Here is a 45,406-nt window from a genome sequence, read left to right on the forward strand (position 1 = left end):
GGCGGGCGTGGGAATGTTCATCGGCCTGCTCATCTTTTTAAGCGGTCATCGCCACTTTCAGCAGACGCGTGGTGTTAATCGCCCCGCGCTGCGGGCGGTTAAATTCGCCCTTCCAACCTGGGGTTGGCTGGTATTAATGCTGTGTATCGCGCCGGTATTCTTCACCCTCCTGCTGGAAAATAACTGGTCTGGCTATGTGCTGGCCATTGTCTGCGTCTTCGCGGCGCAACTTATCGCCCGTATTATGGTTAAATTTCCCGAACACCGTCGCGCCTTGTGGCAAATCGTTCTGTTAATGATCACCGGCACTCTCTTTTGGGTTCTGGCGCAGCAGGGCGGAAGTTCGATCAGCTTATTCATCGACCGTTTTGTCAACCGCCACTGGCTGCACATGACCGTCCCCACCGCATTGTTCCAGTCGGTCAATGCGATTGCGGTGATGGCGGCGGGCGTGGTGCTGGCGTGGCTGAGCAGCCCGAAAGAGAGCGCCCGCTCGGTGCTGCGCGTCTGGCTTAAATTTGCCGTGGGGCTGGTATTGATGGGCGGCGGTTTTATGCTGCTGGCGCTAAACGCGCATCAGGCCCGGTTAGACGGGCAGGCATCAATGGGAATGATGATCGCAGGGCTGGCGCTGATGGGCTTTGCGGAGCTGTTTATTGATCCGGTCGCGATGGCGCAAATTACCCGCCTCAACCTGCCTGGCGTCACGGGCGTACTAACCGGTATTTATATGCTGGCGACCGGCGCGGTCGCTAACTGGCTGGCTGGCGTCGTCGCGCAACAAACCACGGAATCGCAAATTAGTGATACGGCGGTAGCCGCCTACGGACACTTTTTCTCGCAAATGGGCGAGTGGACGCTAAGTTGCGTGGCGCTGATCGTCGCCATTGTCGGCCTGAGATGGGTTTGTACCCGGACTACATCGGCGCTACCGCAGGGCGATTAAACGGTGGTTCGCTGCCCACAAGGAGGAGACGGGCAGCGAATCGGCACATCAGATAGCCGCGTCGTCTTCTTCGCCAGTACGGATACGAATAACGCGGGCGACATCAAAGACAAAGATCTTACCGTCGCCGATTTTCCCCGTCTGCGCGGTACGAATGATGGTATCAACACAGGTATCCACGATGTCGTCAGGCACAACGATTTCAATTTTTACCTTCGGCAGAAAATCCACCATATATTCCGCGCCGCGATACAGCTCGGTGTGGCCTTTTTGACGGCCAAAGCCTTTGACTTCAGTGACCGTCATGCCGGTAATACCTACCTCGGCCAGCGCTTCACGGACATCGTCCAGCTTGAAGGGTTTAATAATCGCATCAATCTTTTTCATGCTATTCCTTGAAAAGGTCGCCTGTGTTTTGATCGGTTAAACGTAACATATTTCGCGCTACTTTACGGCATGAAAACTACTCTTTGAAATCATTCGCATCCAGTTCGTGACGGGAGAGTAGCTTATAGAATTCCGTGCGGTTGCGCCCCGCCATCCTTGCCGCGTGCGTCACGTTACCTTTGGTAATTTGCAGTAACTTGCGCAGATAGTTCAGTTCAAATTGGTTTCGCGCTTCGGCAAAAGTTGGCAGCGCGGTGTTTTCGCCTTCCAGCGCCTGCTCGACCAACGCATCGCTGATCACCGGCGAAGAGGTTAACGCCACGCATTGTTCAATGACGTTGACCAGTTGGCGCACGTTGCCCGGCCAGCTTGCCGTCATCAGCCGTTTCATTGCATCAGTAGAAAAGGCGCGAACAAACGGTTTATGCCGCTGTGCCGACTGTCTGAGCAGATGATTAGCCAACAGCGGAATATCCTCGGTACGCTCCGCCAGCGCCGGAATTTTCAGGCTCACGACATTCAGCCGGTAGTACAAATCTTCACGAAATTCGCCCCGCGCCATCGCCTTCGGCAGATCGCGGTGCGTCGCGGAAATAATTCGCACGTCGATATCAATATCGCGATTGCTGCCCAGCGGCCTGACTTTGCGCTCCTGTAACACCCGCAGCAGCTTCACCTGTAACGGCGCGGGCATATCGCCAATTTCATCCAGAAACAGCGTGCCGCCTTCCGCCGCCTGGAACAACCCTTCACGATTGCTCACTGCGCCGGTAAAGGCGCCGCGCGCATGGCCGAATAATTCGGACTCCAGCAACTGTTCCGGCAACGCGCCGCAGTTGATGGCGACAAACGGCTTGTTACTGCGCGGGCTGGCATTATGAATCGCCTGTGCGAAAATCTCTTTTCCGGTGCCGCTTTGTCCGTTAATCAATACGCTGACATCCGACTGCGCGACCATGCGCGCCTGTTCAAGCAGTCGCAGCATCAGCGGGCTACGGGTAACGATAGCGTTGCGCCAGCTATCGTCCGTCGCGGGAGCGGACTGTTCCAGCGCTTCATCTATCGCTTTATATAACGCGTCTCTGTCGATCGGCTTCGTCAAAAAGCTGAATACGCCTTTCTGGGTAGCGGCCACCGCATCCGGAATAGAACCATGCGCCGTCAGAATGATAACCGGCATTCCCGGCTGTACTTTCTGAATTTCTGTGAACAGTTGCATACCATCCATTTCGTCCATGCGCAGGTCGCTTATTACCAGATCCACTTTTTCCCGATGCAGTACCCGTAGTCCTTCCTGGCCGCTCTCTGCGGTCACGACGCTGTATCCTTCACTGGTCAGGCGCATACCGAGCAATTTCAGTAATCCGGGATCGTCATCGACCAGCAACAGGTGCGCCGGTTTACGGCTTATCATGGCGTTACCTCATCTTGTGACGGCGACGGCGCCGCGCCATCTTCAGACGTCGCGGGTTTGTCATTGGTATGCGGCGTATCGGCGTTGTAATTACCTGCCGGTTTTCGTGTCGAAAGCTGGCGCTCAATATCGGTTAAACTCTCCAGCTTACGGGTGGTAAGATCGAGCTGCGTTTGCAAGGCCTGTTGCTGCTGGCGCAGCGCATCCAGCTCACTATCTGACGTTTGCTGGAGTTTGCTATAACGCTGACGTTCGGCAGAAAGCGCTAATTGCAGCGCCTGACCGTCATGCCAGATTTGGTAGACGGGCCGTACCTGAGCCGGTATTTGCGCGCTTAACGCCTCCAGACGGGTCACGATGGCGCGCCGCTCCGGCGGCGTAATTTTTGCATCCGCCAGTAAGATCCCGCGCCTGAAGGCATTCTGCCAGTTATCATCCGTCAACGCGCGCGCCTCTGCGCGCGACTGAACCGGCATCAGACGATCGGCGCAGTCAATCGTGCGTAGCCAGTACAGCGGATTCGTCTCCACCGCCTGCCCGCGTAGCGACCAGATATCCGCGCACGCCGTCGGGAGATAATCCGCCAGTTGATAATGGGGGAGCGTGTCCTGCGCTGCGCTACCGGGCAGTTGCTGTGAAGCATGGGGAACACATGCGGTCAGCGCCAGACACGATATGCCCACCGGTATTCCCCACCGCAAAAGGCATCGTTTAATAGTTTGGACGAAAACGTGTGACATACGCACCAGGCTTAAATTCATATTAGTGTTTGTCAGATGCAGGCAATGGCAGCGAGATGCGAAAACAAACTTCCTGCGCGTTGTCATCCACCAGTTGGATCTCTCCCTGCATTCGGCGAATACAATCTCTGGCGATACTCAGCCCTAACCCACTGCCTTTTACCGCCCCTTTTCGCTGGTGGCTTCCCTGGAAAAAAGGCTCAAAAATCATTTCTCTTTCGGTTTGCGGAATCGGTTCGCCGCTATTAACCACATCGATATAAACCGTGGAGCCCTGAGAGCGACTACGGATACAAATGTTACCGGATTCAGCGCCATAGTGCACCGCGTTGGAATAGAGATTATCCAGCACGCTCATCAGCAACATGGGCTCTGCTATGCAGCGTTCGGCCTTCAGGTCGACATCGGTATGCATCATTTTAGCGCGGGCAGGCAAACTGTGGGCGGAAACCACCATATCTACAAGCGGCGCGATATCGACCGATTCCAGCTCTGTGGCACTGTCTACCAGTTTCCGGTTGTAATCAAGCAATTGCTCAATCAATTTTTGTAAATTACGACTGCTGTCATCCAGAATATCGACCACCTCTTTTTGCTCCGGCGTCAGCGGCCCAACCACCTGATCGGCCAGCAGCTCTGTCCCCTCGCGCATACTGGCCAGCGGAGTTTTCAGCTCATGGGACAAGTGACGTAGAAACTGATGGCGCTGGGATTCCAGCCACGCCAGACGCTCACTCAGCCAGATAATGCGCTGCCCCACCGATCGTAATTCACGCGGACCGGTAAAGGTGACGGTATTCCCCAAAGAACGGCCTTCGCCCAGGCGATTAATCATCCGTTCAATTCCTTTCACCGGCCCGATAATCATGCGGGTAAAAAGTAGCACCATCGCCAGACTCACCAGAAATAGCACCAGCGCCTGCCAGCCGAAAAATTGTCCGCGCTCGGCGATTTCTTGTTGTAACTGCTGCCCGCGCGAGTAAACCACAGTACGCGTCGCCTGCACCATTTCCGTATTAGCGTTGGCAAAGGCCTCCAGACGCGCGGCCGCTGCCGCTTCCGGGCCGCTATCTTTACACTGCAATTGCGCCAGCGCGTTTAAATCCTGGCGTAACGCCTGATACAACTTATCATCCGGCAAGACGCCGGCATGGGCGTCCAGCATATCGCTATAGCGCTTACGCTGGCTTTGATACACTTTTGCCAGCGTCGGATCGTCAAGCACACAATACTGTCGGTAGCTTCGCTCCATCTCCAGCGCGACGTTGGTCATCGCCTCGCTGCGCCGGGCGTCAATAAGCGTGCTGCGGTTAGTCACCGCAGCCTGATCGCTTAACGCGTTAAGGCTTTGCCACGCCTGCCAGGCCAGAACCAGCAACGGCAGCAGGATTAGCAAAAAGGCCAGCATGACCAATTGTCGTAAAGAACGGGGGAAAACAGACCAGCGCTTCAACGTGTCGCTCACATAAAAGAAGAATAAAAAAGATGCTAACCGAGGGAAGCGCCAGATACAACAAAGCCGGGCTAAACCCGGCTTTGTTATGGAATAAGGCGGTGCCTAACTCGACGTTTCGCCCGGAGGTTGATAAAGCTACGCTATTATCAGAAGTTGGACGGCAGGCACCTTGTTGTGCGTCATTCGAAGTTTATGTAGCGCATCCCTAAGGGGCTGACATAAGAAGGTGAATGAGCCACTGGTTACCATTATGCAGTAATTGTGCCAACATTCAAAAGACTTTGTTAACATAATGATAGATATGAAAAATATCGTTATTCATGCTCAAAATGGCTCTGCCTGTTTTTTACCCTTTCTGTCTCCAATCAGCAACACCTACAACACCTAAAAATAAAATCATTTAAAATCAAATTGTTAAATGTCTCTTTTTGGCGACAACCTACCCCCCGCTCATGTCGGGATTTCCCGACACTTTAATCTTGCGGCATAAGCGCTAGTTTATTGCCGGATGGCGGCGTAAACGCCTTATCCGGCCTACCGCTTGACGTTCAAGACGGTAGCTACAACCGCGCTTCCCCGTGGGCCTGATAAGCGCCGTCTACAAAAAGCCCCTCGTGAAGAGGGGCTTAATGGCTATCGGGCTAATTAACCAAGCTGCTTACGCGCATTACGGAAGATACGCATCCACGGGCTATCCTCGCCCCAGTTTTCCGGGTGCCAGGAGTTGGCGACGGTGCGGAATACGCGTTCCGGATGCGGCATCATAATCGTCACCCGACCGTTTTCGGTCGTCACCGCCGTGATGCCGTTCGGCGAACCGTTCGGGTTAGCCGGATAGGTTTCGGTCACGTGGCCGAAATTGTCTACATAGCGCAGGGCGACCAGGCCTTTGCTCTCAAGCGCGGCAAGATGCGCATCGTCACGCACCTCAACGCGCCCTTCCCCATGGGAAACCGCAATCGGCATCTGTGAGCCTACCATTCCTTGCAGCAGCAGCGATGGGCTTTGCGTCACTTCCACCAGGCTGAAGCGGGCTTCGAAGCGGTCAGAATGGTTACGTACAAAACGCGGCCACAGTTCGCTGCCCGGGATCAGCTCGCGCAGATTCGACATCATCTGACAACCGTTGCACACCCCAAGCGCCAGCGTCTGCGGACGATGGAAGAAGGTTTCGAATTCGTCGCGCACCCGATGGTTAAACAGAATGGATTTCGCCCAGCCTTCGCCCGCCCCCAGCACGTCGCCGTAGGAAAAGCCGCCGCAAGCCACCAGCGCATGGAAGTTGCCCAGACCGATACGACCGCCCAGCAGGTCGCTCATATGGACGTCAATCGCGTCAAAGCCCGCACGATGGAACGCCGCCGCCATCTCCACGTGAGAGTTCACCCCCTGCTCGCGCAGGACAGCGACTTTCGGTCGTGCGCCTGTCGCAATGTACGGCGCGGCGATATCTTCATTAATATCAAACGACAGCTTCACGTTGAGGCCCGGATCGGCATCATTCGCTTTCGCCTCGTGTTCCTGGTCGGCACATTGCGGATTGTCGCGCAGACGCTGCATCTGCCAGGTGGTTTCCGCCCACCAGACACGCAGCGTAGTACGGCTTTCGCTGAATACCGTCCGATCATTAGCGGTAATTACAAAGCGATCGCCAGCCAGGGCCTGACCAAGGTAGTGGACGCAGTCAGCAAGACCGTACTGCGCCAACAGCGTTTCGACCGCGTCTCTGTCTTCAGCGCGTACCTGAATCACGCCGCCCAGCTCCTCGTTGAACAGTGCGGCCAGATGGTCATCGCCCAGCGCAGCGATATCGACCTGCACGCCGCAGTGGCCGGCAAAGGCCATCTCGGCCAGCGTCACCAGCAGACCGCCGTCGGAACGGTCATGCCAGGCAAGTAATTTACGCGCAGCGACCAGCGCCTGCATGGCGTCATAGAAGCCTTTCAGTTGCGCGACGTCACGCACGTCCGCGGGTTTGTCGCCAAGCTGACGATAGACCTGCGCCAACGCCGTTGCGCCCAGCGCGTTGTGGCCCTTGCCAAGATCGATCAGCAACAAGGCGTTATCTTCCGTTGACAGCTGCGGCGTAAGGGTGTGACGCACGTCTTCCACGCGGGCAAACGCGGAAATCACCAGCGACAGCGGCGAGGTCATTTCGCGCTGTTCGTTGCCTTCCTGCCAGCGGGTTTTCATCGACATCGAATCTTTGCCCACCGGAATCGTCAGGCCAAGCTGCGGACAGAGTTCCTCTCCCACCGCTTTAACCGCGTCATACAAACCGGCATCTTCGCCAGGATGACCGGCTGCCGCCATCCAGTTAGCGGAAAGTTTGATGCGCTTGATATCGCCAATCTGCGTCGCGGCAATGTTAGTCAACGCTTCACCGACGGCCAGACGGGCGGAGGCGGCAAAGTCCAGCAGCGCCACCGGCGCACGCTCGCCAACCGACATCGCTTCGCCGTAGTAGCTGTCGAGGCTGGCGGTAGTGACCGCGCAGTCAGCCACCGGGACCTGCCACGGGCCAACCATCTGGTCACGCGCCACCATACCGGTGACGGTACGGTCGCCAATAGTGACAAGGAAGGTTTTTTCCGCCACGGTCGGCAGATGCAGAACACGCTTTACCGCATCGGTAATCGTGATATCCGCGCGGTTCAGCGCATCGCCTTTCGCCTTCAATGTTTGCACATCGCGGGTCATTTTCGGCGTTTTGCCCAGCAGGACATCCAGCGGTAGGTCGATCGGCTGATTGTCGAAATGGTTATCATGCAACGAGAGATGCTGTTCTTCGGTAGCGTCGCCAATGACCGCATACGGCGCGCGTTCGCGCTTACACAGTTCGTCGAACAGCGGCAACTGGTCAGCCGCGACCGCCAGCACATAGCGCTCCTGGGATTCGTTACACCAGATTTCAAGCGGGCTCATGCCCGGCTCGTCGCTAAGAATGTCGCGCAGTTCGAACTTCCCGCCGCGCCCGCCGTCGCTCACCAGCTCCGGCATCGCATTGGAGAGACCGCCCGCGCCCACATCATGGATAAACAGGATTGGGTTGGCGTCGCCCAACTGCCAGCAGCGGTCGATCACCTCCTGGCAGCGGCGTTCCATTTCCGGGTTGTCGCGCTGTACGGAAGCAAAGTCGAGGTCAGCGTCAGATTGGCCGGAAGCCATTGACGATGCCGCGCCGCCGCCGAGGCCGATATTCATCGCCGGGCCGCCAAGGACGATCAGCTTCGCGCCGACGACGATCTCGCCTTTCTGCACGTGATCGGCGCGGATATTACCGATCCCGCCCGCCAGCATGATCGGCTTATGGTAGCCGCGCAGCTCTTCGCCGTTGTGGCTGTTCACTTTCTCTTCATAAGTACGGAAGTAACCGGTCAGCGCCGGGCGACCAAATTCGTTGTTAAACGCCGCGCCGCCCAGCGGACCTTCGGTCATGATATCCAGCGCGGTGACAATACGTTCCGGCTTGCCAAAATCCTCTTCCCACGGCTGTTCAAAGCCCGGAATACGCAGGTTGGAAACGGAGAAGCCCACCAGCCCGGCTTTTGGTTTCGCGCCACGCCCGGTGGCGCCTTCATCACGAATTTCGCCGCCGGAACCGGTCGCCGCCCCCGGCCACGGAGAGATGGCGGTTGGGTGGTTATGCGTTTCGACCTTCATCAAAATGTGCGCGGGCTCCTGATGAAAATCGTAACGGCCGGTATTGTGGTCGGCGAAGTAGCGCCCCACCGCAGATCCTTCCATCACCGCGGCATTGTCTTTATAGGCAGAGAGCACATAGTCCGGCGTGGTTTCGAAGGTGTTTTTAATCATTTTAAACAGCGACTTCGGCTGCGGTTTACCGTCGATAATCCAGTCGGCGTTAAAAATCTTGTGGCGGCAGTGCTCGGAGTTCGCCTGGGCGAACATGTACAATTCGATATCGTTCGGGTTGCGCCCCAGTTTGGTAAACGCCTCCTGCAAATAGTCGATTTCATCTTCCGCCAGCGCCAGACCGAGACGCAGGTTGGCGTCAATTAACGCCTGACGGCCTTCTCCCAGCAGATCGACACTGGAAACCGGCGCAGGCTGATGGTGGATAAACAGTTTTTCCGCATCGGTTAAAGAAGAGAACACCGTCTCCATCATACGGTCGTGCAGCTCTGCGGCCACTTGTCGCCACTGTTCCGCCGTCAACGTCGAAGCCTCGATATAGTACGCTACGCCGCGCTCCAGCCGATCAACCTGTTGCAGGCCGCAGTTGTGGGCGATATCCGTTGCTTTTGAAGACCAGGGGGAGATGGTACCAGGACGCGGTGTGACCAACAGGAGTTTACCCGCCGGCGTATGGCTGCTAAGCGCCGGGCCGTATTGCAGCAGACGGGTAAGCTGCGCCTGCTCGCTATCATTTAACGGGGCGTTCAGGTCAGCAAAATGGACATACTCAGCGTATATATTGTGGACCTGGAGGTTGGCAGCCTGAAAGCGCGCCAGCAGTTTATTGATACGGAATGCAGACAGTGCAGGCGAACCACGCAGAATTTCCATCATAAGTCTCTCGTCTTCTAAGCTTTGGTGTGCGCAAGGGGGGAAACGGCCGTCATTATAAAGAATCTGACGCGCCGACGAAACCGTTTGCGTATAAATAAAATCACCGCTTTTTCTTGTCATACGGTGCGGCTATCGTTGCGAATAAGTTGCCAACTGGCGCATTGTTACGCAAAATGCCGCTCATTAATGACTTATCTATTGCAGCAAAACATCTTTTTCAGCCCGAGGCAACGCACGATCCAGAGAATTAACTAATTGAAAAAATTAAAGATTAATTATCTGTTCATCGGCATATTGACGCTGCTGCTGGCAGCAGCCCTTTGGCCCTCAATCCCCTGGTTCGGTAAAACCGAAAACCATATCGCCGCGATTCAAGCCCGGGGGGTACTGCGCGTCAGTACGATCGACTCGCCATTAACCTATTCCGTTATCAACGGTAAAAAATATGGTCTGGACTATGAACTGGCGCAGCAGTTCGCCAACTATCTCGGCGTGAAGCTGAAAGTGACGGTGCGCCAGAATATCAGCCAGTTGTTTGACGATCTGGATAACGGCAATGCCGACCTGCTCGCGGCTGGGCTGGTCTACGACAGCGCACGCGTTAAAAACTATCAGCCCGGCCCCATGTATTATTCAGTTTCGCAACAGCTCGTCTACCGGGTCGGACAATATCGCCCACGCTCGCTGGCGACCGTTAACGAGAATCAGCTTACCATTGCGCCAGGGCACGTCGTGGTCAATGATTTACAGCGTTTAAAAGAGACAAAGTTTCCCGACCTGAGCTGGAAAGTGGATGATAAAAAAGGCTCGACGACGCTGCTGGAAGAGGTCATCAGCGGCAAACTGGATTACACCATTGCCGATTCAGTGGCGATCAGTCTGTTTCAGCGCGTTCATCCCGAGCTGGCCGTGGCGCTGGATGTCACGGATGAACAGCCCGTGACCTGGTTTAGCCGACTGGACGACGATAATACGCTCTCCGCCGCGCTGCTCGATTTTTTCAATTCGATCAATGAAGACGGTTCTCTGGCGCGGATCGAAGAGAAATATCTGGGACATGGCGATGATTTCGACTACGTTGATACCCGCTCTTTCCTGCGAGCGGTGGATAACGTCCTGCCGGAGCTGGAACCGTTATTTAAAAAATATGCCAAAGAGATAGACTGGCGCCTGCTGGCGGCGATTTCTTATCAGGAATCGCACTGGGATCCGCTGGCGACCTCGCCAACCGGCGTGCGCGGCCTGATGATGCTGACTAAAAATACCGCCCAAAGTCTGGGGCTGACCGACCGTACCGATGCGGAGCAAAGCATCAGCGGCGGCGCTCGCTATCTTGAAGATATGATGGCTAAAGTTCCCGAAACCGTTCCGGAAGACGAGCGTATCTGGTTTGCCTTAGCCGCCTACAATATGGGTTATGCGCACATGCTCGATGCCAGATCGCTGACGGTAAAAACCAAAGGCAATCCGGATAGCTGGACCGATGTGAAGCAGCGTTTGCCTCTGTTAAGCCAAAAACCGTATTACAGTAAGCTAACCTACGGTTACGCGCGTGGACATGAGGCTTATGCTTATGTGGAAAATATCCGTAAATACCAGATAAGTTTAGTGGGGTATTTGCAGGAAAAAGAAAAGCAGGAAGCGGAAGCCATGAAACTGGCGCAGGATTACCCGGCGGTGTCGCCGGAGGAGCTGAATAAAGCGCCCTTCCCCCTCCTGTCGTTTTTATCGCAGTCATCAGGCTACCTGACGCATTCGCCGTCTTTACTGTTTACGCCGCAGAAGAAAGAAGAAAAATAGTGCGATGGTCTTATCGGATGGCGACGCGCAACGTCTTATCCGGCATTGCGCTATACTGCCGGCCCCGCGCCTTCCGCACGGTCGGCTTTCTTCAGGGCTTTAATTTCCTGACGACGCATACGGAAAAAATCACTGAGCAGCGTCGCACATTCATCGCGCAGCACCCCTTCAATAATGTCGACCCGGTGATTCATTCCCGGATGGTGCAGCACATCAATTAGCGATCCGGCCGCGCCGGTTTTTGCATCGCGCGCGCCAAAGACAACGCGTCCAATGCGGCTATGCACTATAGCGCCTGCGCACATCACACAGGGTTCCAGCGTGACATACAGCGTGGTATCCAGTAACCGGTAATTCTGCAATACCAGACCTCCCTGACGCAGCGCCATTATTTCAGCATGCGCAGTAGGATCGTGGCGGCCAATGGGTCGGTTCCAGCCTTCGCCAATGACACGATGGTTATGCACCAATACCGCGCCAACCGGAACCTCGCGTTCGTCCCAGGCGCGTTTCGCCAGCGTCAGCGCGTGGCGCATCCAGTATTCGTGATCTAATTCGACATCAGACAAAGAGATAACTCCGGTAATGAAAGCGGGCGGCATTATACACAGACGCTATGCGTTTCACTATTCGAGCTGCTGCAGCTCGCCGTGCGGCGTCACCCGCCAGCGATGCTGGCAAAAATAAAGCAGCGGGTTATCCTGTTTGCTGTCGCTGTAGCCGCTATAAAGACGCAACGGCGTACCGATTTTACGTTCCAGTTGCGCGACTTTTTCATGGCCCAGACAGCGCACGGTTAATACCCAGCCGCCATACCGTCGCGCCATCTGGCTGGCGATGAGGTTAACGCGCGGCAACCACGGCGTATCAAAATAGACTTGCTCTACCAATGATTGCGGAGAACCGGTAATAAGCCAGATATCCGCGTCAGAGCTCAATAGATAGGTGGTCAGACGCTCCTGTACAACCGGAAACGCCGTGACGTTAGCGCGAAACCAACGGACAAAATCCGCCTGATGCGCCTGCAAACGCGTTTCGCTATGGCCAAAAGTACAGCCCCACAATAACAGACTCATCGGCCAGCGGGCCGCACGCCCTTTTACCAGTAAACCGATACCGATAATGGGCAACAACGGCAGTACGAGCAGCGCATTTAGCGGCTGACGGCGCAGCAAATAACGCAGAAAACTGCCGAACATATCCTGTTGATGTAACGTTCCATCCAAATCAAAAAAGACGACACGACGCTCGTGGCTGACCAAACCTTACTCCTCTGGATCATTGAACCCCAGCAGCCAGGTAAAAATAAACCCGGCAATTACCGCTATTAAATAGCCTAACAGATAGAACAGGACTTTTCCGGCAACAATTGTTAATGCCAGCGGCAAACCGGAAATACCAAAGGTAATTACCGTCGCCACTTTCCAGTAGCTGATCAACGCCCCGCCTACCGCGCCGCCGAGGCAAGCGCCAATAAATGGCTTACCCAATGGCAGCGTGACGCCAAAAATCAGCGGCTCGCCAATTCCCAGCAGTCCGACCGGAAGCGCGCCTTTAATCACCTTTTTGAGTCGCGCATTGCGGGTTTTCATCAGTACGGCAATGGCCGCGCCTATCTGACCAACGCCCGCCATCGCCAGGATGGGAAACAACGCGTTATAGCCGTGCGCTTGCACCAGCTCCACATGAATAGGCACCAGCCCCTGATGTAGCCCGGTCAGTACCAACGGCAGGAAGGTTCCGGCTAACACCGCGCCCACCAGAAAACCGCCGCGATCGATAGCCCAGGACGCGCCGTGAGCGATAGCGTCTGAAATCCAGCCGCCAAGCGGTTGCAGAGCAACAATCGCTACCGCGCCGGTGATAACAGTCGTCAATAAAGGGTTAAGAATTAACTCCAGCGACCCCGGCAGCAGCTTACGGAACTGGCGCTCAATCCAGCACATTAACGCCACCACCAGCAGGACGGCGATGACGCCGCCCCGTCCCGGCTGAAGCGCCTCGCCAAAGAGCGTAATCTGCGCCAGTTGCGGGCTGGAAAGGATCCCCGCCATCACGCCGCCTAACGCCTGCGATCCGCCAAAGACTTTCGCGGTATTGACGCCAACCAGAATGTTCATGATAGCGAACACCGCGCTGCCAAATATCCCCATCAGGCCCAGCAGGTTAGGATAGTGGACGGCAACGTCGCCGACGATATCCGGACGTTTAAGAATGTTGATAATGCCGGTAATCAAGCCGGATGCGATAAAGGCGGGGATAAGCGGAATAAAAACATTCGCCAGCTTACGCAACGCATCGCTCATCGGCGCTTTATACTTCGCTTTCGCCTCGGATTTGGTACGCGCCATAGCGTCATCCGGCTTTACACCACCTGCGGCAATCTGCACGCGCATCGCATCAACCACCTGTGCAGCCTTCCCCGGCCCAACGATCAGCTGATGTTGCTCCCCTTGCTTTACGTATCCACTGACGCCAGGCAACGCTTTTAAGCGCGGAATATCCAGTTGGCTGTCGTCCTGTACCTCCACCCTGACTCGCGTCATACAGTTTTCCAGGCGCAGAATATTTTGCTCTCCGCCGATACCACGTAAAATGTCGCTGGCGAGCGCTGCCGTCTTATCCATACACACCTCTTTAGTGTTCTAACGCCGCCCTTAAAAAGCCCTGATGAGCAGCGAGTTTTTCCCTGGCGGCTGCAGCATCCAGCCCCGTAAGCGCCATCAAAATGGCGGGCTTAACCTCAAAATCGGTCTGTTTCAGCAACGTTTCCGCCTCTTCACGACCTATCCCGGTCGCTTCAACGACCATCCGACACGCGCGATCGACCAGTTTGACGTTGGTGGCTTTCATATCCACCATCAGGTTTTGATAGACCTTGCCGAACTTCACCATCGCGCCGGTAGAAATCATATTGAGCACCATTTTCTGCGCGGTGCCGGATTTCAGCCGCGTGGAGCCGGTAAGCGCTTCCGGCCCGACAACGGGCGAAATAGCGATATTAGCCTCCCGCGCAATAGGCGAATCTGGATTACAGGAGACGGCAACAGTGGTACAACCGGACTGTCGCGCATAGCGCAGGCCGCCAATCACATAGGGTGTACGACCCGACGCCGCGAGCCCCACGACCAGATCCTGTTCTTGCAGATTTAGCGCGACAAGATCGTCTTCGCCTGCCTGTTGGCTGTCTTCCGCGCCTTCGACCGCTTTCAACAACGCGCCCGGCCCGCCGGCAATCAGTCCGACGACCAGACCGTGCGGAACGCCAAACGTCGGGGGGCATTCTGAGGCATCCAGTACGCCAAGCCGACCACTGGTGCCCGCGCCCATATAGATGATACGTCCGCCAGCCTTCAGCGCCGCCGCTGCGGCATCCACCGCACGCGCGACGTCAGGCAGAGTGGCTTTTACTGCTTCCGCTACCCGCGTATCCTGTTCATTAAAACGCTTAACTAATTCAGGAGTAGGCAACGCATCCAGATCCATCGTTTGCGGGTTACGGGTTTCAGACACTAAGGTACCAAGATTCATTTTTGTCCCTCTGGAATTTTTAATTCATAATAAGCGTCCATGATGGAATAGAATATTCCCCCAGGCGAGTGAAATTTCGTTTTGTCGTCGCCATCACGTTTCGCAGGAGCTGCCCATGAACTGTTTGATTCGTATTCGCCAGCGTTATCCGGATCTCGCGCAAAGCGACAGGAAACTGGCGGATTATCTGCTCGCGCAACCGGATACGGCGCGGCATCTGAGCTCGCAGCAACTGGCGGCCGAAGCGGGCGTCAGCCAATCCAGCGTAGTCAAGTTCGCGCAAAAACTGGGGTTTAAAGGGTTTCCTGCATTGAAACTGGCTATCAGCGAAGCGTTGGCCAGCAATCCTAATCCGCATTCCGTTCCCGTTCATAACCATATTCGCGGCGACGATCCGATGCGCCTGGTCGGGGAAAAATTAATTAAAGAGAATGTGGCGGCGATGCACGCCACGCTGGACGTTAACAGTGAAGAAAAGCTGTTAGAAAGCGTCACGATGCTGCGCCACGCCCGCCGTATTGTGACCACCGGGATTGGCGCCTCTGGGCTGGTGGCGCAAAATTTTGCCTGGAAGCTACTGAAGATTGGCATTAACGCGGTGGTTGAGCGCGATATGCACGCCCTGCTGGCGACGGTGCAGGCGCTGGCGCCGGAGGATCTGCTGCTGGCGATCTCTTATTCCGGGGAACGGCGCGAGCTGAACCTGGCGGCGGACGAAACATTACGCGCAGGCGCGAAGATCCTGGCCATTACCGGTTTTTCTCCCAACGCCTTGCAGCAGCGCGCCACCCGCTGTCTGTATACGATTGCTGAAGAGCAGGCGACGCGCAGCGCCGCTATCTCCTCGACACATGCGCAAATGATGTTGACCGACTTACTGTTTATGGCGCTGGTACAACAGGATTTAGAGCGGGCGCCGGAGCGTATTCGCCATAGCGAGGCGCTGGTAAAAAAACTGGTTTGAAAATGGCTCTTCCGCCTCATGCAGAAGAGCCATCAAGTTTATTGCGCTTCTTTAGCGTGAATCAATTGCGTCAGGAGTTTGTTAACCGGTACGGCAATATTGTTCTGAGCGCCGATTCGCGCAATCGCACCATTTAAATAGTCGATTTCGGTCAGTCGGCCTTTATGTAAATCCTGATGCATAGAAGGATAGTGGTGGCCGCTCTCACGCGGATCGAACACTTTCTTCACCGTATTCATCACCATTTGCTCAGTCAACGGAATATTCTGGCTGGCAGCAACTAACACAAACTCATCAACTACCGCTTGCGCTAAATCTAAAGCACCAGGCCGCTGACCAAATCCGCCGACATTACAATCCAGTAGCGCGCAATAGGTGTTCATTACGCTATTAAAGGCTGCTTTCTTCCAGATCGATAATAATACGTCAGGGCTTATTTCAGCATTCAATCCAGCGCTATTAAGGGTGGCAATGACCTTAGCCTCTTGAGCCGAATCATGGCTGGCAATCGGCTGCAGTTCAATCGTTCCGGTACCGGTGGCCATAATATGCCCAGCCCCCTCCAGTTCGCTGGACCATAACGTCACACCCGCATAGATTTTCTGCCGATCGACATATTTCTCCAGCGTTTCGATATTTCCCAGGCCGTTAGATAAAATCATCACTACTTTCGCGGCTGGCAGTAATGGCTTAATACGCTGTAACATGCTATCCAGCTGCATGGCTTTGGTAAACAGAATAACCAGCTCAAACTCCCCCTGGGATTCATCAGCCAACATAGCAGGGATGGGGTAATACTTCTGAGTCGTTTCCGTTTCGACAAACAACCCCTTGCTACGAATAGCGTCAACATGCTCCTGCCAGCTATCGATAAGCGTCACGTCGTGCCCGGCCTCCAGCAGCATATAGCCAAAACGACATCCCATAGCGCCTGCACCTGCGATTGCAATTTTCATTTTTATTTCCTTATTATCTGATTAATGAATTTTGGCTAAAACCGTTGCGACATATTTCTTCGTTATCAGGGTCAACACGACTCCAATAAGCAATAGCACCGTTGTCAAAATAAATACCGTATTGTAGCTTCCGGTATATTTTGCAATAGCGGACGTGACGTAAGGAGCAATAACCGCACCGACGGCAAAACCAAAATACATAAAGCCGTAGTTTAGTCCCTGGTTACGCATACCAAAATTCTGGCTGGTCAAGCCAGGGAAGATAACTAATATACCGGCATAAGCAAAGCCCACGCCCAGAGCGCTGAAATAGAATACCGAAGTATTACCGTTGAAGAACAACAATAGCAGCATGCAGACGCAGGTAAAAAGATAAACGATAACCAGAGTATTGTAGCCGCCTAATTTATCGGTTAACCCTCCCCAGAACAGGCGACCAATTGAGTTAAATATCGATACCAGGCTAACGACTAATGCACCGGACAGTAAACCGTACTGCGTCATACCAATTTGCGCAGAGCTTGAGCTAATTACCATCCCAGAGAACACGCCCAGCGCCAGAATCATAAACAACAGCCAGAAGCGCAGATCTTTCAGCATGTGCCGATAGTTTTTATCCATTGGCGATGCTTTAATTCCTCCGCTATCTTTTGCTGGCGCGCTACGAATAAAGAACTGGACGATAAAAATAACCACCAGATAAACAATACCCAGATATAACAACGCCCGACTAACATCGTGAGTTTGCGCCATAAAATATTCGGCCAGGCGGGTGCAAAGTAGCGTCCCGACGCCAACACCCGCCAGTACGATACCGCTGGCCAGACCGCGACGGTCGGGGAAAAATTTCAGAATATTATTAAGATTACCCGTAAAAGCCAGGCCCGATCCCAACCCGGCAATGACGCCGTAGGTTAAAAACAGCATGGGCAAATTATCCACAAACCCGGACAAGATAAAACCTAAAGAAAACAGGATACCGCCGATAACTATCGCCTGCTTTCCTTTACCATTGTCGATCATTCTCCCGCCCCAAATCATCGGTAAAGGAATGATCCCCATGTTGATAGAGAATGCTAACGCCAGCGTAGCCGGATCCCAATGATATTGCGCCATGAGTGGTGTTTTGAAATAGCTAAATGCGTAGACGCCCCCGAGCACAAAATTGATGCACACGTGAGCGGCAAGCATTCCCCAGCGGTTGATTGATGCCGACATAATTTTCCCTTTTTAAAATGCACTGATCACAGTTTAAAAAAAGCAAAATAGGCAAACAATTTGGTATTTTTTATAATCGTTATAACAAAACCCAATCGATTGGCATTAAATTTTAATGAATATCAAACAACTACATTCCTTCCTGATATTGTGTGATGAATTACATTATGGTCGGGCAGCCAGTCGCCTGTTTATCACTCAGCCATCATTAAGTCAGCAAATCAAACAACTTGAGTCATCACTTAAGACAATATTATTTAAGCGAAAAGGTAGAGGAATTAAATTAACAAAAGCAGGTATTATTTTGCAACGACACGCTAACAAAATAATGCTGGATTTAAAAAATGCAGAAAATGAACTTCTTCCCTATCAAGATCAACAGCGCGATACTATTTCAATCGGGGTGTCAGGCAGCTACCTGGTCCTGCCCGCTTTTCGCAACTTTATGGCGCACCATCCGGAAATATCTTTAAATGTTAAAGAGTTCTCAACTGAGCAAACCATTAAAAAGCTGACGGATAGCGCCGTTGATATTGGCATTGTTTATCGAATAGCGCTCCCTGCCCAGCTAAGCTCGACCATGCTGTTTGAAGATGAAATTATCGCTGCAATCCCACTTTCTCATCCTCTGGCGACACGCGAACGTCTGCATTTAAAAGATTTAAACGACCAACCCATTATCGTGCTTAATGACTCTCTGCTATTAAGAGGAATCATCACCACTGAATTTAATAACCGCAAAGTCGTTCCTAACGTCATCTGCGAACTGGATAACCACTACTCATGCCTTGAGTATGCCGAAGCGCAGATTGGCATCGCATTTATTACCCGCTCGCTAACCCATTTATCGACACCCAAAAATGTTCGCCTGGTTTCACTGGGCATCCCCGCATTCTTTATTCCTGTCATGCTGGTGCACAGTAATGACCTTTCACTGGATAACGCAACCATCTGCCTGCTCAAGCAGATCAAAAATTTTTACACTGTAGATAACAAATCAGCGCCAGAAAAGAGCTGGCCCGAGCAGAAAATAGGCGTATAATGCCCGCCCGATTTGTGTTGTTTCTGAGAATTTCCTGATGGCGCTGTTAATCACCAAAAAATGTATCAATTGCGATATGTGCGAGCCGGAGTGCCCGAATGAGGCGATTTCAATGGGCGACAGCATTTATGAGATTAACAGCGACAAATGCACCGAGTGTGTAGGCCATTACGAAACGCCGACCTGTCAGAAAGTCTGCCCAATCCCCAATACGATTTTGCAGGATCCCGCCCATGTCGAAAGCGAAGAACAGTTGTGGGATAAGTTTGTTCTGATGCATCACGCAGATAAACTGTAAGCGGGTTAACGCACTTCCAACGCAACAATGCCTGATGGCGCTATGCTTATCAGGCCGACAATATATCGGCCTGTAGGTCAGATAACGTGTTTACGCCGCCATCCGGCAAATCTAACTTTCCAGAATGACCGTAGCGCAGGCGTAATGGCGTTCATCGGCCAACGTGACATGCATGTGCGCCACACCGAGTTTTTCCGCCAGCGTTAACGCCTCGCCCCACAGCCGCAAACGTGGTTTTCCCAGCTCATCGTTAAACACTTCGAACTGATTAAACGCCAGACCGTTGCGGATGCCGGTGCCAAAAGCTTTCGCTGCCGCCTCTTTGACCGCAAAACGCTTGGCGAGAAAACGCACCGGCTGCTGATGCGTCTCCCAGATAGCCCACTCGTTGTCACTGAGCACACGCCTTGCCAGACGTTCGCCGGAACGGGAGATCACTGCCTCAATGCGGGCAATCTCTACAATATCCGTTCCCAGGCCGAGAATCGCCATTAGCCGCGCGCTTCCAGCATCAAACGTTTCATTTCAGCCACCGCCTCTTTCAGGCCCGTCATCACCGCCCGACCAATAATGGCATGACCGATATTAAGTTCGTGCATTTCCGGCAGCGCGGCAATAGCTTTGACGTTATGGTAGGTCAGGCCATGACCCGCATTTACTTTTAGCCCCAGGCGAGCCGCCAGGGTCGCGGCGCTGGCAATACGCGCCAGCTCTTTTGCCTGTTCCGCATCGGTTTCTGCGTTGGCGTAGCAGCCGGTATGGATTTCGATAAACGGCGCGCCGACTTCCGCCGCCGCGTTGATTTGCGTTTCATCGGCATCGATAAAGAGCGAAACCTGGATGCCAGCCGCCGCCAGGCGCGCACAGGCATCACGCATTTTATCGCGCTGTCCGGCCACATCCAGACCGCCTTCGGTGGTGACTTCCTGGCGTTTTTCCGGCACCAGACAACAGAAATGCGGCCTGGTTTCTACGGCGATCGCCAGCATCTCTTCGGTCACCGCCATCTCCAGATTCATACGCGTATGCAGCGTCTGACGCAGAATGCGCACATCGCGATCGGTAATGTGGCGACGATCTTCGCGCAGGTGTACGGTAATGCCGTCCGCGCCTGCCTGTTCAGCAATAAACGCCGCCTGTACCGGATCCGGATAGTCGGTGCCGCGCGCATTACGTAACGTGGCAATGTGGTCAATATTGACGCCTAACAGTAATTCAGCCATGACAATCCTCGTTAATCTTTCTTCGTTTTTACTGTGCGTTTGGGCATAAATTGCCGGAACAGCTCCCGGCTTTTTAACGGTTTTCCCCCAAGATACGGCTTTAATGCCATACGGGTAAAGCGTTTAGCGGCACGCAGGGTATCTACATCCGGGAATTCCCGCGCCTCCAGCGCTTTCAGGTGCCGTCCGGTAAAGGTGTTGTTATCGATGACGACGCTGGCGAAAAAGCCTTTTTCTTCGCGGTAACGGTAGGTCATGGTGTCATCCACCCGTTCGCCGCTGCCTGCACAGTGGGTGAAATTGACGCCATACCCCAGATGTCCCAGCAACGCCAGTTCGAAACGTCGCAACGCCGGTTCAGGCGAGCCGGTGGTTCCCGCCAGCGCCTGAATACAGTTCAGATAATCAAAAAAGAGTTCGGAGAAGCGCGTTTCATATTCCAGTACGCGAGAGAGGAGTTCGTTGATATACAGGCCGCTATAGAGCGTAATACCGCTTAACGGCAGCGCCAGAGAAACTGCCTCGGCGCTGCGCAGGGTTTTCACCTCGCCGCGTCCGCTGTAGCGTAGCAATAACGGCGTGAAAGGCTGTAACGCGCCTTTCAGATTGGAACGTTTAGATCGCGCGCCTTTGGCGACAAGGCGCACGCGCCCCGATTCTTCCGTGAAGACGTCCAGCATCAGGCTGGTTTCGCTCCAGGGGCGACTGTGCAGAACAAATGCGCGCTGCCACCCTTCCACGCGGTGTTAACTCACAGATCGTCTACGTAACCGAGACTGCGCAGAGCGCGTTCGTCATCGGCCCAGCCGGATTTCACTTTCACCCACAATTCCAGGTGTACCGGCGCTTCGAACATCTCCTGCATGTCTTTACGCGCTTCAATACCAATGGTTTTGATTTTGGCACCTTTGTTGCCAATCACCATCTTCTTCTGCCCTTCGCGCTCGACGAGGATCAGCCCGTTGATATCATAGCCGCCGCGTTCGTTGGTAACAAAACGTTCAATCTCAACGGTAACGGAATACGGCAGCTCGGCGCCGAGAAAACGCATCAGCTTTTCACGGATGATTTCAGACGCCATAAAGCGCTGAGAGCGATCGGTGATGTAATCTTCCGGGAAGTGGTGAATAGCTTCCGGTAAATGTTTACGCACGATACCGGCAATGGTATCGACGTTCATACCCGTTTCAGCAGAGATCGGTACGATATCAAGAAAGTTCATCTGGCTTGCCAGGAACTGGAGGTGCGGCAGCAAATCGGCTTTTTCCTGCACGTTATCCACCTTGTTAACGGCGAGAATAACCGGCGCTTTGCCATCGCGCAGTTTGTTCAGGACCATTTCGTCGTCCGGCGTCCAACGGGTGCCTTCCACAACGAAAATCACCAGCTCAACGTCGCCAATCGAACTGCTCGCCGCCTTATTCATCAAACGGTTAATGGCGCGCTTTTCTTCCATATGCAGTCCCGGGGTATCGACATAAATTGCCTGATACGGGCCTTCGGTATGAATACCGACAATGCGGTGGCGCGTGGTCTGCGCTTTACGGGAAGTGATCGAAATCTTCTGCCCGAGCAGTTTGTTCAGCAAGGTGGATTTGCCAACGTTCGGACGTCCGACGATGGCAATAAATCCGCAGTAAGTTTTGTCGGTGCTCATTCCAACTCCAGTTTTTTCAGCGCCTGTTCGGCGGCAGCCTGCTCCGCCTTACGACGGCTGGAACCCGTGCCAACCACCGGTTCGCTCAGGCCGCTGACCTGGCAGTGGATAGTAAATTCCTGATCGTGCGCCTCGCCGCGTACCTGCACAACCAGGTAAGATGGCAGCGGCAGATGGCGACCCTGCAAATACTCCTGCAAGCGCGTTTTAGGATCTTTTTGTTTATCGCCCGGACTTATCTCATCCAGACGGGTTTTATACCAGTTAAGGATTAACTGCTCGACGGTCTGGATATTGCTATCGAGAAATACTCCGCCGATTAACGCTTCCACGGTGTCCGCCAGAATGGACTCCCGACGGAATCCGCCGCTTTTTAATTCGCCCGGCCCTAAACGCAGGCACTCGCCTAAATCAAACTCACGGGCTAATTCCGCCAGCGTATTACCACGTACCAACGTGGCGCGCATACGGCTCATATCTCCCTCATCCACCCGTGGAAAACGGTGATAAAGCGCGTTAGCGATAACGAAGCTCAGGATTGAATCGCCTAAAAACTCCAGGCGTTCGTTATGTTTACTGCTGGCGCTGCGGTGAGTCAATGCCTGCTGCAACAGCTCCTGATGATTAAAAGTGTAGCCCAGCTTCCGTTGAAGCCGATTAATTACGATGGGGTTCATGCGATACCAATAAATGAATGCGTCAACAATCCAGCACACGAAACAGACCTGATACACGTCATCTGTCCTGCCGCATCGCTGCAGCGGAAAGAAGGTTGTCTATAACCAACGCTGTTTCGTGTGCCGTGGCGACCAAACGGCGCCAACCTAAAACTTCGGGGGAATATTCTATACACAACGACAGGGGATGTCGTTAGTCTGAGGGAATTTATCCAGGAAATAATTCACGCTGCCGCTAAAAAGACGGCAGCGTGAACGATCATTTCGTCACAGTTAGTGAATACCGCCGATACGACTCAGGCGTACGCCTGTCGGCCACTCCCCTTCCTGCTTGTCAAAGCTCATCCAGATAGCGACCGCTTTACCGACCAGATTCGCTTCCGGAACAAATCCCCAGTAACGGCTATCCGCACTGTTATCGCGGTTGTCGCCCATCATGAAATATTGTCCCGGTGGTACAACCCAGGTCGCCAGCGGTTGTCCTGGCTGTTGGTAATACATGCCCAACTGATCCTGGGCTATCGGCACCATCAGGATGCGATGAGTTACATCGCCTAACGTCTCTTTACGTTCGGTCAGGCGAATGCCGTTTTCTTTTGTCTCGTTTAGCGGAACCTCAAAGAAACCGCTGGTCGCTTCTCCACCGTTACGGCGGGCAAAGGTCTGTACAAAATCGCTCGGCTCAACGTTAGAGTAGGTAACCGGCAGCGCATTTTCGCACGCCTGACCGGAGCTACAGCCAGGCTGAATCGTCACCTCTTTTGCAACCGGATCATAAGTGATTTTATCGCCCGGCAAACCGACGGCGCGTTTGATGTAATCTAACTTAGGATCTTCCGGATATTTAAATACCACAATATCCCCGCGCTTTGGATGACCGGTTTCAATCAGGGTTTTCTGGTAGATCGGATCTTTAATGCCGTAGGCAAATTTTTCCACCAGAATAAAATCGCCGATAAGCAGTGTCGGCATCATTGAGCCTGACGGGATCTGAAAGGGTTCATAAAGAAATGAACGAACGATCAGAACGATCGCCAGAACCGGAAAAACCGACGCCCCGGTCTCCAGCCAGCCCGGCTTAGGCGCCACTTTATTGAGCGTAGCGTTATCCAGCGCATCTCCCGACGCCGTTTGCGCGGCAGCCTGGCGCGCCCGACGTTTTGGCGCGAAAACAAACTTATCAACGCACCATAAAATGCCCGTCACCAGTGTGGCTATCACCAGAATCAGGGCAAACATGTTCGCCATGCCAACTCCTTAGGGATTATTTATTGTCTTTACCGACATGCAGAATGGCTAGGAACGCCTCCTGAGGCAGCTCGACGTTACCGATCTGCTTCATGCGTTTCTTACCTTCTTTCTGTTTCTGCAGCAGTTTTTTCTTACGACTGATATCACCGCCGTAGCACTTCGCCAGCACGTTTTTACGTAACTGTTTTACCGTCGAACGGGCAATAATATGCGTACCAATCGCCGCCTGAATCGCGATATCAAACTGCTGGCGTGGGATCAAATCTTTCATCTTCTCCACCAGCTCGCGACCACGGCTTTGCGAGTTATCGCGGTGCGTGATCAGCGCCAGCGCATCGACACGCTCGTTGTTGATTAACACATCAACACGCACCATATCGGAAGCCTGGAAGCGCTTGAAGTTATAATCCAGAGACGCATAGCCGCGCGACGTCGATTTCAGACGGTCAAAGAAGTCGAGCACCACTTCCGCCATCGGGATTTCATAGGTCAACGCGACCTGGTTACCGTGATACACCATGTTAGTTTGTACGCCGCGTTTCTCAATACACAGCGTAATAACGTTACCTAAATAGGCTTGTGGTAACAGCATATGACATTCGGCGATAGGCTCGCGCAGTTCATAAATGTTATTCAACGGCGGCAGCTTGGAGGGGCTATCAACATAGATAGTCTCTTTCGCCGTTGTTTCTACTTCATAAACCACGGTCGGCGCAGTGGTGATCAGATCCAGATCGTATTCGCGTTCCAGACGCTCCTGAATGATCTCCATGTGCAACAGGCCGAGGAAGCCGCAGCGGAAACCAAAACCCAGCGCCGAGGAGCTTTCCGGTTCATAAAACAGTGAGGCGTCGTTCAGGCTTAGCTTGCCGAGCGCGTCGCGGAAACTTTCATAATCGTCGGAGCTGACCGGGAACAGACCTGCATAGACCTGCGGTTTCACCTTCTTAAAGCCCGGCAACGCTTTTTCCGCTGGGTTACGCGCTGAGGTTAAGGTATCGCCAACCGGCGCGCCGAGGATATCTTTAATGGCGCAGACCAGCCAGCCTACTTCGCCGCACTTCAGCTCGGTACGATCAACCTGTTTCGGCGTGAAGATCCCCAGGCGGTCAGCGTTGTAGGTCTGCCCGGTGCTCATCACTTTAATTTTGTCGCCTTTACGCATGGTGCCGTTTTTAATACGTACCAGCGATACCACGCCCAGGTAGTTATCGAACCAGGAGTCAATAATCAGCGCCTGCAGCGGGCCGTCCGGATCGCCTTGCGGCGGCGGGATATCGCGCACCAGGCGTTCCAGAACATCCGTCACGCCGACACCCGTTTTGGCGGAGCAGCGTACCGCGTCCGTCGCATCAATACCGACAATGTCTTCGATTTCTTCCGCCACACGCTCCGGATCGGCGGCCGGCAGGTCAATCTTGTTAAGCACCGGCACCACTTCAAGATCCATTTCCATCGCGGTGTAGCAGTTCGCCAACGTTTGCGCTTCTACGCCCTGGCCGGCATCCACCACCAGCAGCGCGCCCTCGCAGGCGGCTAACGAACGGGAAACTTCATAGGAAAAGTCAACGTGTCCCGGCGTGTCGATAAAGTTCAGTTGATAAGTTTCACCATCAGACGCTTTAAAATCCAGCGTCACACTCTGGGCTTTAATAGTAATACCGCGCTCACGCTCAAGATCCATCGAATCAAGTACCTGAGCTTCCATTTCACGGTCAGACAGGCCACCGCAGATTTGGATAATACGGTCAGACAGCGTCGATTTACCGTGGTCAATGTGAGCAATGATCGAAAAGTTACGTATGTTCTTCATAGAGATAAATTATTATGCCTTACGCCTGGTTGACCAGACTTTAGAGGTCGCTGTTCTGAGCTTAACGTCTGTTTTAACTGAAACGCCGCATTCTACACTACAACGCTAAGGCGAGGAAATGTTCATAGTGTAAGGAGAGCGGGAACTGGAAAACGCCTCGCTTTTTTCCTGTAAAACACCGCAACGCAGGAAAAGCGCATGCTTATCGGGACAACAACCCAACGCGGCAGGTGTACCGTTGGGCAAAACGTTTACTGGCGCGTTTCGATTGAGGTAGTTTCGACGCGAACAAGGTCCGGCGGGAGGGCAACGTTTAAAATCACCGGCTGCCAGGCGTCGCGCTCCGCCAGTTTTCGGGAATAGCCGCGGGCAACCAGAAAACCGCCCACGCCGCCCAGCACGGCCCCGCTTAATGCGGCAAGGTCAGATCCAAACAGCATCTGAAAAAGCGCCGCACAAAGAAATAGCCCCGCTAAAGGCGACATATAGACCAGCAATGCCGAACCTAAAAGGCTTTTTTCGGCGATGCCCAATTCGACTTTCTGCCCCGGCGCCAGCGGCTCCGCGCTTGGCACAACAATGGTATGCGTGGTTTGCGGCCCTAATTTATTCAGCACGCGACTGCCGCATCCCGCACGGGAGGCGCAGCTGCTGCATGACGCTTTAACGTCGCAGCTCACCACCGCCTGACCATTCTGCCAGGAGACAACGGTTGCCCACTCTTTAATCATTGTACTGCCCTGAATTTGATACTGTCGGCAATGCGCTTCGCCGTTTGCGGCGGAAGCTCGCCGACAATGGTGATTTCCGCGTTGTCGCGAACGCTGCTATAAACCGTTCGGCGCCCGGTACGCAGCATCTGATCGCTGCTGTTTTGCGTCGCCCGGTTCACATTGACGGAAAAGCTAAACAGACCGTCAGAATAAAGCCGCGATTCGATAGGCAGGTTATCCATCGTCGGCAACGGACGACGGCTGCTGGAAACTTCGCTAAAGCCTTGCGGCACCCAGGATGGACTCCAGTTAAATTTCGTTTTTTCGCCACCGGGAACAGAAAGCAGCGGCGGCAGATTCGCCTTCGCCAGCGCCTGCATGTTGCTGCCGATATCCTGACTCACCGTGAACGCAATAACGCGGAACTGCTCCAGCGTCTCGCCATCGCGATCCAGAAGATCAACGCGCATCGGTAGTTTGGTGTCCATGTCCATCCAGACGATATAGCTGTAACGCGTACCATCGCGCGCCACAACGCGGATAACTTCGCACAATCTGTCTGCGATACGGGTGCGTCCGACAGAAATAAAGTCGTAGTAAGGCGCCAGGCGCTTGAAGTCGGTGTAAATCAGGGAAGGCAGAGAATCGACAATATAATCACCGTTCAGGGTGAACGGCTCAAGGCCCGGTTCAAAATAACTGATTTCATTACCACGCTGTACGACCTCCCGGCGGGGACCGTCCAACTGTAGCAATTGCGCAAGCGGGCGACTATCCAGGCGTGCGTGTCGATAACGTAGAGATTCAACGCCTTGTTTCGTGATGCTGACGAATGACAGCTCGTAATTCAGTGACTGACTGGCGATGTTCATCTGCTGCAATAACGCCCCGGACGCAGGGTCGGCCGAGGCGTTTACTGAGAAGAACAGGCTAGCCGCCACAAGGGACATGGCAAACCAAAGTTGCTTCATTACTGCGATTGCGTTCCTAAAGTTTGGATTCCTGGCACCTGTACCGCGGCTTGCTGGGTTTGCGCCTGCTCAAACTGAAGCTGTTCGGAGTGCAGTCGGCGCTGCAGTTCATAGTCCTGCAACATGGCATTAATGCGACGACGCTGCTCCTGTACCTGCTGTTGCTGACTGCCGACAGGCGCTGCTTCAGAAGGCACTCCCAGACTTACCGGGCTGGCTTTCCCCATCATAGGCAGGGTATTGAAAACCGGCGTTTCAGGTTGTTGGGATGTTTCAGATTGCCCATTATAGTGCTGGACACCGACGATAACTGCAAGTGAAACGCACGCCGCCACGCCCATTTGGGTAAGCTGCGCCGCCCACGGACGCACTTTTTTCCAGAACGGCATTTTCTGCCATTGCTGCGGAGCGGGTTGGGCCTCAGGGATTAATGGCGACACCTGACGTACTGGCTCGTTTTCAATAGCGGCCATCACGCGAGCGGATATATCGAAATGGAGAACGTCAGGCGTATCCCCCCGCATTGAATCGCGGATCAGGTGATAACTCTCCCAGGTTTTCTGCATTTCCGGGTCGTGCGTAAGCGCTTTGAGCAGCTCACTATCCAACGTTTCGCCATCCATCAAAGCGGAAAGTTTTTCTTTCTGCATGCCTAATACCTTTTCCAGTATCCCGCTATCGTCAACGCCTGATAAGCGGTTGAACTTTATTATCAATAGCTTCCCGCGCCCGGAAGATACGTGAACGCACCGTCCCCACCGGACAATCCATGATAGCCGCTATCTCTTCATAGCTCAGGCCATCCAGCTCCCGTAAGGTGATTGCCATACGTAAATCTTCCGGGAGGGACTCAATAGTTCGGAAAACTATCTGTCTCAGTTCTTCTGACAACATTAAGTTCTCAGGGTTCGAAATTTCTTTCAGCGCGCCGCCGCTTTCAAAGTTTTCTGCTTCAATCGCGTCTACATCACTGGAAGGCGGACGACGCCCCTGCGCAACCAGGTAGTTCTTCGCGGTATTGACCGCAATGCGATACAACCAGGTATAAAAAGCGCTATCCCCCCGGAAAGAATCCAGCGCGCGATAGGCCTTAATAAATGATTCCTGTACGACATCGGGAACGTCGCCCGATGGCACATAGCGGGAAACCAGACTCGCCACTTTATGCTGGTAGCGCACTACCAGTAAGTTAAAGGCTTTCTGATCTCCCTTCTGGACCCGTTCAACCAGGACCTGGTCCGTTAACTGCTCGCTCATCCGAGGTAATGTCTCCCCAAACCAAATTTCCACGCGCTTTCGAAACGCCACTCCATAAGCCGCACTATGAGCAAGCAACAGGTTAGAGTGTCTATGTTTCGTAAAGTTCCGTTACGCATTTGTTTTTGTTTGTCATGTTGTAGACAGGTCTTATCTTCCATTATAAGTCTACAGATGCTGAACAACGCACTATCTGTACAGAAATGCCCATTTCGTCGTTTGCAGAGTAACCTAACAGCATCTTTATTTCACTACAAAATCCGACGCTAACACCCTGCCCTATAAAATATTTTTTGCCGTTTATCTCTCGCCGTATTTTTATTTTATGTTTAATAAGCACAACACCAGCGAAATCATCACGTGCTTTTTAGCGCCATATAGTGCTAATCTGCCGCAACCGTGTTTAGTAAATTAAACAAAAACCATGATGACAACTCCTGAACTGTCCTGTGATGTGTTAATTATCGGCAGCGGCGCGGCCGGACTCTCGCTGGCGCTGCGTCTGGCTGAAAAACATAAGGTTATCGTCCTGAGTAAAGGGCCGGTGAGCGAGGGCTCCACGTTTTATGCGCAGGGCGGTATTGCCGCCGTGTTTGATGAAACCGACAGTATTGCGTCGCATGTCGAAGATACGCTGATTGCCGGCGCCGGAATTTGCGATCGCCACGCGGTGGAGTTTGTCGCCAGCAACGCTCGTACCTGCGTGCAGTGGCTTATCGATCAGGGCGTGCTGTTTGATACGCATGTCCAGCCAAACGGCAAGGAGAGCTATCATCTCACGCGTGAAGGCGGCCATAGCCATCGCCGTATCCTTCATGCCGCTGACGCTACCGGAAAGGAAGTCGAAACCACGTTGGTCAGTCGGGCGCAAAATCATCCTAATATTCAGGTGCTGGAACGCAGCAACGCCGTTGATTTAATTATCTCCGATAAAATGGGTCTGCCAGGGCCTCGCCGGGTCGTCGGCGCCTGGATCTGGAATCGCAATAAAGAGTGGGTTGAAACCTGTCATGCGAAGTCGGTGGTGCTGGCGACCGGCGGCGCCTCAAAGGTTTATCAATACACCACTAACCCGGATATTTCCTCCGGCGACGGTATCGCGATGGCCTGGCGCGCAGGCTGTCGGGTCGCTAATCTGGAATTTAACCAGTTTCATCCCACCGCCCTTTATCACCCGCAGGCGCGTAATTTTCTCCTTACCGAAGCGCTGCGCGGCGAAGGCGCATACCTTAAACGTCCGGACGGTTCACGGTTTATGCCGGACGTTGACGAACGCGGCGAACTGGCGCCGCGCGATATTGTCGCCCGCGCTATTGACCATGAGATGAAACGACTCGGCGCAGACTGTATGTTTCTCGATATCAGCCACAAGCTTGACGATTTTGTCCGCCAGCACTTCCCGATGATCTATGCGAAACTGCTCGATTTGGGGATGGATTTAACCAAAGAACCGATTCCCGTTGTTCCTGCCGCGCACTATACCTGCGGCGGCGTGGTTGTCGATGATTATGGTCGTACCGATGTAGACGGCTTATATGCCATTGGCGAAGTCAGTTACACCGGCCTGCACGGCGCTAACCGTATGGCGTCCAACTCGTTGCTGGAATGCTTAGTGTACGGCTGGTCCGCAGCAATGGATATCGACAGGCGAATGCCTTCTGTCCACAGCGTTGACGTCCTTCCCGCCTGGGATGAAAGCCGCGTGGAGAACGCCGATGAGCGGGTGGTGATTCAGCATAACTGGCATGAACTGCGCCTGCTGATGTGGGACTATGTGGGCATTGTGCGCACGACGAAACGGCTGGAGCGCGCCCTACGGCGTATTACTATGTTGCAACAAGAGATTGACGAATATTACGCCAACTTTCGCGTCTCGAATAATTTACTGGAGCTGCGCAATCTGGTGCAAGTGGCCGAACTGATTGTGCGTTGCGCGATGATGCGTAAAGAGAGCCGGGGGCTGCACTTTACGCTGGATTATCCGCAACAACTGGCTGAATCAGGCCCATCGATCCTTTCGCCGTTAACGCCTCACATAAACAGATAAAATGCCTGGGTCAGCGCCGTATAACTTTCAGAATAATGCTGGTCTGACCCGCGAATTACTAATCTGTCGCTAAAGCACTCTCCGGCTTGTGGGGAGAATGCGAGCAAAACCCGGTGCGGCAAGCGCGCTTCGTTTTCCGCAACGTCAGTACGTAATCGCAAATGCCATCCCATGTTGAGCGCTTGCTGTGTAAAAGCGTTACCTATTTGTTCCGGCAAGACTACGCAAAAAAAGCCGTCTTCGGTAATACAATCCGCCGCAATAGCCAATAACGTCTGGTGATCCAGCGTAGCGGTGTAACGCGCCTGCTCCCGCTGCGGCGTGGCGCATTCCACACCGGGTTCGTAATAAGGCGGGTTGCTGATAATAAGATCAAAGCGTACCGTCTGGCGAGGCGCCCAACGCTGAATATCGTCAGTATGCACCGTTATTCGATGCGGCCAGGGAGAGTGAGCAACGTTTTCCTGCGCTTGCATGGCAGCCCCGGCATCCAGTTCCACGGCGTCAATAGGCACATTGTCATCCGTCCGCTGCGCCAGCATTAACGCCAGTAGACCGCTTCCAGTACCGATATCCAGAATTCGCTTTACATCCGCGACCGGTGCCCACGCCCCGAGTAAAATACCGTCAGTTCCCACTTTCATCGCACACCGATCGTGTGCGACAAAAAACTGTTTAAACGTAAATCCGTTACGACGAAGAACGGAGCCAGACTGAGACATGTAAAAACAACCTTGCAAAAAACGGCGACAGCGCCGGGTGAAAACAATACCTGAGAAGGGATATCCATACAAACAGATGAAGATTGTGGCCGTAACGTCTATAATCAGCGCCCCACACAGAGGTAGAACATGACTGTAACGACTTTTTCCGAACTTGAACTCGACGAAAGCCTGCTGGATGCCCTCCAGGATAAAGGTTTCACTCGCCCGACCGCCATTCAGGCTGCCGCCATTCCGCCTGCGCTCGATGGCCGTGATGTACTCGGTTCTGCGCCGACAGGCACCGGTAAAACGGCGGCATATCTGCTGCCGGCGTTGCAGCACCTGCTCGACTTTCCGCGTAAAAAATCGGGGCCGCCGCGTATTCTGATCCTGACGCCAACCCGCGAACTGGCAATGCAGGTTGCCGATCACGCTCGTGAACTGGCTAAGCATACTCATCTGGATATCGCCACGATTACCGGCGGCGTGGCCTATATGAACCATGCTGAAGTGTTTAGCGAAAACCAGGATATCGTGGTCGCCACAACGGGCCGTCTGCTGCAATATATAAAAGAAGAGAACTTTGACTGCCGGGCGGTTGAAACACTGATTCTTGACGAAGCTGACCGGATGCTCGACATGGGCTTCGCTCAGGACATTGAACATATCGCTGGTGAGACCCGCTGGCGTAAACAGACGATGCTGTTCTCCGCCACGCTGGAAGGCGATGCGATTAAAGATTTTGCCGAGCGCCTGCTGGAAGACCCGGTTGAGGTTTCCGCCAATCCGTCAACCCGCGAGCGTAAGAAAATTCACCAGTGGTACTACCGTGCCGACAATTTCGAACATAAAGTTGCGCTGTTGAAGCACCTGCTAAAACAAGACGATGCAACCCGTTCTATCGTGTTTGTACGTAAACGTGAACGCGTCCATGAACTGGCTGAAACGCTGCGTCTGGCAGGGATCAACAATTGCTATCTTGAAGGCGAGATGGCGCAGATCAAACGTAACGAAGGTATTAAGCGTCTCACCGACGGTCGCGTTAACGTGCTGGTCGCGACCGACGTCGCGGCACGCGGGATTGATATTCCTGACGTTAGCCACGTCATTAACTTCGACATGCCGCGCAGTGGCGATACCTATCTGCATCGCATTGGTCGTACAGGCCGTGCTGGCCGCAAAGGCACTGCAATCTCGCTGGTAGAAGCCCACGACCATCTGTTGCTGCTGAAAATCGGTCGCTACATCGAAGAGCCGCTAAAAGCGCGCGTCATTGATGAGCTTCGCCCGACCACGCGTGCGCCCAGCGAAAAGCTGACCGGCAAACCGTCGAAAAAAGTGCTGGCGAAACGCGCCGAGAAGAAAAAAGAGAAAGAAAAAGAGAAGCCGCGTGTGAAGAAACGTCACCGCGATACAAAAAATATCGGTAAGCGCCGCAAGCCAAGCGGTACGAAAATGCAGGAGCAATCCAGCGAAGAGTGATGATACTGCCGGGTTCCTTAACCCGGCATTTTTTTATCTTCCACGGTAAAACACGCCTCCATACACTGCATAAATATCTGCATTGCCGGGCTGACCGCTTTCCCGGCATGATGGGCGCACAGCGCCATGATCGATAGCGACGGCGCGCCAAACGGCAGCTCTTTCAACTGACCGGTACTAAGTTCTCGTTCAACGGTAAAACGTGGTAAAAAGCTGATGCCCAGGTTAGCAGCCACACACTGTTTAATGCTTTCAATACTCCACAGTTCAATGGTGTTTTCCAGCGTAATCCGCCTCTGCCGTAGCGTACTTTCAAACAGCTGGCGGAAGACACATTGCGGTTCATTGATGATGAAGCTACAGGGAATATGCTGATCTGGCTGCGTAAAATCAGCATCCTGTAGCAGTGGAGAGGCCACCAGCGCCAGCGACTGCTCCCCCAGTTGCTGCATCGTGAGCGCATCATCATTACCTACGCGATAAAAAACGCCCAGATCGACCTCGTCATTCAGCAACGCATCACGTATTACATAGCAATTCAGCGACTGTAGCGACAATCTGACATTCGGCGCTCGCAGCTTAAATCGTTGTAAAACCTGCGGCATTTTGTACGCCAGTAAGGTTTCACCTGTCGCCACGCGCAGCTCTCCGCCGGGTTCCGCATCCTGTCTTGCGGCTTCACGAATCGACTCCATCACACGCGTCAGTTCATGGATATGCGGCATCAGCTTTTTCCCCTCATTGGTCAGGCACATTCGGCGCCCTATTTTCTCGAACAGTTGCAGGGAAAACTCACGTTCAAGCTGTTGAATATGAAAAGTTACCGTCGACTGAGTACAGCACAGCTTTTGCGAAGCCCGCAGAAACGAGCCCTCTTCCACTACCGTTTTCAGCGTAATAAACCGACGCAGATCCATAACCACCAACCTATCGAAAATCTCGAATTCAGAATTAAAAAACATTCATTTTTTTAAATATTTCATATCGGGTACTGTCTGCTAAAACAGAGGAGATGACAAGTGACACCGATGCTTTTAAGCGCTTTCTGGACTTATACATTAATCACCGCCCTTACCCCCGGCCCAAACAATATTCTCGCGCTTAGCGCAGCAACTGCACATGGTTTTCGGCAGAGTATTCGTGTACTGGCAGGTATGAGTCTGGGATTTTTGGTCGTCATGCTGCTGTGCGCCGGGATCGCGTTTTCCCTTGCGGTTATCGATCCGGCAATCATTCATTTACTCAGTTGGGTGGGGGCTGCGTATATCCTGTGGCTGGCGTGGAAAATTGCCACCAGTCCAGCGGCGGATGAAAACGCCAGACCAAAACCGGTTGGCTTTTGGGTAAGCTTTGGCCTGCAGTTTGTGAACGTCAAAATTATTCTGTACGGCATTACCGCTCTGTCTACATTTGTTTTACCGCAAACGCAGGCGCTGAACTGGGTCATCGGCGTCAGTATATTGCTGGCATTGATCGGCACGTTCGGTAATGTGTGTTGGGCGCTGGCGGGACATCTGTTTCAGCGGGCGTTTCGCCATTATGGTCGCCAGTTAAATATCATTCTGGCATTACTGCTGGTGTACTGCGCGGTGCGGATTTTTTACTGACCCAAATAAAATAAAAGCGGAAAAGGCCCGGCCTCTTCCGCTTGTTATTACCGGATAAGCCTTACAGGCTTTCGGTAAAGGTACGAGCGATAACGTCGCGCTGCTGTTCCGGCGTCAGGGAGTTAAAACGCACCGCATAACCAGAAACACGAATAGTCAGCTGCGGGTATTTTTCCGGATGCTTAACCGCGTCTTCCAGAGTTTCACGACGCAGAACGTTAACGTTCAGATGCTGACCGCCTTCAACGCGTACTTCCGGTTTAACTTCCATCGGAATTTCACGGTATTCAATCTCGCCCAGTTTGCTGACAGCCACGACTTCATCTTCAGCAAAGCCGGATTTTGCAACGATGCAGCGCGCTTCGCCTTTTTCGCTGTCCAGCAGCCAGAAGGAATTCAGCAGGTCGTCGTTAGCGGCTTTAGTAATCTGGATACCTGTAATCATGTGATGCCTCCCCAGGCAAAATTATTTGATTTCGGTCGGCCTAATCCCGGCCAATTGGTAAAACCATTGTTGCTTGAGTGTATATATACCCTTCGATCACCCTTCATTCTTTGATTTAAATCAATAAAAACCACACCATAAAAAGGGTGATGAAGGGAATTTATTGTTTTACATCAACTTACACCATTCAGACCTATAAACTTTTTACATAAATTTTCAACTATCTTTTGTAGGTAACCGTTTTTGTAGCACGCAGGATTTTGCACTGCAGAAAGAAGCAGTTAAGCTAAGGGAACTGGAAATTCGCAGGAGAGCGAGATGGCGACTGAGTTAACCTGGCACGATGTGCTGGCTGATGAGAAACAGCAACCTTACTTTATCAATACGCTTCACACTGTTGCTGGCGAGCGTCAGTCGGGTATCACGGTCTACCCGCCGCAAAAAGATGTGTTTAACGCCTTTCGTTTCACGGAACTGGGCGACGTTAAGGTGGTGATCCTGGGACAAGATCCTTACCACGGCCCCGGCCAGGCACATGGTCTGGCGTTTTCCGTGCGTCCTGGGATCGCTCCCCCGCCGTCATTAGTGAATATGTACAAAGAGCTGGAAGCCTCCATTCCCGGCTTTGTTCGCCCCGCGCACGGTTATCTGGAAAGCTGGGCGCGCCAGGGCGTACTGTTACTGAATACGGTGCTCACGGTACGGGCAGGCCAGGCGCACTCTCATGCCAGCCTGGGGTGGGAAACTTTTACGGATAAAGTGATAAGCCTGATTAACCAACACCGCGAAGGGGTCGTCTTCTTGCTGTGGGGCTCGCACGCCCAGAAGAAAGGCGCGATTATTGATCCACAGCGCCACCATATTCTGAAAGCTCCGCATCCCTCGCCACTCTCTGCGCACCGCGGATTTTTTGGCTGTAACCATTTTGCGCTAACGAACCAATGGCTGGAACAACACGGCGAGAAAACTATCGACTGGACGCCAGTATTACCGGCTGAGAGTGAATAACGTTGGCGACTCGCCGTTTTATCGCCCGGATAACGGCGCGAAAGCGCCTTGTCTGACCGGGCGGTAGGAAGTACATCATTGGCCCGGCGCGCGTTGCGTCACCGGGCTGCAGCCCTTACGCTTTATTCTGTCGCCACCACTCGGCGAGGAGTACGCCTGTCGCAACCGACACATTCAGGCTTTCCACGTTCCCGGTGCCGTTAATTTTCACGCACAGATCGCCGGGTTCGCGCGCCGCTTCCGGCAGGAAGTCATATTCACGGCCTAAGACCAGCACCATCTTTTCCGGCAGGGTCGTACTAAAGAGCGCCTGACCGCGATCGCTGGACGTCGTCACCACGGTGTACCCCGCCTGACGAAAATCATCCAGTACGTCAACAATGCTTTCACCAGTGATCGGCTGGACATGCTCCGCCCCGCCTTCCGCGGTACGAATCGCCGCGCCGGACTCCAGCAACGCCGCATCCTGTACCACCACGCCCTTCACGCCGAAGTGCGCGCAGCTACGCATCATGCCGCCCAGATTATGCGGGTTAGCGACATCTTCCAACGCCAGCACGCAGTCTTGATCCGCCGCCTGCTTTACCCATTGCTTAACGGTCGTACCGTTACGCTTTTTAATCAGGAAACACACGCCGCCGTGGTGCTCAGTCCCGGAAGCTTTTGCCAGTTCGGCTTCATCCACCACATGGTAGGCTTTACGATTCGCCGCCATCCAGCGCAGCGCCTCTTTAAAACGCGGGGTCACGCTTTGGATAAACCATGCGCGCACGATGGCGTCAGGACGGCTCTGGAATAGCGCCTGGCAGGCATTTTCGCCGTAGACGCGCGTCTCTTCCGCACGCTGGCGACGCAAAACTTCAGGGTCGATAAAACTTTTACCGCTAATACCACCATGATCGACTTTCTCAGGCGTTTCATCGCCTGGCGCACGGGACACGGTGCGCCACGGCGAAGTTTCATGTTTACGGTCACGGCTCTGATTATTTCGCTCATCACGGGCGGGGCGACGTCCACCGTCAGTGCGAGACTTTGCTGGGCGGCCTCCCCCTTTCCCGGTACGCGGGTTATGGGTGCGTTTATCAGAGTCATCATCACTACGGACATACATCACTTTGACTTTGCCGCTTTTGTTTTTTAATTCATCGTTCATGCTTTTCTCCACCAGCGCTGCGCGAAGCGCGAAGATTACCCGATGTGCATCCGGTTAGCCATGATTTCGTTTAAAAGCTTGCGACTATTGTACTCATTGAATAAAACACATTGTTGTTTAGCACAGACTCCTCGATAATATGTAACATTATAGAAACATCCCGCGCGTAGCGGGACGTCTTCCGACGTATTCAGAGGTTAGCTATGAACACCGTTTGTACCCATTGTCAGGCCATTAACCGCATCCCCGACGATCGGCTTCAGGACGCGGCAAAATGTGGACGCTGCGGTCATGAGTTGTTTGACGGAGAAGTCATTAATGCGACCGGCGAAACGCTGGACAAACTGTTGAAGGACGATCTTCCAGTGGTGATCGACTTTTGGGCACCCTGGTGCGGCCCTTGCCGTAACTTTGCACCAATCTTCGAGGATGTCGCAGAAGAGCGCAGCGGTAAAGTCCGTTTCGTCAAAGTAAATACCGAGGCGGAACGGGAACTCAGCGCCCGTTTCGGTATTCGCAGCATCCCGACGATTATGATTTTTAAACATGGACAGGTGGTCGATATGCTTAATGGCGCAGTGCCTAAAGCGCCTTTCGACAGCTGGCTGAACGAAGCGCTGTAAACGCCACGGGGCGCATCTTGTGCCCCGTTTTCACCTCTGCCACAATAGCGTTTTTCTCCGCAAACGCTTTCTATGACCAATAACGCTGTCCTTCAGTTACGCGCCGAACGGCTTGCGCGCGCTACACGCCCTTTTCTTGCCAGAGGCAATCGGGTTCGCCGCTGTCAACGCTGCCTGCTGCCGCTAAAATCTTGCCTGTGTGATACGTTAACGCCTTCTCAGGCGAAAAGCCGTTTTTGTCTGGTCATGTTTGACACTGAACCGATGAAACCCAGCAATACCGGCCGGCTGATAGCCGATATTTTGCCGGATACCGCGGCGTTTCAGTGGTCGCGTACCGAGCCGCCGCAGGCGTTGCTGGAGCTGGTACGGCATCCGGATTATCAGCCGATAGTGGTCTTTCCTGCGTCCTACGCCGGCGAAGCGCGCGAGGTCATTTCCACCCCGCCCGCCGGGAAACCGCCGCTGTTTATTATGCTGGACGGCACCTGGCCCGAAGCACGTAAAATGTTTCGTAAAAGCCCTTATCTGGATCATCTGCCGGTCATTTCCGTCGATTTATCGCGTCTTTCAGCTTATCGTCTGCGTGAAATCCATGCCGAAGGGCAATATTGTACCGCCGAAGTCGCCATAGCGTTGTTAGATCTGGCGGGAGATACCGAGGCGGCAACCAGTTTAGGTGAACATTTTACCCGTTTTAAAACGCGCTATCTGGCAGGAAAAACGCAACATCCGGGAAACGTCACAGCATAAAATAGCGAAAGCGTTTAAAATTATCCGGTCACTTCTGTGTAAGGGAAACCGGTATGAGCCAGCAAGGACTGGAAGCGCTACTGCGACCAAAATCGATCGCGGTGATTGGCGCATCAATGAAGCCCCACCGCGCGGGTTACCTGATGATGCGTAACTTGTTGGCGGGCGGATTCAATGGCCCCGTCCTTCCCGTGACGCCCGCCTGGAAAGCCGTTTTAGGCGTCATGGCCTGGCCGGATATCGCCAGTCTTCCTTTCACCCCCGATCTGGCTATTTTATGCACTAACGCCAGCCGTAACCTGGCGTTAGTGGACGCGCTTGGCGCGAAAGGGTGTAAAACGTGCATTATCCTTTCTGCTCCCACGTCGCAACATGAAGAACTTCTTGCCTGTGCCCGGCATTATAAAATGCGTCTGCTGGGTCCAAACAGTCTTGGGCTCCTCGCGCCGTGGCAAGGGCTGAATGCCAGCTTTTCTCCCGTCCCGATTAAACAGGGCAAGCTCGCTTTTATTTCCCAGTCTGCCGCCGTTTCCAATACTATTCTTGACTGGGCGCAACAGCGTGAAATGGGCTTTTCCTACTTTATCGCGCTGGGCGATAGCCTGGATATTGATGTCGATGAACTACTGGACTATCTGGCGCGCGATAGCAAGACCAGCGCAATTTTGCTCTATCTGGAACAGTTAAGCGACGCCCGCCGTTTTGTTTCCGCCGCCCGTAGCGCTTCACGTAACAAACCGATTCTGGTGATTAAAAGCGGCCGAAGCCCGGCAGCCCAGCGTTTACTTAATACCAGCGCGGGAATGGACCCTGCGTGGGATGCGGCCATCCAGCGCGCAGGCCTGCTGCGAGTCCAGGATACGCACGAGCTTTTTTCCGCCGTCGAAACACTAAGCCATATGCGTCCGCTACGCGGCGACAGACTGATGATCATCAGCAATGGCGCCGCGCCTGCCGCGCTGGCGTTAGATGAGTTGTGGTCGCGTAACGGCAAACTGGCGACGTTGAGCGAAGAGACCTGCCTGCAATTACGGCAGGCGCTTCCCGCGCACATTGATATTGCCAATCCGCTGGATCTGTGTGATGACGCCAGCAGCGAACATTACGTCAAAACGCTGGATATCCTGCTCGCCAGTCAGGATTTTGACGCGCTTATGGTTATCCACTCTCCCAGCGCTGCCGCGCCGGGTACGGAAAGCGCCCATGCCCTGATCGAGACGATTAAGCGCCACCCCAGAGGCAAGTTTGTTACGCTGCTGACAAACTGGTGCGGCGAGTTCTCGTCTCAGGAAGCAAGACGGCTATTCAGCGAAGCCGGATTACCAACCTACCGCACGCCGGAAGGCACGATTACCGCGTTTATGCATATGGTGGAATACCGGCGTAACCAGAAGCAACTGCGGGAAACGCCAGCGTTGCCGAGTAACCTGACGTCCAATACCGCTGAGGCGCATAATCTGTTACAGCGGGCGATTGCGGAAGGCGCCACCTCACTGGATACCCATGAGGTACAGCCGATTTTACACGCCTATGGGCTGCATACGCTCCCAACCTGGATTGCCAGCGACAGCGCTGAAGCGGTGCATATCGCCGAACAGATAGGCTATCCGGTAGCTCTCAAGCTGCGCTCGCCCGACATTCCGCATAAATCTGAAGTTCAGGGGGTCATGCTTTACCTGCGGACCGCAAGCGAGGTACAACAGGCCGCAAACGCCATTTTCGATCGTGTAAAGATGGCCTGGCCGCAGGCGCGGATTCACGGTTTGCTGGTACAAAGCATGGCTAACCGCGCCGGCGCGCAGGAGCTTCGTGTGGTGGTCGAGCACGATCCGGTGTTTGGTCCTTTGATTATGTTGGGTGAAGGCGGTGTAGAGTGGCGTCCGGAAGAGCAGGCGGTCGTCGCGCTGCCGCCGCTCAACATGAATCTGGCGCGCTATCTGGTGATTCAGGGCATTAAACAGCGGAAAATTCGCGCCCGTAGCGCGCTGCGTCCGCTGGATATTGTCGGTTTAAGCCAGTTGCTGGTCCAGGTTTCAAACCTGATTGTCGATTGCCCGGAAATTCAGCGTCTGGATATCCATCCGCTGCTGGCTTCCGCCAGTGAGTTTACCGCGCTGGATGTGACGCTGGATATTGCCCCGTTTGATGGCGATAACGAAAGTCGACTTGCGGTACGCCCCTATCCCCACCAGCTTGAAGAGTGGGTGGAGATGAAAAACGGCGATCGCTGCCTGTTCCGTCCGATCCTGCCGGAAGATGAGCCCCAACTGCGACAATTCATCGCCCAGGTCACCAAAGAGGATCTTTACTACCGTTATTTCAGCGAGATCAACGAATTCACCCATGAAGATTTAGCCAACATGACGCAGATCGACTACGATCGAGAAATGGCCTTTGTGGCCGTGAGGCGGATGGACAACGCTGAAGAGATCCTCGGCGTAACGCGCGCGATCTCCGATCCTGACAACGTAGATGCCGAATTTGCCGTATTGGTGCGTTCAGATCTCAAAGGGTTGGGTTTAGGACGCCGTTTAATGGAGAAATTGATTGCCTATACTCGCGATCACGGATTGAAGCGGCTGAACGGTATTACGATGCCGAACAATCGCGGCATGGTCGCGTTGGCCAGAAAACTGGGATTTCAGGTCGATATCCAGCTCGAAGAGGGCATCGTGGGATTGACGCTGAATCTGGCCAAATGTGATGAATCATGAGTAATGTACTGGAAATGTTGACCACTTTAACGGGTACTGATGTTATTATTGCTCGCTTATGTCGTCTGCATAGCACAGAGGACCCTTCAATGAACAGAGAAGAAATGCACTGTGATGTTGTCAAAATTTAAGCGTAATAAACATCAACAACACCTTGCCCAACTCCCTAAGATTTCTCAGTCAGTTGATGATGTAGATTTCTTTTATACTCCTGCTACTTTTCGGGAGACACTGCTGGAGAAAATCGCCAGCGCGACGCAGCGTATTTGTATCGTTGCCCTGTATCTGGAACAGGACGATGGGGGTAAAGGTATACTCGACGCGCTCTATGCGGCTAAACGGCAGCGTCCTGAACTGGACGTGAGGGTGCTGGTCGACTGGCATCGCGCGCAACGCGGGCGCATTGGCGCAGCAGCCTCGAATACCAATGCAGACTGGTATTGCCGACTGGCGCAGGAAAACCCCGGCATTGATGTCCCGGTTTACGGCGTACCGATTAATACGCGAGAAGCGCTTGGCGTACTGCATTTTAAAGGCTTTATCATTGATGATAGCGTCCTGTACAGCGGCGCCAGCCTGAACGATGTCTATCTCCATCAGCATGACAAATATCGCTACGATCGCTACCAGCTGATTCGCAATCGGCAAATGGCAGACATCATGTTTGACTGGGTGACGCAAAATCTGATGAATGGCCGTGGTGTGAATCGTCTGGATAATACCCAGCGTCCGAAAAGCCCGGAGATTAAAAACGATATCCGCTTATACCGTCAGGAGCTGCGTGATGCGTCATATCATTTTCAGGGTGACGCTAATGACGAGCAACTCTCCGTTACGCCGCTGGTCGGGCTTGGCAAATCCAGTCTGCTGAACAAAACCATTTTCCATCTCATGCCCTGTGCGGAGCATAAGCTCACCATTTGTACCCCTTACTTCAATCTACCAGCGGTACTGGTGCGGAATATTATTCAGCTACTGCGCGACGGAAAGAAAGTCGAAATCATTGTTGGCGATAAAACCGCGAATGATTTTTACATTCCGGAAGATGAACCGTTCAAGATCATTGGCGCGTTACCCTATCTCTATGAGATTAACCTGCGCCGCTTCCTGAGCCGTTTACAGTATTACGTCAATACCGATCAGCTTGTGGTGCGTCTGTGGAAAGATGACGACAATACCTATCATCTGAAAGGGATGTGGGTAGATGATAAATGGATGCTACTCACCGGCAACAACCTGAATCCTCGCGCCTGGCGTCTGGATCTGGAAAACGCCATTCTGATCCACGATCCTAAGCAGGAGCTTGCCCCTCAGCGGGAAAAAGAGCTGGAGCTTATCCGAACGCACACAACCATCGTAAAACATTATCGTGACCTGCAGAGCATTGCCGACTATCCGATAAAAGTGCGTAAATTGATTCGCCGTCTGCGCCGGATCCGCATCGACAGATTAATTAGCCGTATCCTGTAATCGAAGCCCCGTCCTGTACGGGGTTTTCTCTTAGGAGTGACTGGTGCGCGTGTTGATTCCTTTTACGGTGTTGTTTCTCTCCGGGTGCAGCCATCTGGCTAACGACCGCTGGAGCGGTCAGGATAAAGCCCAGCATTTTATGGCATCAGCGATGCTATCGGCAGCCGGTAATGAGTATGCGCGTCGCCAGGGAGTAAGCCCTGACCGCAGCGCAGCGATAGGGCTGATGTTTTCTTTGAGTCTCGGAGCCTCAAAAGAACTCTGGGACAGCCGCCCGGAAGGCAGCGGCTGGAGCTGGAAAGATTTTGTCTGGGATGTCGCTGGCGCGACAACCGGTTACGCTATCTGGCAAATGGCGCAATACTAAAGGCGCAAGCCCTTTCCTTTACGGTGCAACATCAGCGAAACCAGGAAAGCCAGAACGGCCATCGCGGTAACATACCAGAAGAATGAACTCTCCATACCGACAGATTTTAGCGACAGCGCGACATATTCCGCAGAGCCGCCAAATAACGCGTTTGCTACCGCGTAAGATAAACCGACGCCCAGGGCGCGAACCTGCGCCGGAAACATCTCCGCTTTCAGGATCCCGCTAATCGAGGTATAGAAACTCACAATCAATAGCGCGCACATCACTAAAGCAAATGCGGCATAAGGCGACGTCACATTCTGCAACGCGGAGAGAATTGGAACGGTGAAAAGCGTCGCAAGCGCGCCAAAACATAGCATAGAAGTGCGCCTGCCAATCTTATCGGATAACGCGCCGAATAACGGCTGCACCAACATGAAAACACACAGCGCAGCCGTCATAATGCCGCTGGCGACATTGGCATGCATACCTGCTGTATTTACCAGATATTTCTGCATATAGGTGGTGAAGGTATAAAAGCACAGCGAGCCTGCCGCGGTGAAACCAAGCACCATCAAAAAGGCTTTGCGATTACGCCACAAACCTTTCAATGAACCGGCTTCTTTTAACGCGCGAGTCTCATGCTTCGAGGTTTCATCCAGCTGGCGACGTAGCCATAACGCCACAACTGCCAGCACGGCGCCCAGCGCAAAGGGAATACGCCATCCCCAGGCACGAAGCTCAGCATCCTCCAGAACCTGCTGCAAAATCACAACGACCAGCAATGCCAGTAGTTGGCCACCGATAAGCGTAACGTACTGAAACGAGGCGAAAAATCCCTTACGACCTTCAAGCGCAACTTCACTCATATATGTCGCGCTGGTCCCATACTCTCCCCCTACCGAGAGCCCCTGAAATAACCTTGCAATCAGTAGCAGCGCCGGTGCCCAGGTGCCGATGGTATCGTAACCAGGTAAGCAGGCAATCACCAGCGACCCCATGCACATCATGCACACCGAAATCAACATTGAGGCTTTGCGCCCGCGTCGATCGGCAATGCGTCCAAACAGCCAACCACCGATAGGTCGCATTAAAAAACCGGCGGCAAAGACGCCTGCCGTTTGCAAAAGCTGAGTGGTGGTATTACCAGAAGGAAAGAAGATATGTGCAAAATAGAGCGAGCAGAAAGAGTAGACGTAGAAATCAAACCATTCCACTAAGTTTCCGGAAGATGCCCCCACGATAGCCCATATGCGTCGCCGCATCTCCGGAGCCTCAGCGTTGTTTTTATCTATACGCTGAATAATTTCTGCCATACTGTTCTCCTTGTTGCCAGGCTTAATCGGCCTTTTATTTTGGAGATTCAGATTACGCGAGACCAAAAAGTAAATAAAGTGTTAATTATTTGTTTGCTAATTTTTATCCCCACCGTGCCTGATGCTGGCGTTTCCGTTTCAGATAGTCTTCGTCCTGACGAATTTTATCCCACCAACCTTTGAAAACCGTTGCCGCCGCGGCCTTAATAGGATCATTACCCCGTGTATTCAGGCTGCCGTCTTCTGCATACTTTTTACCGCCTTTATAGTTAGCGTATCGCCTGGCGCGGGTGTATCCCATCTGAATAAATTTACGCGCCATGTCCATACCAACGAAATCATCCTGCTGCCGGTAAGCTTCGAACAACTGGTAGATCTGCTCTGCGGATTTCATCGCCGATGCTTCATCTTTATAGCGCCAGAAAGGAAGAATTTCGCTTTTGTAGGGTTCAACCAGTAGCACCCCCTGCTCGCCTCGTCCAACCTGATACAATTCAGGCTGCTGGCGGAAGTCGATGCTGGAAAAGTCTTGCTGGTAGTTAAAAGGTTTGATAGCCAATGAAAATCCTCACTGCTTATATAAGCACGTGTAAAGGATAGTTCATCGTTAACGATTGGGTGGGTTGTGCTCTTATCAGTTCTACAAGAGCACCAGCTTCGTAGGCAGGATAATTCCTGTAGGCCGGATAAGGCGGAGCCGCCATCCGGCGGTGCAGGTTGCCTGATGGCGCTGCGCTTATCAGGCCTACGGTTTTACAGTTACCACACACGCAAAAAAGCCCATCCGTCAGGATGGGCTTCTTCACTTATTTGATGCCTGGCAGTTTATGGCGGGCGTCCTGCCCGCCACCCTCCGGGCCGTTGCTGCGCAACGTTCAAATCCGCTCC

Annotated in this window: 44 protein-coding genes (1 of these 44 running past the window's edge); 15 read left to right on the forward strand and 29 right to left on the reverse strand. The window is 53.3% G+C overall.

Translation table 11 applies throughout. The features are described from left to right. Positions 1-946: the 3' portion of a dipeptide permease DtpD gene (gene dtpD / locus NA624_RS18910; protein WP_000856788.1), read on the forward strand. Its footprint begins 515 nt before the window's first position; 946 of the gene's 1,461 nt are visible here — the last part of the coding sequence; its start codon lies beyond the left edge, outside the window; it ends in the stop codon at positions 944-946. A gap of 48 nt (positions 947-994) precedes the next feature. On the opposite strand, the gene glnB is transcribed toward dtpD, so the two are convergent. From glnB to purL, 5 genes are all read right to left on the reverse strand, one after another. After that, positions 995-1,333, reverse strand: coding sequence for a nitrogen regulatory protein P-II (gene glnB / locus NA624_RS18915; protein ID WP_000717694.1), 339 nt, complete (start codon positions 1,331-1,333; stop codon positions 995-997). Between the two features lie 76 nt (positions 1,334-1,409). Next, positions 1,410-2,744 carry a two-component system response regulator GlrR gene (gene glrR, locus NA624_RS18920; protein WP_024131115.1) on the reverse strand — a complete coding sequence of 445 codons (1,335 nt, stop codon included), beginning with the start codon at positions 2,742-2,744 and terminating at the stop codon, positions 1,410-1,412. Beyond that, positions 2,744-3,508, reverse strand: a complete 765-nt coding sequence (gene qseG / locus NA624_RS18925; protein WP_001054239.1) for a two-component system QseEF-associated lipoprotein QseG — start codon at positions 3,506-3,508, stop codon at positions 2,744-2,746. The genes glrR and qseG overlap by 1 nt, the downstream gene beginning before the upstream one ends. 1 nt (position 3,509) lies before the next feature. Continuing rightward, positions 3,510-4,940: a two component system sensor histidine kinase QseE/GlrK gene (gene qseE / locus NA624_RS18930; protein WP_138947451.1), complete on the reverse strand. Its 1,431-nt coding sequence runs from the start codon at positions 4,938-4,940 to the stop codon at positions 3,510-3,512. A 648-nt stretch (positions 4,941-5,588) separates the two neighbouring features. Next, a complete protein-coding gene (gene purL / locus NA624_RS18935) occupies positions 5,589-9,476 on the reverse strand; it encodes a phosphoribosylformylglycinamidine synthase (RefSeq protein ID WP_000970054.1) in 3,888 nt (1,295 codons plus the stop codon). A gap of 21 nt (positions 9,477-9,497) precedes the next feature. Between purL and NA624_RS18940 the strand changes: the two genes are divergently transcribed. Next, positions 9,498-9,731, forward strand: a complete 234-nt coding sequence (locus NA624_RS18940; protein ID WP_001543559.1) for a hypothetical protein — start codon at positions 9,498-9,500, stop codon at positions 9,729-9,731. After that, on the forward strand, positions 9,732-11,276 hold the full coding sequence (gene mltF / locus NA624_RS18945) for a membrane-bound lytic murein transglycosylase MltF (RefSeq protein WP_000734249.1): 1,545 nt from the start codon (positions 9,732-9,734) through the stop codon (positions 11,274-11,276). 50 nt (positions 11,277-11,326) lie between these two features. On the opposite strand, the gene tadA is transcribed toward mltF, so the two are convergent. Genes tadA through murQ form a run of 4 tightly spaced genes read right to left on the reverse strand, consistent with a single transcriptional unit; the run spans position 11,327 to position 14,807 of the window. Continuing rightward, the gene (gene tadA, locus NA624_RS18950) at positions 11,327-11,878 is read right to left on the reverse strand and encodes a tRNA adenosine(34) deaminase TadA (RefSeq protein WP_001134556.1); all 552 of its coding nucleotides are present in this window, start codon (positions 11,876-11,878) and stop codon (positions 11,327-11,329) included. A gap of 24 nt (positions 11,879-11,902) precedes the next feature. Then, positions 11,903-12,538 carry a phosphatidylglycerophosphatase C gene (yfhb, locus tag NA624_RS18955; RefSeq protein WP_000253558.1) on the reverse strand — a complete coding sequence of 212 codons (636 nt, stop codon included), beginning with the start codon at positions 12,536-12,538 and terminating at the stop codon, positions 11,903-11,905. A 3-nt stretch (positions 12,539-12,541) separates the two neighbouring features. Next, a complete protein-coding gene (locus NA624_RS18960) occupies positions 12,542-13,903 on the reverse strand; it encodes a PTS transporter subunit EIIC (RefSeq protein ID WP_000361660.1) in 1,362 nt (453 codons plus the stop codon). Between the two features lie 10 nt (positions 13,904-13,913). Then, positions 13,914-14,807 (reverse strand): N-acetylmuramic acid 6-phosphate etherase, encoded by an 894-nt coding sequence (gene murQ / locus NA624_RS18965; RefSeq protein ID WP_001048532.1) that lies wholly within the window; start codon positions 14,805-14,807, stop codon positions 13,914-13,916. A gap of 115 nt (positions 14,808-14,922) precedes the next feature. Between murQ and NA624_RS18970 the strand changes: the two genes are divergently transcribed. After that, positions 14,923-15,771 carry a MurR/RpiR family transcriptional regulator gene (locus NA624_RS18970; RefSeq protein ID WP_000995688.1) on the forward strand — a complete coding sequence of 283 codons (849 nt, stop codon included), beginning with the start codon at positions 14,923-14,925 and terminating at the stop codon, positions 15,769-15,771. A gap of 38 nt (positions 15,772-15,809) precedes the next feature. Here the strand turns inward: NA624_RS18970 and NA624_RS18975 are convergent, their stop codons facing one another. Beyond that, entirely contained in the window at positions 15,810-16,727 is a 918-nt protein-coding gene (locus tag NA624_RS18975; RefSeq protein WP_000684032.1) for an oxidoreductase, read from the reverse strand. 21 nt (positions 16,728-16,748) lie between these two features. Beyond that, positions 16,749-17,945, reverse strand: a complete 1,197-nt coding sequence (locus NA624_RS18980) for an L-lactate MFS transporter (RefSeq protein WP_001276368.1) — start codon at positions 17,943-17,945, stop codon at positions 16,749-16,751. Between the two features lie 115 nt (positions 17,946-18,060). Here NA624_RS18980 and NA624_RS18985 point away from each other — a divergent pair, with 115 nt between their 5' ends. After that, on the forward strand, positions 18,061-18,987 hold the full coding sequence (locus NA624_RS18985; protein ID WP_001022462.1) for a LysR family transcriptional regulator: 927 nt from the start codon (positions 18,061-18,063) through the stop codon (positions 18,985-18,987). Between the two features lie 37 nt (positions 18,988-19,024). Continuing rightward, on the forward strand, positions 19,025-19,285 hold the full coding sequence (locus NA624_RS18990; protein WP_001196290.1) for a YfhL family 4Fe-4S dicluster ferredoxin: 261 nt from the start codon (positions 19,025-19,027) through the stop codon (positions 19,283-19,285). Positions 19,286-19,396: 111 nt separating this feature from the next. Here NA624_RS18990 and acpS read toward each other — a convergent pair whose 3' ends face one another. The 12 genes from acpS to rseD form a co-directional block, all read right to left on the reverse strand. Continuing rightward, complete coding sequence (acpS, locus tag NA624_RS18995) at positions 19,397-19,777, reverse strand: holo-ACP synthase (RefSeq protein WP_000986043.1); 381 nt, start codon at positions 19,775-19,777, stop codon at positions 19,397-19,399. Further along, positions 19,777-20,508: a pyridoxine 5'-phosphate synthase gene (gene pdxJ, locus NA624_RS19000; RefSeq protein WP_000818972.1), complete on the reverse strand. Its 732-nt coding sequence runs from the start codon at positions 20,506-20,508 to the stop codon at positions 19,777-19,779. Before pdxJ ends, acpS begins: the two co-directional genes overlap by 1 nt. A gap of 11 nt (positions 20,509-20,519) precedes the next feature. After that, entirely contained in the window at positions 20,520-21,248 is a 729-nt protein-coding gene (gene recO, locus NA624_RS19005; protein WP_000399380.1) for a DNA repair protein RecO, read from the reverse strand. Positions 21,249-21,259: 11 nt separating this feature from the next. Continuing rightward, positions 21,260-22,165 (reverse strand): GTPase Era, encoded by a 906-nt coding sequence (gene era / locus NA624_RS19010; protein ID WP_000102230.1) that lies wholly within the window; start codon positions 22,163-22,165, stop codon positions 21,260-21,262. Next, positions 22,162-22,842: a ribonuclease III gene (gene rnc, locus NA624_RS19015; protein WP_001068341.1), complete on the reverse strand. Its 681-nt coding sequence runs from the start codon at positions 22,840-22,842 to the stop codon at positions 22,162-22,164. Before rnc ends, era begins: the two co-directional genes overlap by 4 nt. Positions 22,843-23,115: 273 nt before the next feature. After that, on the reverse strand, positions 23,116-24,090 hold the full coding sequence (lepB, locus tag NA624_RS19020; RefSeq protein WP_000002559.1) for a signal peptidase I: 975 nt from the start codon (positions 24,088-24,090) through the stop codon (positions 23,116-23,118). Between the two features lie 16 nt (positions 24,091-24,106). Beyond that, positions 24,107-25,906, reverse strand: coding sequence for a translation elongation factor 4 (gene lepA, locus NA624_RS19025; protein ID WP_000790154.1), 1,800 nt, complete (start codon positions 25,904-25,906; stop codon positions 24,107-24,109). Between the two features lie 251 nt (positions 25,907-26,157). After that, entirely contained in the window at positions 26,158-26,637 is a 480-nt protein-coding gene (rseC, locus tag NA624_RS19030; protein WP_000589087.1) for a SoxR-reducing system protein RseC, read from the reverse strand. Continuing rightward, entirely contained in the window at positions 26,634-27,590 is a 957-nt protein-coding gene (gene rseB, locus NA624_RS19035; RefSeq protein ID WP_000812021.1) for a sigma-E factor regulatory protein RseB, read from the reverse strand. The genes rseC and rseB overlap by 4 nt, the downstream gene beginning before the upstream one ends. After that, the gene (gene rseA / locus NA624_RS19040) at positions 27,590-28,240 is read right to left on the reverse strand and encodes an anti-sigma-E factor RseA (protein ID WP_001168374.1); all 651 of its coding nucleotides are present in this window, start codon (positions 28,238-28,240) and stop codon (positions 27,590-27,592) included. The genes rseB and rseA overlap by 1 nt, the downstream gene beginning before the upstream one ends. 31 nt (positions 28,241-28,271) lie before the next feature. Next, positions 28,272-28,847, reverse strand: coding sequence for an RNA polymerase sigma factor RpoE (gene rpoE / locus NA624_RS19045; protein WP_000003307.1), 576 nt, complete (start codon positions 28,845-28,847; stop codon positions 28,272-28,274). Continuing rightward, positions 28,844-29,008 carry a rpoE leader peptide RseD gene (gene rseD, locus NA624_RS19050; protein WP_014344135.1) on the reverse strand — a complete coding sequence of 55 codons (165 nt, stop codon included), beginning with the start codon at positions 29,006-29,008 and terminating at the stop codon, positions 28,844-28,846. Before rseD ends, rpoE begins: the two co-directional genes overlap by 4 nt. Before the next feature lie 263 nt (positions 29,009-29,271). On the opposite strand from rseD, the gene nadB reads away from it, so the two are divergent. Then, positions 29,272-30,894 carry an L-aspartate oxidase gene (gene nadB / locus NA624_RS19055; RefSeq protein ID WP_000989178.1) on the forward strand — a complete coding sequence of 541 codons (1,623 nt, stop codon included), beginning with the start codon at positions 29,272-29,274 and terminating at the stop codon, positions 30,892-30,894. Here the strand turns inward: nadB and trmN are convergent. Next, entirely contained in the window at positions 30,879-31,616 is a 738-nt protein-coding gene (gene trmN, locus NA624_RS19060; RefSeq protein WP_000083343.1) for a tRNA(1)(Val) (adenine(37)-N(6))-methyltransferase TrmN, read from the reverse strand. The genes nadB and trmN overlap by 16 nt on opposite strands. Before the next feature lie 129 nt (positions 31,617-31,745). Between trmN and srmB the strand changes: the two genes are divergently transcribed. Continuing rightward, complete coding sequence (srmB, locus tag NA624_RS19065) at positions 31,746-33,080, forward strand: ATP-dependent RNA helicase SrmB (protein ID WP_000219174.1); 1,335 nt, start codon at positions 31,746-31,748, stop codon at positions 33,078-33,080. Between the two features lie 17 nt (positions 33,081-33,097). On the opposite strand, the gene NA624_RS19070 is transcribed toward srmB, so the two are convergent. Then, positions 33,098-33,997, reverse strand: coding sequence for a LysR family transcriptional regulator (locus tag NA624_RS19070; protein ID WP_000365861.1), 900 nt, complete (start codon positions 33,995-33,997; stop codon positions 33,098-33,100). Between the two features lie 102 nt (positions 33,998-34,099). On the opposite strand from NA624_RS19070, the gene eamB reads away from it, so the two are divergent. Beyond that, positions 34,100-34,687, forward strand: coding sequence for a cysteine/O-acetylserine transporter (eamB, locus tag NA624_RS19075; RefSeq protein ID WP_000188414.1), 588 nt, complete (start codon positions 34,100-34,102; stop codon positions 34,685-34,687). Between the two features lie 61 nt (positions 34,688-34,748). Here the strand turns inward: eamB and grcA are convergent, their stop codons facing one another. Then, positions 34,749-35,132, reverse strand: a complete 384-nt coding sequence (gene grcA, locus NA624_RS19080; RefSeq protein WP_000627811.1) for an autonomous glycyl radical cofactor GrcA — start codon at positions 35,130-35,132, stop codon at positions 34,749-34,751. Positions 35,133-35,450: 318 nt separating this feature from the next. Between grcA and ung the strand changes: the two genes are divergently transcribed. Beyond that, positions 35,451-36,140, forward strand: coding sequence for a uracil-DNA glycosylase (gene ung / locus NA624_RS19085; protein WP_000179978.1), 690 nt, complete (start codon positions 35,451-35,453; stop codon positions 36,138-36,140). Between the two features lie 115 nt (positions 36,141-36,255). Here the strand turns inward: ung and NA624_RS19090 are convergent, their stop codons facing one another. Then, entirely contained in the window at positions 36,256-37,293 is a 1,038-nt protein-coding gene (locus tag NA624_RS19090) for a tRNA/rRNA methyltransferase (RefSeq protein WP_000997366.1), read from the reverse strand. 203 nt (positions 37,294-37,496) lie between these two features. On the opposite strand from NA624_RS19090, the gene trxC reads away from it, so the two are divergent. The 5 genes from trxC (at position 37,497) to NA624_RS19115 (ending at position 43,220) form a co-directional block, all read left to right on the forward strand. Continuing rightward, on the forward strand, positions 37,497-37,916 hold the full coding sequence (gene trxC / locus NA624_RS19095) for a thioredoxin TrxC (protein WP_001098732.1): 420 nt from the start codon (positions 37,497-37,499) through the stop codon (positions 37,914-37,916). A gap of 72 nt (positions 37,917-37,988) precedes the next feature. Beyond that, on the forward strand, positions 37,989-38,669 hold the full coding sequence (gene tapT, locus NA624_RS19100) for a tRNA-uridine aminocarboxypropyltransferase (protein ID WP_000183647.1): 681 nt from the start codon (positions 37,989-37,991) through the stop codon (positions 38,667-38,669). Positions 38,670-38,722: 53 nt separating this feature from the next. Then, entirely contained in the window at positions 38,723-41,383 is a 2,661-nt protein-coding gene (pat, locus tag NA624_RS19105) for a protein lysine acetyltransferase (protein ID WP_000082660.1), read from the forward strand. 114 nt (positions 41,384-41,497) lie between these two features. Further along, positions 41,498-42,853 carry a CDP-diacylglycerol--serine O-phosphatidyltransferase gene (gene pssA / locus NA624_RS19110; protein WP_000949286.1) on the forward strand — a complete coding sequence of 452 codons (1,356 nt, stop codon included), beginning with the start codon at positions 41,498-41,500 and terminating at the stop codon, positions 42,851-42,853. 43 nt (positions 42,854-42,896) lie between these two features. Then, positions 42,897-43,220 (forward strand): YfiM family lipoprotein, encoded by a 324-nt coding sequence (locus NA624_RS19115; protein ID WP_001264480.1) that lies wholly within the window; start codon positions 42,897-42,899, stop codon positions 43,218-43,220. Here the strand turns inward: NA624_RS19115 and NA624_RS19120 are convergent. Beyond that, a complete protein-coding gene (locus NA624_RS19120; RefSeq protein ID WP_000807814.1) occupies positions 43,217-44,518 on the reverse strand; it encodes an MFS transporter in 1,302 nt (433 codons plus the stop codon). The genes NA624_RS19115 and NA624_RS19120 overlap by 4 nt on opposite strands. 103 nt (positions 44,519-44,621) lie before the next feature. Beyond that, positions 44,622-45,077, reverse strand: a complete 456-nt coding sequence (locus tag NA624_RS19125) for a DUF4385 domain-containing protein (RefSeq protein WP_000985653.1) — start codon at positions 45,075-45,077, stop codon at positions 44,622-44,624. Positions 45,078-45,406: the final 329 nt, after the last annotated feature.

The organism is Salmonella sp. NW38 (assembly GCF_051807745.1).
Taxonomy (GTDB): Bacteria; Pseudomonadota; Gammaproteobacteria; order Enterobacterales; family Enterobacteriaceae; genus Salmonella; species Salmonella enterica.

Bases quoted from the DNA above. Each gene is read 5' to 3' on its own strand.
- lepA (WP_000790154.1), bottom strand. From the start codon at position 25,906: ATGAAGAACATACGTAACTTTTCGATCATTGCTCACATTGACCACGGT.
- qseG (WP_001054239.1), bottom strand. From the start codon at position 3,508: ATGAATTTAAGCCTGGTGCGTATGTCACACGTTTTCGTCCAAACTATT.
- pssA (WP_000949286.1), top strand. From the start codon at position 41,498: ATGTTGTCAAAATTTAAGCGTAATAAACATCAACAACACCTTGCCCAA.
- rseA (WP_001168374.1), bottom strand. From the start codon at position 28,240: ATGCAGAAAGAAAAACTTTCCGCTTTGATGGATGGCGAAACGTTGGAT.
- pat (WP_000082660.1), top strand. From the start codon at position 38,723: ATGAGCCAGCAAGGACTGGAAGCGCTACTGCGACCAAAATCGATCGCG.
- ung (WP_000179978.1), top strand. From the start codon at position 35,451: ATGGCGACTGAGTTAACCTGGCACGATGTGCTGGCTGATGAGAAACAG.
- srmB (WP_000219174.1), top strand. From the start codon at position 31,746: ATGACTGTAACGACTTTTTCCGAACTTGAACTCGACGAAAGCCTGCTG.
- NA624_RS19120 (WP_000807814.1), bottom strand. From the start codon at position 44,518: ATGGCAGAAATTATTCAGCGTATAGATAAAAACAACGCTGAGGCTCCG.
- rseB (WP_000812021.1), bottom strand. From the start codon at position 27,590: ATGAAGCAACTTTGGTTTGCCATGTCCCTTGTGGCGGCTAGCCTGTTC.
- glnB (WP_000717694.1), bottom strand. From the start codon at position 1,333: ATGAAAAAGATTGATGCGATTATTAAACCCTTCAAGCTGGACGATGTC.
- NA624_RS19070 (WP_000365861.1), bottom strand. From the start codon at position 33,997: ATGGATCTGCGTCGGTTTATTACGCTGAAAACGGTAGTGGAAGAGGGC.
- rseC (WP_000589087.1), bottom strand. From the start codon at position 26,637: ATGATTAAAGAGTGGGCAACCGTTGTCTCCTGGCAGAATGGTCAGGCG.
- trmN (WP_000083343.1), bottom strand. From the start codon at position 31,616: ATGTCTCAGTCTGGCTCCGTTCTTCGTCGTAACGGATTTACGTTTAAA.
- murQ (WP_001048532.1), bottom strand. From the start codon at position 14,807: ATGAATCTTGGTACCTTAGTGTCTGAAACCCGTAACCCGCAAACGATG.
- NA624_RS18985 (WP_001022462.1), top strand. From the start codon at position 18,061: ATGAATATCAAACAACTACATTCCTTCCTGATATTGTGTGATGAATTA.
- NA624_RS18990 (WP_001196290.1), top strand. From the start codon at position 19,025: ATGGCGCTGTTAATCACCAAAAAATGTATCAATTGCGATATGTGCGAG.
- NA624_RS18980 (WP_001276368.1), bottom strand. From the start codon at position 17,945: ATGTCGGCATCAATCAACCGCTGGGGAATGCTTGCCGCTCACGTGTGC.
- pdxJ (WP_000818972.1), bottom strand. From the start codon at position 20,508: ATGGCTGAATTACTGTTAGGCGTCAATATTGACCACATTGCCACGTTA.
- rseD (WP_014344135.1), bottom strand. From the start codon at position 29,008: ATGGAAGATAAGACCTGTCTACAACATGACAAACAAAAACAAATGCGT.
- NA624_RS18960 (WP_000361660.1), bottom strand. From the start codon at position 13,903: ATGGATAAGACGGCAGCGCTCGCCAGCGACATTTTACGTGGTATCGGC.
- rnc (WP_001068341.1), bottom strand. From the start codon at position 22,842: ATGAACCCCATCGTAATTAATCGGCTTCAACGGAAGCTGGGCTACACT.
- grcA (WP_000627811.1), bottom strand. From the start codon at position 35,132: ATGATTACAGGTATCCAGATTACTAAAGCCGCTAACGACGACCTGCTG.
- acpS (WP_000986043.1), bottom strand. From the start codon at position 19,777: ATGGCGATTCTCGGCCTGGGAACGGATATTGTAGAGATTGCCCGCATT.
- lepB (WP_000002559.1), bottom strand. From the start codon at position 24,090: ATGGCGAACATGTTTGCCCTGATTCTGGTGATAGCCACACTGGTGACG.
- tapT (WP_000183647.1), top strand. From the start codon at position 37,989: ATGACCAATAACGCTGTCCTTCAGTTACGCGCCGAACGGCTTGCGCGC.
- trxC (WP_001098732.1), top strand. From the start codon at position 37,497: ATGAACACCGTTTGTACCCATTGTCAGGCCATTAACCGCATCCCCGAC.
- tadA (WP_001134556.1), bottom strand. From the start codon at position 11,878: ATGCCGCCCGCTTTCATTACCGGAGTTATCTCTTTGTCTGATGTCGAA.
- purL (WP_000970054.1), bottom strand. From the start codon at position 9,476: ATGATGGAAATTCTGCGTGGTTCGCCTGCACTGTCTGCATTCCGTATC.
- era (WP_000102230.1), bottom strand. From the start codon at position 22,165: ATGAGCACCGACAAAACTTACTGCGGATTTATTGCCATCGTCGGACGT.
- NA624_RS18970 (WP_000995688.1), top strand. From the start codon at position 14,923: ATGAACTGTTTGATTCGTATTCGCCAGCGTTATCCGGATCTCGCGCAA.
- nadB (WP_000989178.1), top strand. From the start codon at position 29,272: ATGATGACAACTCCTGAACTGTCCTGTGATGTGTTAATTATCGGCAGC.
- NA624_RS19090 (WP_000997366.1), bottom strand. From the start codon at position 37,293: ATGAACGATGAATTAAAAAACAAAAGCGGCAAAGTCAAAGTGATGTAT.
- NA624_RS18975 (WP_000684032.1), bottom strand. From the start codon at position 16,727: ATGAAAATTGCAATCGCAGGTGCAGGCGCTATGGGATGTCGTTTTGGC.
- rpoE (WP_000003307.1), bottom strand. From the start codon at position 28,847: ATGAGCGAGCAGTTAACGGACCAGGTCCTGGTTGAACGGGTCCAGAAG.